Genomic DNA, 57,671 nt, shown 5'->3' on the forward strand with positions numbered 1-57,671 from the left:
TAGTTTGTTTTTTAACAGACCATAGACCCATGTGCCGGCAACAGCCCCGCCTATTACAATGAGGATGGGAAAAAAACCGGCACCAAGCAGTGTAAACATAGGACCCGGGCAAGCACCTGCAAGTGCCCAGCCTAAGCCGAAAATAATTCCCCCGAACATATAGCGGGCGAAGCTTTTTTCTTTGGGTACAAACTCTATCGTGCCGCCTCCCATATGTTTAAGCTCACGCCGTTTAATAATTTGTACTACGATAATGCCAAGCATAAGTGCCGAGCCAATTATACCATACATATGAAAAGATTTAAACTGGAACATCTCGTAAATGCGAAACCATGAAGCGGCTTCTGACTTGAACATAACGATACCAAAGAAGATACCTATAATTAAAAAAACTAAGTTTTTCATTTGTTATAATTTTTAAAAATTAAAATTGCTTATTACATTTAATTGACTGTAGTCACTTACGTTAAACACATCAGCCGGGGTATGTACATTTTTATTTTCACGCCATACATACATTATGGCAATATCCAGCCCTTGCAAAAAGTCTTTAAAACTATACTGCAACCTGCTGTTTATTTGGTAATAATCATCGAGCCCGTATTTATTGAACTGATAATTTTCTGCTCCCGGACCATCAATACCTGTGGCATCCATACCCACTGTTAGCCCTTTTTCTTTAAGTGAATATTGAAGGCTTATTTTTACCACATCGGCATTACCGAAACCTTCAATACGGCTACGGGGCATGGAGGTATAAAACTGGTCGCGACCAAACTCTTTAGGGAAAAGATATCTCCCGCTATCAAAAGCTTTTGTATAGGCTACAGAGGTTTCAAAACCAGAGTATTTATAATCTAACATAATACTGGCTACCTGCCCGTTTTCGCCGGGCTGTATATAACGGTTGGTATAAGGCAGTTTTTTTTGCGTGTTATAAGGTATTTGATAGGAATACTGAATGCCTGCAGAGAAAAATTTACTATGATAAAATGCTTCTGCCCAAGCAGTATTCAGTAAATCATCTATATGGGTGTCCCAAAAGTTGAGATTAAACCTGCCAAGCGTTTTGTTTACCCCTATAAAGGCTAACATATCTGTTGCAGTATATCCTTCATAGGCTGCATATTTACCGTCAGGCTGATATCCGTTGTTAACTAATCCTATTGCTTTATGCATTTTAAACCATTCGGTCATGCTACGGGGTGATACCCCGTTAAGCCCCGATACATCTACAGATAATGTTGAGTCAACAACAATATGGCAGTTAATCCCTTTAAAAGCAAAACCTTTCATCCTTCCGTCACTTTTATTAATAAGCGGATGGTATTCCAAAGGAATCTTACCTACTGCTATGTAAGAGTTTTTGTAACGGTATTTAAGGAATAATTCTTCCATTCGGTCAAGGTCATAATAATTATCAGGGTTATTAAGGTCAAAAAGTTCCTGTTCCCATTTTGATGATTTATCGGTTACGGAGTCTGTAGCATTAAGGTTAGCCCCAAAAGTCTTAAACGTAAACACTCCCGAAATACCCACCTGAAAACCATTAAACTCTTTAGTAGTATAGCCTATTAGCCCACCTGTGGCATTGGCATGATAATTTTTTAAGTTATGGTTGTTTGTTGCCATAAAGTAATTACGGATATGACCTTCTGTTTTCCCGCCTTCAAAATAATGCAGCAGGCTTTTTTCCTGTGCTTGCGCTGTTATAACTGAAAGGAGTACAATAGCCAGTATCCGCATCGTCTAAAATAGTATTGGGAACAGCAGGTGCACCATAATTAGCCCACCGATAAAAAAACCTATCACAGCAACAAACGAAGGTAACTGTAGGTTGCTCAGTCCTGATATGGCATGCCCTGAGGTACACCCCCCTGCATAACGCGCACCAAAACCAACTAAAAAACCACCCAAAACTAATAGCCCAAGTGTTTTAGCCGAAGAAAATGCTTGATTGCTAAAAAGTTCTGTGGGAAGATAGCTGCTGCCGGCACTTTCAAAACCTTTTTGCTTTAGCTGTGCTATAACATCAGGATTAATATCCGGCACAGGGTTGTCTGACAGAAAGTGCATTGCTATAAACCCTCCTATAATTGCGCCCGCCATAACAAAAAGATTCCAACGCTGTCCACGCCAGTCAAAACAAAAGAAATCGCAGTTTTTGCCTGCGCCCAGCGCAGCACATACCGTACGAAGGTTAGATGACATGCCAAAGTTTTTCCCGGCAAATAACAGCGCAGCCATGGTTGCTGCAATAAGAGGTCCGGATACATACCAGGGCCAAGGTTCATAAATCCAGCTCATACTTTATTAATTTTAATGAACTGCAAAATAAAGCACTATGGCAAAGCCAGTCAGTATCTTTTGTTACACAGTAAAAATGTGGAGTGTTAAAACATCAGATGTTAAAAATATGTAAAGTGTAACATTTGTTACAATGTGTTTTCGATATAATGGTTTACTTTGGAGAATAAAATTATACTGTTTGATGAAATTGCCTGTTAGACACATACATATACTCACTTTATTGCTTACAATGGTCATAGCGACACCCTGTAGCATTAAAAAACTGTATGCTGATTTTGTAGGTATTGAAACATCTCATAAACCTAACAATGGCAATGTAAAAGTGCAGTGCCATGTGTTTGTTGCTGACGAAAAGGAAAATGGTAAAGAAGAGACAGCCCTTCTCACTTCGGGTTTTGAAAGTTTTTATTTTACCGCTATCCCGCAGGAATCAAATAGTATTACAACTCCCGGTTTTTTCTTTTCACTTAAAGAAAAAGTACCCACTTATTTACTTTGCCGCAGCTTACTGATTTGATTGATAGGTTTTCTACTTAAAAAACCTATTTTAAATTAAATCAGTTTATATATGACTAAAGACGTTAACGTAAACGGCTTCTCTGTATTATTATTCAGAATAGCCCTCAGTTGTATTTTTATACTTGCGGGAATATCGCACCTTGTTCAACCTGATAAGGTTGCAACCCATATCAATACAGCCACTTTTAAAGAATTTGCAATATTTTTCGGAGATGCCAGGCTGCTTGGGTTGTTATCCGGCTATGTGCTGCTTGTATTTGGCGTTGCCTTTATGCTGGGTATCTATACAAGGTACTCTGCTTTGGTACTTGCAACCATTCTTATCCCTATTACTATTACGGTACAATTGGGTAACGGCTTTTTACACGGCCCGTTATGGAAAAACGTAGCCCTTTTTGGCGGGTTACTGTTTTTCATTATCAACAACCCACACAATTACAACATTATCAATGCAATCAAATTTTCAAAATCATGAAAAAATTAATTATGCTGCTGTTCTTGGCATCAATATCCTTATTTCCTGTAAAAATAAACGCCCAAGACTTAACCGTTGCACAGGTTGAAAACTCAATTAAAAAAGATGGAAAATATGCCATGCTGGTACGTAGTGCAGAGCATTTAAAAGCTTCTGTTAAAACAGCGACCGGACTTATAAAGGAAAACCCACAGTTGGACTTCCAGATAGTAGTTTGCGGTGAACTGGTAAAGAATCTTGTTAATGATAATGAATTACGCCAGCTTATGGATAAAGCTAAAAGCGGAGGAATAACAATATTGGCTTGCGGCCTGTCAATGGATAAATTTAATATTACTGTTAAAGACCTTCCATCATCAGTTATGGTTACCCAAAACGGTCTTGTTTATATCTTCGGGCTTCAGGAAAACGGATATAAAACCATAACATTGTAAAAATAAACCTGCTGCATTTGCAAAGTAATTAGCATGTAGCACTCACTTATAGTATTATGACAACTACTTATAAAAAAATACTATTCTTTATATTAATGGCATTATGCTTCACGTCATACATTTCCGCACCCCTGGCTTTGGCAGTCGGTATAGCCTTTGCTGTTTTTGCAGGAAACCCATACGCTCAGGAAAGTTCCAAAACGGTTAAGTACCTTTTAAAAATAGCGATTGTAGGTTTGGGTTTCGGGATGAACTTTTATAACGCTGTTAAGGCGGGTAAAGAAGGTTTGCTCTTTACCATTAGTACCATAGTACTGGTGTTAAGTTTGGGATACCTGCTTGGTAAAATTTTAAAAATAAACCCCAAAACATCGTATCTCATCTCATCTGGTACTGCTATTTGCGGAGGCAGTGCCATAGCTGCCGTAGCACCCATTACGGGTGCCAGTCAAAAGCAGATAAGCGTGGCATTGGGCACAGTTTTTACTCTGAATGCGCTTGCTCTACTGCTGTTTCCTGCCATAGGACATTTTATTGGGCTTACCCAGTACCAGTTCGGATTGTGGAGTGCCATTGCCATACACGATACCAGTTCGGTTGTGGGTGCAGCGTCAGCCTATGGTGACGAAGCCCTGCAGGTAGCTACCACTGTTAAACTGGGTCGTGCTTTATGGATCATTCCGTTGTCATTGCTTACCGTAGCCATCAACAAGAACAGTACAGGTAAAATCGCCATTCCTTATTTTATTTTGCTGTTCATTGTTGCCATGATAGTGAGTACAATGCTCCCCCAGTACCAAGATGTTTACGGTTGGATAACCTTTGCAGCCAAAAAAGCACTAACGGTTACTTTATTTCTTATAGGTACGGGGCTGTCGCTCGATACTATAAAAGCAGTAGGATTTAAGGTGTTTTTACAAGGTGTATTGTTATGGATAGCTATAAGTATCCTGTCACTGGTAACCATTACACTCATTTATTAATTTAAAATTTAAGATATGAAAAACTTTTTAATTGCATTAATAATAGTGACAACTCCTGTAATAGCAACAGCACAGGTAAAAAAAGAAGAAAAACATATGGTGGTTTTCCAGATGAGCAGTGCTGATACAGAGGAACAGAAGGGGCTTATACGCAACCTCAGCCATCTTTTGGAAGGCTGGGGCGATTCTTTTGAAGCCGAAGTGGTGGCACACGGACCGGGCATCAGTTTTGTAACCAATGAATCTGTGGTGGCAAATGAAGTGAAAGGCCTTGCCGCAAAAGGAATAAAGTTTGTAGCCTGCGAAAACACCATGAAACAGAAACATATCAGGCATTCCGATTTGCTTGAAGGAGTCACTACAGTACCCATGGGGCTTGCAGAGATAGTGCTGAAGCAGGAGCAACGCTGGTCTTATATTAAAGGTAATTTTTAAATTTAAACTATAATGAAAAAACGAAGAGATTTTTTAAAGTCGATGGGGCTTTTGGGACTTGGCACTGCCATTGCCCACCCACTGTCGGCATATGCTGATATACAAGAAAGTAAAAGTTGTGAACCAAACTATTCAGGAATAAAACATAAGAATGGTAAAAAACAGGTAATTTCCATATTACAGACTACTGATGTACATTGCCAGGTACACCCGCATGATGAGTTGTTTTGGGAAAATGATGATATAGTTTTTCGCAAGACAGGCGGGTATGCCAATGTAGCGGGAATGCTTAAGATGTTAAGAGATCAGAACCCTAATAGCTATACCATTGATACGGGAGATATGTTCCAGGGAAGCGAACTTTCCGTAGAAACCACAGGAAGAGCATTTGTACCTGTACTGAATGCTATGGACTATGATTTGTACCTGCCGGGCAACTGGGAAGTGGTATATGGAAAGAAAAATATGCAGGATTTGATGGGTTCCCTTACCGCACCTAAAATATGCACAAATATGTACCATGACCTGGGCGGTGGAAAAAAGGGCGAACTGATATTCCAGCCATACCAAATATGGCAAGTGGCAGGTGTGAAAATAGGATTTTTGGGCTATACCGACCCATTGGTGCCCAAAAGGCAGTCGCCTATTTACAGTAAAGGAATACTTTATACACCACCGGAGGAGAACCTGGAACATTATGTAGATGTCCTGAAAAACCAGGAAAAATGTGCTTTTATAATTGTTATAGCCCATTTGGGGCTTTCTCAGCAAATTGCGCTTGCCAACAGGGCTGAATGCGAAGGCGTAAATTATATTTTGGGCGGCGATACGCATGAGCGTGTACGCAAGCCCATAGAATGCAGGTATGCCAAAGTGGTAGAGCCCGGTGCTTTTGGTTCTTTTATAGGTAAACTCGATTTAACTGTAGAGAATGGTAAAGTAACAGGGGACAGCTATGAACTTATGGAAGTTACAGCCAGCAAAATAAAACCAGATACTGAAGTGGCAAAAATAGTAGCGGAAAATGAAAAGCCCTACCAAGATGAGATTAATAAGGTAATAGGTTACAGTACTATACCGCTGTATCGCTATTTTGTGGTTGAAAACCCTATAGATACCTTAGTACTGGACGGGCTGAAATGGAAGTTTAAGGATGTTGATATAGTACTTTCTAACGGTTTTCGTTTTTGCCCGCCAAATGCCACGCCCGATCATACCGGAAATATCCCGATTACAGAAGGCTATCTGTACGACATGCTTCCGGTAGACAGTACAGTACGTACAGGAAAAGTCACAGGGACACAACTGCAAAAATGGTTGGAAAAAGAACTGAATAATGTGTTTGCCGAAAAAGCGGAAAAACGTTTTGGAGGATGGGTAGTAAAATTTAAAGGTATGGAAGTAACCTTTAATGCCTTTGGTCGGGAAGGCAAACGAGTACAAAGCGTAAAGATAGGTGGTAAGCCACTGGAACCGAATACAACTTACAGTGTACTGGCGTGTGAAAGAGAAGGAGACCCGGAAGATATGCTGTGCCGTATGAAAAATGTGAAGGAGGCACACAATACTGCCTACACATTGCACAGCGCCCTCACAGAGTACCTTAAGGCAAACAGCCCGATAATGCCTGTGCCTGAAGGCAATGCGGTAGCACTGGATGCGCCCGTAACATTGCTTTCCCAAGTTACGGGTGTTGATTACCGGTTTACTTAAAAATATAAAAAAATCAGCGGCTCATAGCCGCTGATTTTTTTATACATCTTCGCCTTTCAGCATTTTGTTCCAGTAAAGGTAAGGCAGCATATATTTTTTTAGCAGCCACAGCCTCCAGTGTTCTTTATAGCTTTTAAATATAAGCATCTGCTTCAGTTTAGGGTCAGGCGTAAATTCGCTCTTATAATTAAATTCGGCCAATACCATTTTTCCATATCCGGTTACCAGCGGGCATGATGAGTAGCCGTTGTAGGATTTGTCATCTGCTGGTTGTTTCTTAATAAGTTTCACTATATTCCTGAGTACTACCGGTACCTGCTTGCGTATGGCTGCCCCCGTTTTGGCTGTAGGTAAACCGGCTACGTCTCCCAGCCCAAATATATTAGAATACTTTTTATGCTGAAGGCTGTTAATATCCACATCCAGCCACCCGGTCTCATTAACAAGGGTTGATTCTTTAATAAATTTTGGAGCGGTTTGCGGGGGTGCCAGATGTAGAAAATCGAAAGGCAGCTCTATTAATGATTCGCCCTGCATTTTTTCACCCAGTATGTTACCTTCATTAACAATACATTTGTTATCCTCTGGCGCAACATTTTTAAAATAGACTATTTTCCGGTCAGCATCAATTTTTACCGGGGCATAAAAGGGTTTAAAATGAATATTATAACGATGAATAACCTTCATCAGTGTTTCTGCCACGATTTTTACCCCGAATATTACTGAACCCGGCGTGGCAAATACTACATTGGTTTTATCAGAGATACCTTTCTTTTTAAAGTAATCAGCCGCCAGGTACATGATTTTTTGGGGAGCCCCGCCGCATTTTATTGGAGTTGTGGGTTGTGTAAATACCGCATTACCGCCTTTAAACTGTTGTAAGCGTTTCCATGTATATTGCGGATCGATATAATTACTGCATACCACTCCTTTATCAACAGCATCCTTTAAGCCTTCAATCAGGCTCAGGTCATTTACAAGCCCGGGGGCAACGATAAGATAGTCATAAGATATAGTACTGCTCTTAGCCGTTGAAACTGTGTTTTCTTCGGGATTGAGCCCTGTGGCAAAATCCTTTATCCAGGTTACACCCTTCGGGATAAAATCACGCATGAGCCTCGCGGTTTTATTATAATCATAAGCTCCTGCACCCACAAGTGTCCAGGCGGGCTGGTAGTAGTGCGTTTCTGATGGCTCAATGATAGCGATATCCGTTATGCTGTACTTTTTTACCAATTGCGCAGCAGCCATAATGCCTCCGGTGCCTCCGCCGATAATAACGATTTGGTATTTTGATTTCATACTCCTTAAGTTTTACGTAAAGCTATGCAGATGAAATCATTAAATGTGTAACAAAAGTTACATACGTTGTTTTTATGGTATTATGCCAACGAATTTTAGTTTGAATCCAAGTCAACGCTATAGAATATGAAACCATCTATTCGACCCAATTGACAGTACAAGGATTTGACGAAATTTTATGTATAAGAGACAAAGAACATCTATTCTTTCATCGTTTAAGGATTTTTTAAAATTATATCCAATTTATCTTAGTTTACAGTTGATAAAGTTTTTCACAATTTGTTTTTTTTAAAAGATAAATACTATCGCTTTAATCCACATTTAAGAATAGCTAATTCAAATTGCCCTAACGATTTAGATTTCCTTTTGAATGCCGTATTAACCAATACTACCAATCTGGAAATCGGCTTCTGTTATGATCTGCATTTACAAAATGCTACACTCCCTGAACTTAAAGAAGATGAAATGTACACACTGGTGCCGGCATTCCCTTTAGGTGGCAGTAAAGAAAGTTCGAGAATTGAAATTGTAAAAATGCAAATTCAGCTTGATATACTGGCACAGTTGTATGATCATAAAACATCAAAATAACAACCATGAAACCATCCGGATTTTTAGACAATCTCGAATAGATTAATCATGCTTAAAAGACTTGGAATTATACCTAAAAAAACATAAAACCTACTTAATTTTATTAAGTAGGTTTTTTCTTTCAGTGGAATCGCCGGGAATCGAACCCGGGTCCAAACAGGCAATTCAAGAGCTTTCTACACGCTTAGTTTCCGCTTAGGTTTTCGATAGTGTGCAAGGTCGGAAACGACCACATACTACTTAGCTTCTTTAGTTTCAAGACCTCTGCAAAGCAAAGAAGTCCCTATGTTTACTTTTACGGTTCCCCTTAACAAAACGCCGTAAACCAAGGCTTTTTAGGAGAATCTCGCTTTCCTACCTTGTAGGAACGAGGCTAATCGTACTATAAATTCGGATTATGCAGCAAGAGCGTAGTTATTTTCGCCGTTTAAAATTGTGAAACATTATTTACAGGATATGTTTCCGTTCCTGGCGTGCTTACCATTCAATTCGACCTGCTGTCAAAACCAGTCGACCCCAAGTAAATACTATCATTTTATTATTCAAAAATGATACCATTTTATTAAAGTGCAAAGATAACAAAATAGTTTTTAGGTTTCGTTCAATTTCCCTTATATTTGATGCCATTATCAAAAACAATATTACGGCATTATCAAAAGATTGTACTATCTTTTATAAAACCTGTAAAAACACACTATATACATTATACAGATAATGAAATTTGGGATTATAAAAGAACGAAAATCGCCACCCGACAGAAGAGTGGTTTTTACACCCGAAAAACTGGCAGCACTTTCGCAAAGCTACTCTGATGCATCAGTAAAGGCAGAAGTATCGGATATTAGGATATTTAAGGACGAAGAGTATGAATCGGCAGGTGTAGAAGTTGATGATGATATGACGGACTGTGATGTTTTGATTGGGGTTAAAGAAGTACCGATTGACTCGCTTATACCGGATAAAAAATATTTTTTCTTTTCGCATACTATTAAAAAACAGCCTTATAACCAAAAATTGTTGCAGGCAGTACTGGATAAAAACATAGAGCTTTATGATCATGAAACCATAGTTGATGCCAAAAACAGGCGACTTATTGGTTTTGGGCGATATGCCGGTAATGTAGGAGCGTATAATACTATAAGAGCTTTTGGGATAAAATATGAGCTGTATAACCTTCCAAAAGCAGAAACATTGCGGGATAAGGATGCTCTGATTACAAAACTCAAGCGAATTATTTTACCACCGATAAAAATAGTACTTACCGGTAAAGGTAAAGTAGGAATGGGGGCTAAGGAGATATTGGATGGTATGAAAATGAAAGAAGTGAGCGTAAATGATTACCTCACTAAAAGCTATGATGAACCTGTATATGTACAAATTGATGTTTTGGATTATAACAAGCGTAAAGATGGTGATATAAGAAATAATATCGATTTTTATAACAATCCGACAGAGTACGAATCTAATTTTGAAAGGTTTACTAAAGTATCAGATATTTTTATTACAGGGCATTTTTTCGGTAATGACTCTCCCAACATATTAACGCGTGATATGTTGAAATCCGGCAGCAATAAAATAAAAGTAGTAGGAGATGTATCCTGCGATATAGGAGGACCAATTGCCTGTACCCTTCGCGCCTCTACCATCGCCAATCCATTATACGGATACAATCCGTCGTCAGGAGAAGAGGTTGATATCCATCATCCTTCAGCCATAGTAGTAATGGCGGTAGATAATTTGCCTTGCGAGTTACCTCGTGATGCGAGCATTGGCTTTGCCGAAATGTTTTATGACAAAGTTGTACCTGCTTTTTTTAACGGAGATAAAGACGGTATTTTAGCACGAGCTAAAATAACCGAAAACGGAAAACTTACAGAACGCTTTAAGTACCTGAAAGGGTATGTTGAAGAAAAAATATAAAAAGCTCCGCATTTTGCGGAGCTTTTTGTTTTAGTAAACTTTTTTAATTATTGTCAATCTTGAATTTACCTTTTTGTTTTGAAGTAAGGTTGTATGTTATACCGAAGAACCACCCGATACGATATTGATCTGAAGTTAGTTCGAAATTATCTCCAAATTCAGTTTCGGGATATACCGTTCTGTTTTTAAAACCTCCTTGATAGTTTTCTTTTAGTGATTTGACTAATTTAAATGCCGGACCAGTAGTAAAAATGAATTTTTGCTTTTTCCCCCATAATACACTAACTCCGGGAAAAATAGAATTTAACTGGAAAGTCTCCACATTAAGTGATGCTCCTAATGTTAAACCGAAAGTCAATGGTCGGCTACCTCTCAAACTGGCATGAAACATACCGGCTAAATTGGGGCTAAAGCGGTTTCTGTCTGTAACTACAATTTGTTTTCCGTTAACTGTATTACCATCAATATCTATATAACTTTCGTTTCTTAAACCGTATTTCTCATTATCAAACCCCATATCAATTACAACACCTGTACTAAAGTCAAATCGTACCCCGCCTTTGGTATATTCCATATAAGTAAATTCCCTGTTGTCGTTATATTCTGCCATATCATTTTTATCTCTGTGGGTAATATTTACTTTAAAAGTAACATAATCTTCCTGTGGTTGTATAGGAGATGAAGCCATTTCATAACATTTGTCATCACGCAATATTTTGTCCATGGCCATCACTTTTATATAACTTTTTGAAAGTTCTGTAGGGTTGATTGCATTCTTGATTTTATCTACTTCATTTTTGATAATTTGATATTTAAGTCTGATGTTCTCGGCTGCGTCTTTTGTCAATTCATTCATAAGATTCCAATCGTTATAAACAATATTATATTGGGTGTAAAAACTGTTTAATAAATTTTCATACTCAACAATTTTCTCTTGGTTTAATTTGTTTTTAGAAATAAATATTCCATTTTCTAGATTATCAATATACTTTTTTTTTGTTAATAAAGGATCTAATGCAAGAGTTCTAAATGTAGCATAGTCTCGCTCCAATTCAACCATTCTTTGATATTCCTTAGTTATAGTAGTGTAATTATTAATAAGATTAGTAAATGCTTGATAAAGTTTTTGATATAATTCATTTGTTGTTTTTAAAGTTTTTTGTTCATTTTCTATATCAGCAAGTGTAGATTCGATTTCATCATTTAGTTTTGTTTTAATTTTATCCAAATCTGTTTCGGTAATACCTAACAATGTATTAATTCTATTTTTAATAATTTCTTCTTCTTGAGCTAAGTTCTCTGATTTTAGTGAGTCTTTCAAAGATTCTATATCATATAATTCTACTAGTTTAGGTCTTAATTCTTCTAAGCTTTTTAGCTTTAGATTTAAACTTTCAATTTTATTTTTTATCAGTATAGCTTGGTTAACACTGTCTTCTTCAGTTTGGTTTTTAAATGAATCTTTGTTTAAGTCAAGAGATGGAATATTCGCTTCTGTAATAATCTCACTTGAAGCCGAGCTCTTGTTTTCAGAAACAATACTCTTAATTTCATTGTTAAAATATTCATCGGCAATAGCTACATCTTCCGATTGTATTTTTATATCATAAGCAAGCCTGTTGATATTTTTAATTTTAAAAACCAAAGGTTCACCAACTCTTGGATGTACATTAGATTTTGTATATTCCTTAGTCTTAAAATTATATATAATGGTTTGTGTAGTATCGATATAAGACATTTCAGAATTTTTTATTGCTTTTTTTCCTATCGAATCCAGCACCTTTTTAACAGACTTTTTTTCTTTTACAGCTTTTTTAATGGCAGTATTAAGTGAATCTGTTTTCTTGTTCAGCTTTATCATTGTTTCATCTTGTGCATACATTGCACAGCTTACTATTAATGTAAGCAATAAAATAATTTTTTTCATGGTCTAATAATTTTTAGGTTTGGTGTTTTTTAGTTTAGCTTATTGTTAAAAAGTATTTTAAAATATCTAAGTTAAAAAATTTAACATTTATCGAAATACCTATTAATAGGTATTTTTTAACATAATTAAGACTGAAATATCTTACTTAAAAATAAGATTGTTTTTTCTTTTTATCATATCCTCACTGCAAACGTTTGAATATTGGCTATTTTTGAATATAACCGCTTAAAACACTTGCTTTTTTTGCAGATTAATGAATTGCTATAAATAGGGATATATGTATATTTATGAAATTTTTAAATCACATGAGAATCTTTTTTACATCACTATTATTTTTGTTTATTGGGTATGCATCTGCCCAGTCCGTACAATCACCATCACAAAACATTGTTACTGAATTTAAGCTTGACCAATCAGGTAAACCGTATTACTCAGTAACCTATAAAAATCAACCCGTTGTAGCAAAAAGCTATTTAGGATTTGATATTAAAAATGAACCTGCCCTTACTGATGGTTTTACCATTACAGGAACAAAATCAGCTTCGGTTAATGACAGTTGGAAACCTGTATTGGGCGAAGTAGCTGTTATACAAAACAAGTATAACCAGCTCACTGTCATGCTTCGTCAGGAAAGTACCGGCAGGCTGCTTAACGTTATATTCCGCGCGTTTGATGAAGGAGTTGCTTTCCGATATGAGTTTCCTAAGCAGGATAAAATGAACTACTTTGTTATTGCTGCTGAGAATACAGAGTTTAACCTTACCGGAGATCATAAAACCTTTTGGATTCCGGGCGATTTCGACAGCCAGGAATATGTATATAATGAAACGTTGCTGTCTGAAGTAGATAACGATAAACTGAACCTTAATAACGGCATTGCCGTAAAATCGATAGGCGGGAGGCACACCATACAATCCCCCTTAATGATGAAATCCGAAGGCGGACTTTACATTAATATATTTGAGGCTGCGGTGGTAAATTATCCAGTAATGCACCTTAACCTCGACCCGAAAACATACAAATTAAAATCGCAGTTGCCACCAAATGCTATAGGCGATATGGCTTACTTACAAGCACCCGCAGTAACCCCTTGGCGTACCATAATGGTTAGCGATGATGCCCGTGATATTGTAGGGCAAAAAATGATATTAAACCTTAACGAACCTTCTAAAATAGATGATACCTCTTGGATAAAACCCATGAAATATGTAGGCATTTGGTGGGAAATGCACGTTGGTGTATCAACTTGGGATTATAGTGGTACTCAGGATGCTTCACAAAAGAAGCCAACAGCACCCAAACCACATGGAGCGACCACCGAAAACACTAAGCGATATATAGATTTTGCTGCAAAGCATGGCTTTGACGGTGTATTGGTAGAAGGTTGGAACACAGGCTGGGAAGACTGGTTTGGCAACTGGAAAGAAGAAGTATTTGACTTTACCACACCTTATCCGGATTTTGATGTTAAACAAGTAACAGAGTATGCCAAAAAGAAAGGTATAAAAATGATAATGCACCACGAAACATCAGGTTCCGTAGCGAATTATGAGCGCAGGCTGGACAGAGCTTATAAATTCATGAAAGATTATGGTTACGGAGCTGTTAAGTCAGGCTATGTGGGTAAAATTATACCACGTGGGGAGTTTCACGATGGGCAGGCAATGGTAAACCATTTTAACTATGTGCCACAAAGAGCGGCAGAATATAAAATAATGGTTAACTCGCACGAGTCGTCAAGACCAACAGGCGTGCACAGAACCTGGCCTAATTATATTGCTGCCGAAGCAGCTCGTGGTAATGAGTTTAACGGATGGAGCAACGGTAACCCACCGGCGCATGAAACGATATTACCTTTTACCCGTTTACTGGGAGGCCCCATGGATTATACCCCCGGTATTTTTGAAGTAAAAATGAATGTATATGACCCTGCTAAAACAGAGCAGGTACACACTACACTCGCAAAGCAGTTAGCATTATATGTAACTATGTACAGCCCGCTGCAAATGGCTGCCGACCTGCCTGAGAATTATGAGAAGTATCCTGATGCATTTCAGTTTATAAAGGATGTAGCTGCCGATTGGGATGATACTAAAGTAATGGAGGCAGAACCGGGCGATTACCTGACTATTGCCCGTAAGGCAAAAGGTACTGAAAACTGGTTTATGGGAGCAATAACCGATGAGAATGCCAGAAAAACAACACTTACGTTAGATTTCCTTACTCCCGGACAAAAATATAAAGCAGTTATTTATCAAGACGGTAAAAACGCTGATTGGAAAAACGATCCTATCAACTATGAAATAAAAACTATGAATGTTACCTCTAAAACAAAACTGAAGCTTAATCTGGCACCGGGTGGCGGTACGGCTGTTAGTTTTGTTCCTGTACAATAACACACAATTCTATTCTATATATCTATTATTCACATTAATTATTCATTAAATTATGAGTACAAACGAGACAAAAACCAATTATCCTGCCTTATATACCCTTATCACGGTATTCTTTTTCTGGGGTTTTATTGGGGCATCCAACGGTGTTTTTATTCCATTTTGTAAAGCTAAATTTGGCTTAGACCAGTTTCAGAGCCAGCTTATCGATTTTGCCTTTTATGGAGCTTATTACATAGGCGCTTTACTTTTATTTATATTCAGTACCCTGAGAAAGAAAGATATACTTAATGCCTGGGGGTTTAAAAAAGGTATTATTAACGGTTTGCTTATCAGTACTGTGGGGGCAATAGCCATGATATTTGCAGTAAAATCGGGCGACTATTACTTTATACTGGGCGCTTTATTTATTGTGGCACTTGGTTTTTCGTTACAGCAAACATCTGCACAACCTTTTGCAGCATCCTTAGGAGAACCGCATACAGCCAGTAACAGGCTTAATCTTGCAGGAGGTATTAACTCTTTCGGTACGACCATCGGACCAATTGTAGTTTCATTTGCATTATTTGGAGTAGTATCAGGCGTTAATATTGAGGAATTTGCCCAAAGGGCAGAATCACTTGACAAGATGGAGATACTGTATATGTTTGTAGGGGCATTATTCCTTATATCGGCAGGTTTATTCTTTTTTTCGAAAAAACTGCCATCAGGTAAAATCGAATCGGTTTTTGAGCCTGCCAAAAAAGCAATGAACACACTGATTGCAATCACGCTTATTCTTATTTGCATTTTCGGGTATATTTTTTCCCGTTATGAAGATCCTGAGTTTATCACCCGATTTATAGAAAATAAAGAGAAGGACTTTTTAGGGCTTGGTTTAACCATAGCTACCTTATTAGTAATTGTATTCGGGTTACTGTATGCTAACGGTGCTGCACAAAAAAAACCGCAAGGGTGGGGCGCTATGCGTTACCCTCAACTGGTATTGGGTATGCTGGGTATCTTTACCTATGTAGGGGTAGAGGTAACCATACAAAGTAACTTAGGAGAACTATTGGGTACTCCCGAATTTGGAGAGCTTACAGGCTCGGCTATTGCACCTTATATTTCTATGTATTGGGGAAGTTTAATGATAGGGCGTTGGGCAGGTGCTATTTCGGTATTTAACCCTTCTAATACCATGCGTAAAGTATTGCTTATTGTAGTACCCTATATTGCTTTTGGTGTAGTTTTAGGCGCAAATGCTGTTTCCGGACAGGATATAACACCTTTATATGCTTATGCCGCTATTGTACTGATACAAATAGGAGGTTTCTTTATGGGACAGGATCATCCTGCAAAAACATTAATGATTTTCGGACTTTTGGGTATGTCGGCTATGCTTATAGGTTTATTCAGCACAGGTACTGTAGCTATTTATGCCTTTATGAGTGGCGGACTGTTCTGTAGTATCATGTGGCCGTCAATCTTTGCATTGGGTATAGCCGGTATCGGTAAATATACCTCGCAGGGTTCGGCATTTTTAGTTATGATGATTTTGGGAGGTGGTATTATCCCACCGTTGCAAGGTAAAATTGCCGATATTATAGGCATTCACCAATCCTATTTTATTCCGGTACTATGTTTTGCTTACATAGCCTTTTACGGATGGTATGTAGTTAAAATACTTAAAAAACAAGGTATCGCCGAAGAAGTAGAACTGGGCGACGCTCACTAAAAACATTTTGTTATAAAAAATTTAACCGCCTTACTGTTGTGAGGCGGTTTTTTATTACTCTAAAACATGATACCTTTGGTAAAAACATACAATATGAAAAAAGTACTGATTGCACTAAGCACAATAGCGATACTAACTGCTTGTAATGATAAGAAAAAAGATACTACCGAAGAACCGGCAGTAATAGAAATTAAGGATACTGTTGCTGTTGATAATACCGAAGTGACTGCGCCCGATGCTTCGATAGTAACGCCTGCTGACGGAGATGTAATAACGGTTGAGGGTAAAGTAACTGAAGTTATTAATGGGAAAGATGGTTATACTGCAAAAATATATAGCCCATCCGGAGAGGTTTTTTCGGCTACTATAAGCATTCCTAACATGGATAATCCGAAAGATTTCCGTAAGGTTGAGGTTGGCGACATGATTACAGTAACAGGAGATGTTGTAAACCTTGAAAGTGATGTACTTATAAAAGTAACTCAACTTAAATAAATAGCTTCGGGGCATAAAGCCCCGAAGTATAAAAACAGTAATTAACTGTGAGTGTTGCTCCAGTCAATTTTTCGGGATACATACATAACAGTACCTAATATCAGGAATAACCCGATGCTGCCTACCAGCAGGGCATAGTTTTCCAGTTGTATTATTACGTATATAAAAGTGTACAGCGCGCCCAGCGATGCAGTAATCAGTAGTGGGAATTTTTTATTTTTCAGTATTGATATGGAGTAAAGCCCTATCATTACTATAACTGCTGCGCCTGCTATGGCATAAGCAAACTTGAAGGAGCTATGCTCAGTAATCGAAATCAGTAAGGTATAGAACATAATAAGAGCAAGCCCTATCATACTGTACTGAAAGATATGGATGTTTATTTTACTGATAGTTTGTATCAGGAAAAACACCAAAAAGGTAAGCCCGATAACAAGGAAACCATATTTGGCAGCTCTTTCACTTTGCTGGTATTGGTTTACAGGAATTACAAAATCAACATCAAAACTATATTCACTCAGGTTAGGCAGTTTACCAAAATGTTGCTGTACAAAAGGTCGGTTCAGGAACGATATTTTCCACTCGGCAGTAAAACCACTCTCGGTTATATTTTTATTTTCAGGGATAAAATCGCCCTGAAACCCCGGTGAAGTCCAGTTCGAAGTCATTTTTGCAGTAGTTTGTTTACCAATGGGCACTATTCGTATATACTCGCTGCCGTTATAACTGATATCAAAATTAAAAGGTACCGATTTAGTATTAAAAAGTTCTTTAACATTAAAGCTTTTGGTGGTTAATGCAGCATTATTAGTACTTACAGCCCCATATTTGGGTTCTATTGATATCGATTCAAAATCATTTGATGACGGTTCAAAAATATATTTTTGAGAACCGATGTTTATGGCAACCTCTCCTTTAATGCCTTTAATGTTATTGGTTTCGATAATTACTGTGGCTTTATCCCACTGTATATCTGCATCTGCAATACTTTCGGTGCTAAAATCGGGCATAGCATAGTTTCCTTTAAAATTCATCTTAGAGCTAAATAAAACGGACTCATAGTTACTGCGATGTTTTTCTTCGGTAGTTACATTTGCCGTTGCATTAAGCTCATCCGGAAAAAAATAAGCATATTCAGTATTTGCGGTCCGATTTATAGTTACCCGTTTTGTCTTCTCGTCAGTAACCTTAGTTTCGGTATAGGTGGTATAGGGCACTTTTAGCACAGGACCGTAAAAGTAAACGCTGCCACCCCACTTTTCGTTAATATCGGTTATTACCTCTTTTTGCCTGTCCGAGCGTTCTAAAATCAGGCTCTTTACATACTCCAGTGGTATGAGCAGCACGAGTGTTAATAACCCCACCATTATAATTTTTGCGGTGGCAGAGTGAAAGAAATTCTTAGGGTTTTGATTGGTTTCCATAATGATTTGATTTTTGTTAAGTGAAAAGAATGTACAAGTATGCTATTGCAACAGGGATATTGATAAGTTGTACAGAGGTATTAATGAGTATTTCTTTTTGTTGTTCTTTATGTATAAATGATAAGAATATCATTGTGATAAATACCGCAATATTAATAAGGAAAGCAGCGATGACATACCAAAAACCGAGTTGGGCTATATTGATCATGTATTTAAACAAAAATGCTATAAGAAAAAGGAATGTACCTATAGTAAACGATATTATTGCTGTCCATATAGGTACAGATGCAATGCCTGTCATTTTAAATGGCAGTTGTTGATTTATTTCACTCATAACTATCGAATTAAAAAAGTGTCCTTAATTCGTTCCAATGGCAGGTGCAGCATCCTGTAATGATCTAAATCATAAAAGCGCAGGGCATTTTTACCTGCTTTATATTGTGTATAAAAATGCTTTATGGCAAAAGGGTAGGCAAGTAACCCCACCAGCATTTCAGACAGCGTGTTGAGGCTTACATCGCCATTGCCAAACAGGTAGAAATACATACCAAACTGCTCTTTTACGGATGTGTCTTTGGTAATCAAGAGTCGGTATATGTCTTCTTTCTCCAGTGTTGTACACGGCTTAAAGCCTTTATTAAAAAGATATTGCCCCAAGTGGAACCCTAAGCTGTTGCTTGGATAGTCTATAAGTTCGATGGTGTTTACTGTTGCTTTTTTGGGTCGGAATAGATTTTTCATGATTTTTAGTTTTAGATTGTTGTATTCACTTTGAAATTCAAAGTATAGCTATAAATTTTTTTATTTATCAGTAGTATAGTACAAATGGAAGAGCAGGAGCAGAAAGCAACCAAACCCTAAGGTAATGCCCAAAGGCGTAGCACTGGTAAAACTTTGCAGCAGGTCGCCGGTAAGCGATAAAGGTTGACTGAGAACATCCCAACTGTTGTATCTGAGGAAACGCCCTACATAGATGCCGAACCCACTCAAAAAGCAAGTTATCGCTATACTGAACCACGCCAGCAACGGATTACTTTTTATACTAATGATATTGAATATATGTTTCATAGATGCCAGCCCTGCCAGTATGCCCCCTGTGGCAAACGAGATGAGCAACAGTACATCATACCAAATGGGTACTGTGCTTACCTTTTTTAGATGGATGAAGTCGGTAATGATGTAGGGGGCATTGGGCAATAGTAACAACCAGCAGAGTAGTAACGGATAGAAGTACATTTTCTTTTCCATCAGTTTTATGTTATTAATCATCAGTACTGATACTACTAATGGCAGATAGGCAAGGAATAGATTCCAAATTAAAAAAGAGTAAAACATGGAGTGGGTTAGCTTTGCCCTTACCAATAGTAAAGCGGTACAAAACAGGGCTAAATAGAGCAGGGCATAATGCTGCCTAAAGGTGTTGGAGAGCGTTAATCGGAGTGTTTTCATATTGTTTATTTTATATAAAGTACTTTGAAATTCAAAGTTTAAATTCAAAAAAATATCAGTCTTTTTTTATCAGTTTTTCCAGAGCATCAATGTGGTCTTTAAAGGCTTTCCTGCCTGCTTTTGTAGCCATATAGCGTGTGTTGGGTTTTTTGCCTATAAACTGTTTTTCTATCATAATATACTCTTCGGCTTCCAGGGCTTTTGCGTGGCTTGCCAGGTTACCGTCGGTAACGCCCAGCAATTCTTTAAGGGTGGTAAAGTCCGCATACTCATTTACCATAAGTATGCTCATAATCCCCAAGCGTATGCGATGATCAAAAGCCTTGTTAATATGTTGCAGTATGTTTTTCACTACTTTTCCTTTCGGTCATATTTAAAATACATTACAGTACCATATACTATGTGGCATACGCCAAAGCCCAATGCCCAAAACTCCAGCCCATAACCCATATAGTAGGTAGCTACCAGCCCTATAACTATTACAGTAAGCCCCAAATAACGAACATCCCTCAGGGTATATTTACTGGCATTTACACAGGCTAACCCATAAAATATAAGTGTTATGGGCGATATAAGCCCGTAATACCTGTTTTTAATGAGCAGTATTGCAAATATACCGCCTGTTACCAAAGGTATAAGAAAGTTGACCAAAAGCCTTTTGGAAGTACTGTTCCATACTGTTTCACCTCTTTTTTTAGTTTTAACAGCAGTTAATATATAGGCGGTAAGTACCGATAGTATCAATACTGCTATAGCTATGAGTATAACGGCTTTAAACGAGTTACTTTCTATCGTGATGTACCTGCCATAATTCAGGTTATATATATACTTTCCGGCAGCAGCACCGGCTAAGGCATAAATGCCTGCCATAATGCCCGAAAGCCCGCTAAGGGATAAAAACTGTGACGACTTGTCCATCATTTTCCGGATGTCCTGTATGTCTTTTAAATAATCTTTCTCTGCCTCCATAATAAAGTACTTTGAAATGCAAAGTAAAATTATTTTTACTCATGTACCAAATATTTATTGTATTATTTTTTAGGGAAATAAAAAAAGGTGCGTAATGCACCTTTTTAATGTAGTTATAATGTTTTTTATATCCTGAAAATTCCGCCAATAGCTATCGATCTTTCAAAAAAAGCAAAATGCTGCGATGCGCTGTCACTTCTGGAGTAGGTAGTGCGTATATCGTGCATATCAATATACCCGCCTTTTAATTCTCCCTGAATAAAGAAGTGTTTTAAAAAAGTAATGTTCAACCCTGCTTTTGCCGAAACCCCGTAGCCGGAAACATGAAAATCATCATGCCTGCGCATGCCCAATACTTTAGCATTGGTTTTCGGGTATAACACACCACCCCCAATGCCTTCGGTTATGTTTATCTGTATAAGGTCGGTATTCGTAATATAGAGGTATTTAGACACATCATCAACCCTTGCAAATTCGGCATTTATATAATTAAGTCCGTCAGTATGCTCAAACGTAAGAAAATCCTCCGTAAGTTCTATCGGTTCATTATTATAAGTCCTGTTATAGGCAGAGCCTTCTTCGCTTTCAGGAAGGTTAATATAACCATTTATCTCAGCTATTTGATTTTGTGTCATTACATATTTCATATGGTCTATACCTAATGAAATACTGTAGTGGTCGGTTATAAAAAAGCCTAGTTTCATGTTGGTTTGCGGTATCGTCATCCTTAACGGATTTAAATAATCCATGTGCCAACCTTTGGGCTTGTCATGCGCTTTTACATTGTTCAGGGTAAAATTATAATTATCACCCTTAAAGTTAATATCTGATTTGGAGTACGATTCTCTGTTTCCTCCCCAAGATATAAAGAACTTATGTTTATTGTGTGCCGTGTATTTTTCTACGTTTATTGCCTTATCTTGGGCAATGCTGTACTGTGAAAAAAGACAAAAAGAAAGTACAACCAAAAGGAGCGGTTGTTTCACTGTGTATGTAATGGAATGTTAAAACTGATTTATTGTATTTCGTATAGCCACCAGCTTTTGCATAAGGCTTTCAAAGTAATCTAAGTGCAGCATGTTTGCCCCGTCGCTTTTAGCATTAGCAGGGTCAAAGTGTGTTTCTATAAATATACCATCTACGCCTACGGCAATACCTGCTTTGGCTACGGTTTCTATCATATCAGGTCGTCCTCCGGTAACTCCCGCCGTTTGGTTGGGCTGTTGCAGGGAGTGGGTTACATCCAGTACTGTGGTGGCAAACTGTTGCATGGTAGGAATGCCCCTGTAATCTACAATCATATCCTGGTAGCCAAACATAGTACCCCTGTCGGTTACCATTACATTTTCGTTATTGCAGTCCAGTACTTTTTGTACAGCGTGTTTCATACTCTCAGGGCTCATAAATTGCCCCTTTTTCAGGTTTACTGTTCTGCCTGTTTCGGCAGCAGCCACTACAAGATCAGTTTGACGTACCAAGAAAGCAGGAATCTGCAATACATCTACATACTGTGCTGCCATAGCGGCATCCTCGTTAGTATGAATGTCTGTAATGGTAGGAACACCAAAGTGTTCAGATACTTTTTTGAGTATTTTTAAGGCTTTCTCATCACCAATACCGGTAAAGCTGTCTATACGCGAACGATTTGCTTTTTTGAATGAACCTTTAAAAACGTAAGGAATTTGAAGTTTATCGGTAATTGTAACCAGTTTTTCGGCTATACGCATAGCCATTTCTTCACCTTCAATAGCACAAGGACCGGCAAGCAAAAAAAAGTTGCCACTGTCGGTATGTTTTATTTGGGGGATATTATTTATGTTCATCGTTATGATTTGAATTTAAAGGCACAAAGATAAGGATAAAAAGATTTCCTTAATAATATTCTTACAGCATCTTCTTTATACCAAAACCCGAAGGCGCTATTATTTTTCCCCTTTCATAGAGGTTAATATGAATACGCTTTGGTTCGGCAAGACCTTCCCATGTTACCTCATATACATCCAGTAATCCTGCGCCCATATTATTTTTCTCCGAAGGAAAGGGGCAACAGCTATCTACACGTTCGTAGGTTATGGGTTGCCCTTCTGGTCCTGATAGTGCGCCAAAATATCGCTTTATATTAATATCAGCATTTTGAATGGGCAAAAAACCGAGATTGACAGGATAGTCAGGGTCATATCCATATTTCTTATCGCTGCTTATTTCGGTAAGTACAAATGTTTTTTCTTTCGAGAGTCCGGGCATCGGGGCTTTATCATCAATATTTTTAATGGTAAGCCGTGTGCTTATGCAGGATGTTGCCAAAGCCAAAGTAACACAGGAAAGAAACAAATATTTTTTCATAGCTATTATAAATAGATACCAAAGTTATAAAAATATTGATTAAAGCTATAACGAAGTTATTTGCGAATAAGTGTCATATTAGTATCATCTGAGGGGATATTTTCTATTTTTGTAAAAATTTATAATTATGTATAGTTTTTACGGCACTTGGTCCTGGTATGTTTCAGGGCTGCTGATAGGGGTAGTAATGCTCTTGCTCATCTACTTTGGTAAAACATTCGGGATGTCGTCCAACCTGCGCACAATGTGTTCGGCTTTTGGAGCGGGCAAAAATGTGGCTTTTTTTCGTTTCGACTGGAAAAGCCAACGTTGGAACCTGGTTGTAGTGCTTGGCGCCATGCTTGGCGGATATATTGCCACTACCTACCTGAGCGATGGCAGCGGTGTAAACCTGAACCCGCAAACGGTAACCGAATTGCAACAAATGCATATAGATGCTCCTGAAGGGAAATTATTACCCGATGCATTAGTAGGGGAAGAGGCACTACAATCGCCTAAAATGCTGGCTATATTGTTACTGGGCGGACTATTGGTTGGTTTTGGTACACGCTATGCCGGTGGGTGTACCTCAGGGCATGCTATTACAGGATTGAGCAACCTGCAATTACCATCGCTTATAGCGGTAATAGGCTTTTTTATAGGAGGGCTTATTATGTCATGGTTATTATTACCACTATTTTTTAATTAAGAAATTCAAGACATGAAATTTATAAAATATTTGTTGGTAGGATTAGTATTCGGTATTGTACTTACAAAATCGGAAGCGGTATCGTGGTATCGCATTTACGAAATGTTCCACTTCCAGTCATTCCATATGTTTGGTATTATCATGACGGCGGTTGTAGTAGGCGTAGTAGGCATACAAATCATAAAAAGAGGTAAAGTAAAAGATATTACAGGGCAACCTATAAACATACCTGATAAAGAAAAAGGATTTACCAATTACATTATTGGCGGCATACTGTTTGGCTTAGGCTGGGGCCTTGTAGGTACTTGCCCTGGACCTATGTATATACTGATAGGAGCAGGCTTTTGGGGTATAGGTGTAGTACTACTGGGCGCTTTAGTAGGAACTTATTTATATGGCGTATTGAAAGATAAGTTGCCGCATTAAAACATTTAAAAAAGTAATTAAAAATGAAAAAGGATGCTCAATCGAGCATCCTTTTTAGTAACTAACTTAAACAATAAAACAAAATTTACTTCTCATAGACTTTCACATAGTCTATAATGAATTCCTGTGGGAATATTGTATCATCTACTTCAGGACCACCAAAGTTGCCGCCTACAGCAACATTTAGTATAAAATAGAAAGGTTGATTGTAAGGCCATACTGCTTCGGTTTTATATTTCGGGGCAAAAGTATATACAAGCTTATTATCTACGTAAAAAGCAATATGGTCTTTTGTCCAGTCTATCGCATAGGTATGGAAACCTTCTTCGATATTTTCAAAAGTTGTTTTTTTGGTATTAATAGTATTACCATGACTATCCTGCGTGTGCAGCGAGGTAAACACCATATTAGGTTCTTTACCTACATATTCCAAGATGTCAATTTCACCTGCCATAGGCCAGCCTACTTGTTTTATGTTGCTGCCCAGCATCCAGAAAGCAGGCCAAATACCATGCCCTGTAGGTATTTTGGCACGAGCCTCTATATAACCATATTTAAACTCTTTATTGCCTGCGGTGGTTATACGTGTAGAGGTATATTTTTCACCGTCTTTCTTTACCGTAATGGTAAGCATTCCGTTTGCTACCTTATGGTTATCTGTAGTATATATTTGGCGTTCATTATTACCCCATCCGCAAATGTTGGGGCAACCGTCGCCAAGCTCATAATTCCAAACCTGCTCGTTCAGGGCATTCCCGTCAAAATTTTCTTCCCATACCAATTTACCCCTTTCCTTCTGCATCTGAGCGTTTGCAAAAGCAACAGTAAACAGGCATAATACTATTATTTTTTTCATGTTATTTCGTATAAGTAAAATTACTTTCCAGTGCAGCATCAGAGCTTCCGCCTACATACACTTTAAAATCTCCGGCTTCCGCTTCCCATTTTTTATTTGCCGTATAAAAGGCAATAGTTTTTTCGTCTATGGTAAAAGTTACCGTTTTGGTTTGCCCTGCTTTTATAGGTGTAAGTTCAAAACCTTTCAGTTCTCTGACAGGGCGGGTAACTGATGCAAAAAGGTCGTGCAGGTATAACTGTACTACCTCTTTACCGTCTGTGTTACTTGTATTTTTTACATCTACTGATACGGTTATGTTTCCGCCCGCAGTCAATTTATCAGTACTTATTTTTAAGTTAGAATACTCAAAAGTTGAGTAGCTTAACCCGTAGCCAAAAGGGTAGAGGGGGCTGTTATGCACATCAGTATAATGCGACCAGAAAACACTTTCAGGACCTTCTTCAGTAGGGCGTCCTGTATTTTTATGGTTGTAGTAAATAGGTACCTGTCCTACATTACGTGGGAAACTCATAGGCAGTTTACCACTTGGGTTGTGATCGCCATACAGCACCTGTGCAATAGCATTACCGCTTTGCGTACCCAAATGCCAAGCTTCTACTATAGCGGGTATGTTTTCGGCTGCCCAAGGTATGGTTAGCGGTCTTCCGTTGTTCAGTACCAATACAATATTCGGGTTGGCTTTATAAACAACTTCTAACAACTCTTGTTGTACTCCCGGCAGTCCTATTTCGCTGCGGCTTCTTCCTTCACCGGTTTGCAGCCCGTGCTCACCCAATATCATAATAACCACATCAGCACCTTTGGCAGCGTTTACCGCTTCTGCAAAACCGCTTTTGTCAGTCATGTTTATTTTTGTATTCAGGGTAAACTCAGGATTGCCCAAGGCAACATCAGCGCCTTTGGCATATACCAGTTCGTTGCCGTTATATTGTTTTAATCCTTCCATTACCGATATAGCAGTGCCATCATCAGCACCAATTCTCCAACTGCCAAGCGGGCTTGTTTTATCGTTTGCCAATGCGCCTATTACGGCTACCTTTTGCCCCTGTTTTTTTAATGGGAGTATATTGTTTTCGTTTTTAAGCAATACGATAGATTTTTTCGCCATATCCAGCACGCCATCGTGAAATGCTTTTTTGCCTATAGTTTGCTTTTCGCGGTTTTCATCGCAGTATTTATACGGATTGTCAAACAGTCCAAGCTGAAATTTAACTTTTAGTATGCGACGTGCTGCGTCGTTAACTTTTGCTTCGTCAACTTTGCCTTCTCTTACCAAGTCTGCAAGATGCTTTACATATCCGTAAGACTCCATATCCATGTCCGAGCCTGCATTGGCTGCATGTTGGGCTGCTTGTTTTAAATCTTTGGCATAGCCGTGATTTATCATTTCTGCCATAGAGCCCCAGTCCGATACTACGAAACCGTCAAAGTTCCATTCGCCTTTCAGTATATCTCTTTGCAAATAGGCGTTACCTGTTGCGGGTATGCCTTCAAGCTCATTAAAGGAATTCATAAAAGTAAGCGCTCCCGCATCGGCTGCTGCCTTAAACGGTGGCAGTATTATATTGTGCAGTGTATTATCGCTTATATCAACAGTATTATAGTCCCTGCCGGATTCGGCAAAGGCATATCCTGCAAAATGCTTGGCACAGGCAGCAAGGTTAAACTCGCTAAAGTTACCCTGAAAACCATGTACTCTTGCTATGGCTATTTGGCTGCCTAAGTATGGGTCTTCGCCCGAACCTTCCATAACACGCCCCCATCGGGCATCGCGTGCTACATCTACCATAGGAGCAAACGTCCAGTTAAGACCCGAAGCTGCTGCTTCGGCTGCGCCTATTTCTGCCGATTTTTTTATAGCTTCCATATCCCAGCTTGCTGCTTCGGCAAGTGGTATGGGGCTTATGGTTTTATATCCGTGAATAACATCATAGCCAAACAATAGGGGTATGCCCAGTCTGGTTTCTTCTACGGCTATTTTTTGTAATGCTTTTACATCTTTTACACCTCTTACATTGAGCATAGAGCCTACCCATCCTTTTTTAAGGTGTTCATATTTTTGTGCGGCTGCACCATTTTGCGGTGCAGGGCCTGTAACATCCCAAAAACCATTATATTGATTCATTTGTCCCACTTTTTCTTCGAGGGTCATCAGGCTTAGTATCGAATCTACTTTTCGGTCTATAATTGATTGGGGTGCCGGTTTGGTTGTATCAGGAACAATGTTTTGCTTTGTTGTATTACAGCTTAGCGTAACAAATAAAGTTGCAAGTACACCATGTTTTAGGAAATTGTATTTCATTATACTTTTTAAAAATATCAATGAGTAAGAAGATTGGTTTAACCAATCTTCTCCTCATTGAAATGTGAATTAGAAAAGATGCGAAATTTATTATTCTTGGTACACTCTTACATAATCAACTTCCATGCTCGATTCTGTAAAGGCAGGGTCTATAGCACCACCAAAGCTACCTCCCATTGCTACATTGAATATGAGGAAGAAATCCCAGTTGTATGGTACTTCGGATGAGTTAGCAAAAGTTTTAAATTCATTACCATCTACATAGAATCGGATGAAATTCGGACTCCAAGTGATAGAATAAATATGGAATTCTTCTGAAACGCCCTCTACAACTACAGAGCTTGTATTTGCATTACCGCCCGAGTTGCCCGGGTAGTGTAATGTACCGTGAATTGTGTTTTGGTCGTTGCCCACATGTTCCATAATATCGGTTTCGCCACAGGCGGGCCAAGTATTGGTTTGATAGTTAGAACCCAGTAGCCATAGTGCGGGCCATGTACCGCCACCTGCAGGCAGTTTTGCGCGTATCTCTACTTTACCATAGGTAAAATCAAAATTGTTATGCGTGTTCATACGTGCAGAAGTATAGTTAAAACCACTAAAACTTTCTGCTTTTGCAGTAATTATAAGGTTTCCGCCTTGCACTACGGCATTTTCCGCACGATAGTATTGTGATTCGTTATTACCCCAGCCATTAGTACCATTACCAATTTCCATATTCCATTTTGTAGGATCCGGCGGACCATCAACATCAAATTCGTCACTCCATACCAGAGTGTCATATACCGGTTCGTCATCAGAATATGGAGGTTGTGTAGTAAATATATGATACCAAGCCAGTGCCGGATCATTACCCATAACAGCTCGTACGGTCATTGTGTTTTCTGTAATTTCCAGTATTTCATAAGTAGTTGCACCAATGTAATAGCCCATAAAACCACCATCTGAAAATGTCATTTGTGTACCTGTAGAAGCATCTTCGGGTACTACCGATTCGGCAGGACCTAATACTACTGTTTTTTCGCCCGAAGTGTCAAAAGGCTGACAAAGGTCAGACGGAGCAGGAGTACCGCCCACACTGTTATAACTTGCATTAAAGAAGGTGCTTCCGCCATTATCAAGTGTATATTTTAAAATTTCACCGTCTTTGGTAAATGTCAATACATCTTCGTAGATACAGCTACTTTCTGCAGATCCTGCTTTTTCAAAAGGTGCTGCGGCATAATAGCTTGGCCATGAATTATTTTCAGAATCATTATTTGGACCCACTCCAAGGTGTCCGGCAGTTGCTGCTGCCCAGTACCACACTTTGCTTGTACCACCTGTAAGCAGCTCCAATGTCTCAGGGTCATTAAAGTTACTTAATACATCTTCTACCGTAAAGGTTAAGCTGCTTGCCACACCACCTTTTCCGTAAGCAATAACTGTAACTTCATAAGAGTTAACCCCGCTGGTAGTAAACCTTTTGGTGTATTCTCCACCGGTTACCGTTGCTGATGATTGGTCGGGGAACATAAATTTATAGCTTATAGCATTATCTGCATGTGCTTTTAAAACTACATTTCCTGAGCCGTCTCCGTTTGGAAATTCAGCCGATTGACCAACTATCTCATAGTTTGCTGTTAAGTTGGTAGGGGCATCCAGATTACCAAATGTTTTGTCGTCGTCTTGACAACTGCTTACCAAAATAAGCAGCATAAGGCATTTTCCTAAAATTGTTAATGTCTTTTTCATAATTTTTAATTTGATAATTGTACATCATCAAAGTAGTATGACTCTCCTGTTCCGGAAACTCCGAAGTTAAAGAACAGTACTATTTGCTGATAGTTATTAGCATTATTTATATCCGAGAAATCAAAAGTGAGTTCTTCCCACTGGTTTGCAACAGTGGTATTTGTTTGTTTTTCAATATCAAGTGCAGTGTCATGAGGATTCATGTTTTCAAACTTCATCAGTACGGGTATGCCTGCTGCGGGCGACCATACTTTTATTTTTACCTGCTGCATGGCAGAAAAATCAATAGGCTCATCCATAGGTATGGCTATACCTGCCCAAGTTTCTGAACCTGCATTTTTAACATACTGTCCTACATTAGCACTTACATTTATTCCTGACGCATTGGGGTTGGCTACTTTGCTGCCGTTGGCACCGCCAAAGTTGTTCCATATAATATCCTGGGTTGCGCTCTCGAAAGTAAGCGGAAGCTCAACAGGATCTGAACCGTTAAATAATTCAATATCATCAAAATAATAAGTGTCTCCGTTACCGTTGTTACCGGCGTTGAAGAATAGTACTACTCTCGAATATTCTGCGGTTGTACCTGCACCTGAAAAGTCGTAAACAATCTCTTCCCACTGGTTGGCTACTGTGGTTACAGCATTAGCTCCATAAAATATGCCCGCATCCTCTGCGTTTTCTACTTTTATTATCATAGGTACTCCTGCTGCGGGCGACCATACTTTTATTTTGATATCGTGCTGATTTTCAGTAAAATCGATAGGTTCATCAAGGGTTAAGAAGCCTCCTGTAAATACGCCTCCTCCCGGAGTCATAGAAGCTACTTTGCTACTGGTATTAACTCCTGATGCATCAGGGTTATCTATTACTGCCGAAGTGTTACCATTAAAATCAGTAATGGTATAGTTAAGACTGGGAACTTCGAATGTAACAGGCAGTGTAAGCGGGTTGGTAATAGTAACTTCTTCAGTATATACGGCAGTTGCCGCACCACCACTATAGGCTGTTACCGTAACTGTATAGGTGCCTATTTCGCTATAGGTATGGTTTACCGTTTGTCCTTCGTTAAACTGCTCGGCTACTTGTCCGGGATCTTCGCCATACGTAACGTCAAAAAACGTTTCATAATCGGCAGTAGCACTTACGTTAATTCTTAACGGATTACCCAAAACGGTCGCTATGGTCACATTAATGTTTTCGGGAGCAATAAAAGTAACGGTAAGCGGTAGTATAACCTCTGTACTGGCTCCTGTAACGCTATATCCTACGATTTTAACGTCATACTGCCCTTCGGCATACGTATGTGTGGTTTTTTGTCCTACATCTACAGCGGCAGGCTCTGCCGTACCATCGCCATAATATACATCAAAGCCAACTACACCTTCGCCATGCGGAGCTATGGTAACCAGCCCTGTATTATCTTGTGTAATGGTAAATAATGCCGATAGGTTTTGTGGGGCTGGAGCATTATTTACAAACGATAAATCGTTTTCATCTTCACTACATCCTGCTAATATGGCAATGAACAGGATGCTGAATATTAATTTTAGTTTTTTCATATCTCTTATTTTTTAATAATTTGGATTTTGTTCCCAGTTTCCGTTAGAGAATTGTATCTCTTCCAGTGGTATAGGGAAAATTTCATTTTTACCTGCAACAAACCCATCGATTTCCTGCGCAGCTCTTTCGGTTCTTACAAGGTCGAAGAAACGGTGTCCTTCGCCAAACAGTTCTCTTCTTCTTTCTTCTAAAATAAAGCTAAGTAATGTTTCGCCGCTTGCTGTAAAATCATGGTCTGTATCGCCAAAAGCTCTTCTTCTCACTTCATTTGCATATTGTCTTGCCTTAACATCGTTACCGGATCTGTTAAAAGCTTCAGCAGCCATAAGTAATACATCGGCATAACGGATAGCTCTGTAATTGTTAGGGTTTGTAAGGTTAAGGTCGCCCGCAGCTTCACTGCTTCTTACTCTGGGTATGTATTTACGGTTAAAGTAACCGGTATCGTTATAACCGGGACCATAACTAACTTCGGTACCTGAATTTTCGGCAATCCACTCTTCCATGTTTAGTATGGCTACATCTTCTCTTAAATCGCCTTCTTCAAAAATCGCCGCTCCTTCGGGGGTTGGAATATTAAAGCTGAAGCCTGAGGTAAATAATGGACCTACATAATTTCGAGGGCCGCTAAATCCTACGGCAACGTTACCTTCTACACATTGAAGACAGTCAAAACTTGCTCCTTGTATGTCGGTATATTGTACTTCAAATACTGATTCCGGTCCGTTTTCGCCTTCAAATTCAAATATTGAGTTGTAATCAGTTACCAGTGAGTAGTTACCGGATGTTATGACTTGTTCTAAAACGGCAGCGGCTTCGCTGTATTTTCCGTCATATAAATATGCTTTTCCAAGCAAAGCCTGTGCAGCGCCTCTGGTAGCTCTTCCTACTTCAGGGGCTTGTACGGCAAGGTCTTCTATAGCTAACAAAAGGTCTTCCTGAATGCTTGCATATACTTCTTCTTTTGTAGCGCGCGGTATAGAGGTTTCATCGCCAAGTGCAAATCTTGCATCGCCTTTAAGCGGGATACCGCCAAACCATTTTACCAGTTCAAAATGATAGTAAGCTCTAAGAAAACGTGCTTCGGCTATAATTTGCTCTTTACCTTCAAAGTCGGTCTTATCTTTAAATTCTAAGATATAGTTTGCTCTGTTTACACCGGAAAACATCCAGTTCCAAATATCTCTGAGGTTTGAATTTACAGGGGTATGAATCATTTGATCTACCTGTTGCCATCCTATAACGTCATTAGCACTCTCTCCGCCTGCAAGTGTGTTATCCGAAGCGATTTCGCCTAAAATAACATTAGGATAGCTGGCATGCAAAAGGTCGTATGCTGCTATAAGCGCATTATAATAATCGTCTTCGGAGTTAAAATAATTTTCTGAAGTTATTTGGTAAACAATATCCCTTTCCACAAAATCATCACTGCACGAAACTGTTGATGCGGTGAATATACTAAGAGCCATAACGGCTGTAATTATCTTTCTTTTCATTTTTTTTCAATTAAAAGTTAACATTTACTCCAAACAAATAGGTTCTCGGTACAGGGTAAAAACCAAAATCTATTCCTGATGACAGTGGTTGCCCACTTGAAGCTCCGGGATCATATCCTTTATATTTGGTAAATGTATATAGGTTATTTACACCCGCATAAAGTCTTAATCTTGAAACACCTGCTTTTTCAGTAAACTCAGGGTTTATTGTATAGCCTAACTGTACGTTTTGTATTCTTAAGTAGGAAGCGTCTTCTACAAAATAGCTTGAGAATACATTATTTGACGTTGCAGATGTTGTTACTCTCGGTACGCTGTTGCTTGTACCTTCACCTGTCCACCTGTCCAGTGTATAATTAAGTCTGTTTACATCGTTTAATGTTCTTTCATAATTTCTTACCATATCATTACCCACAGAGGCAAAAGCATAGCCTACAAAATCGAAACCTTTATAGTTAAGCTGTAGGTTAAAGCCCATAACAGCATCCGGTATAGGGTCGCCTATGTTAGTTCTGTCATCAGGTGTAATAACACCGTCACCGTTAACATCAACAAATCTCAAATCTCCGGGTTGTGCCGGCGCTCCAAGTGCTGTTTGTGAAGGGTGTGCAGCTACTTCTGCCTGATTTTGAAAAATTCCGTCTGTTTGGTATCCATAAAAGTAACCTAATGGTTGTCCAACTTCCATACGGGTAGCTCTGGTACTCAGACCAAAAATTCCACCTTCAACAAAACCGGTACCGTTATTTACTTCGGTAACTTCGTTATGCAGGAAGGTAACATTATATCCTACTTTGTAAGTAAAATCTTCACCAATTTGATCCTTGTAGTTAATACCTACTTCAAAACCTTTATTTTCTACCGATCCTGCATTGGCAGTAGGGTTTCTTCCTCCGGGACCATATGTTCCCAGTATTCCTGATACCGGTATATCGGTTATTAATAAATCTTTCTTTTTATCAATAAAATAATCGGCAACGATATCAATTTTGTTATTAAGCAACTGTATATCCAAACCTACGTCGAATTTTTGGGCTTGCTCCCAAACTAAATCTTCATTTGGCAATCCTCCTATGGCAAAACCGTTAACTAAATTTCCGTTAAGCACGTATGTTGCTTCACCATCCAGTAAACCTACATAGCGGTTATCGCCTATACGGTCGTTACCCAATATTCCGTAACTGGCTCTTAACTTAAGGAAGTTAACTACTGTGTTTTCTTTATAAAAAGCTTCATCAGATATTACCCAACCTCCTGTTACAGAAGGGAAGTAGGCTACACGATTGTTTGGACCAAAACGTGTAGATGTATCTCTTCTCAGCATTCCTGATAACAGGTATCTACCTTTATAGTCATATTGTACTCTGGCAAAGTAAGAAAGCCTTCTTTCGTCATATTTATACGAATCGGCAGTTTTAGCTTCCGAAAACCCTGTGGTAAGCCTTATATCGGCAAATTCCCATGAGTTATTGGGCACATCAAAACCGGTGGCAAATAGTCCTTCTCCAAAGGTTTTGTATATAGTAGTACCTAATGTTCCTGTAAAATTATGAGCTTCATTGAATGATTTCTTATAGTTTATGAATGCATCAAAAGTATAATCATTATCATTTATACTGTTTTGGTTTACAGTGCTTCTCACATTATCAAATACTTTTCCTCCATAAGAAACTTCTTTATTGAAGGTTCTTCCGTTTGAATTTGCAGTATTAAAACCTATTCGCGCCGTAGCGGTTAAGTTGGATGTGAATTCATAGTCTAAACCGAATGTACCGTTAAATTTTCTTAGGTCATAATCGTTAAAAGTGTTATCTATTTGTGCCAGCGGATTGATTATCTCATTACCAAGATTACTTCCCGGTATATTGGCACTACCTGTTGGTAATACCGTAAAATCGCCATTCTCGTCATAAGGGCTGTAAATAGAAGGGGTATTAATTGCATTAAATAACACGGAACCTAATGTATTTTCGTTAAATGACTGTCTGTTAATGTCAGTATAAATTACGTTAGTATTTAGTTTTAGGTTTTTTAGCAAGTCTGCTGTCATACCAATACGAAACGTATTACGGTCAAAATGCGACTTACTGCCTCCTATAATACCATCTTGGTCAAAATTAGAAGCACTGATGCTGTATGTTACTTTATCTCCACCGCCTGTTGCCGTTATATCATGGCTTATCATCGGTACGCCGGTATCAAAAACTTCATCCTGCCAGTCAGTACCCGCACCTAATGCCGAAACGTTAGGGAAGGGCAGTGGCTGTCCGCCGTTAGCATAACTCTCGTTTAAAAGGAGGGCATATTCTGTTGCATTCAGCAATGGTAGTTTTCTGGATGTTTCCTGTAAACCTATGTAGCTGTTATAGCTAAGTTTAAGTTTGGTGTTTTTCTTTCCTTGTTTGGTAGTAACAAGTACTACACCATTAGCTCCGGCAGTACCATATATGGCAGCCTGTGCATCTTTAAGTACTGTAATATTCTCTACATCATTAAAGTTAAGATCGCTAAGCTGACCTATGTAACCATCTATTAATACTAAAGGAGAAGCATCATTATTAGAAGCGATACCCCTTATTCTTATATCGAGCGCTGCACCGGGCGCGCCTGATTGTGTAGTAACATTAACCCCTGTTACGGTACCTTGCAGTGCCTGCTCTATCTTTACAGGTCTTAAATCTTCAATAGTTGCAGCACTAACTACGCCTACCGCACCTGTAACTTCTCTTCTTTTTTGGCTGCCATAACCAATAACAACCACTTCATCAAGTGTTTTAACACTCTCGGTCATGCTTATTGTAATGTTTTCGTCAGATGTAGCAACTTTCTCAGTGCTGTTAAAGCCTATGAAACTAAAGACTAATGTTGATCCAGAAGGGACCGAGAGGGTAAATTTACCATCAATGTCCGTTACTGTGTTTGCAGCAGCGTCTTTAACTGTTACGTTTACTCCGGGCATAGGCAACCCGGTTGCCGCTTCATTTACCGTACCACTTACCTCGACATTCTGCGCGAAGCAAAAAGATGAGATTAGCATAAAGGTAATTAAGAATAGTTTTGACTTCATATAAATTTGGTTTTTGTGATAATATAAAAATATGACACAATATTTTAAACAGTTTAAAAAGAACCTTTACAAAAAATATACAATCCGTAATTTTTATGGGATATTTCAGAAATATAAAGGTCAAAGCACTATTAACAGTGTTTTAAGAGGTTTTATATGTGGCTTAAAATAAATACGAAAACCTTGTAATTAGGTGCTTTGTTGTGGTATTGTATAGGTATATGAAGTGTTTGTTGAGGTTTGCTACAATGACAGAATGTACTCAACAAGGCTTATTTCGTGAGATAACTCCATTTTCTTTCGCAAACGATATCGCTTTATCTCTACACTCCTAACGGATATGTTGAGTAGGGGCGCTATTTCTTTGGAAGATAAATTAAGTCTTAAATAGGCACACAGTCTTAAATCGTTTGGTGTTAGGGCGGGGTGTTTTGCTTTTACCTTCTTAAGGAAGTCTTTATCGGCATTATTAAATGCTTCTTTAAACATATCCCAAGTGTCATCCTCGTTAATATTTTTATTTATGGTGCTTATTACTGACTTGATATTCCTATCGCCGTCAGTAGTTTTTTTCAAATCATCCTTAATCATCGAAAGCAACTCATTTTTCTTGATAAGATTCATGGTAGATACTGCCAACTCGCGATTTTTGTTTTCAAACTCCTGTTGCAACTGTTCGTTTTTAATTTTCATTACTTCCTGTTCATTTTCCAGTTCTTTTATTTCCAGTAGTCTTTCGTTTTCTTCAATAAGTTTTTCTTTTTGCCTGTGGTAGTAGTTTTTATAAGCTTTATTTATAAAATAGGCAGCAATGAGGGCTAATATTAAATATACTATAAGCGCTATAGTGGTAGCATACCAGGGTTTTAAGATTGTAAAACTGTATTGAGCAGTATTGGATATAGAGTTGCCTGTTCTTGCTCTTACTTTAAATGTATAGCTGCCGGGCGTAAGGTTTTTAAAATTAGCAAACGGCTTGGTGCTCCATTCGCTCCATTCTTCCTGGATACCTTCTAAAAGGTACTGAAATTCGGCATTAATGTATTTATTGTATTCCGGAACGGCATACGAAAAGGTAAAGTTGTTTTCCGAATGTTTAAAACTACCTTCGGCATTTATAGGGTTAGATATCCCGCTTTTATTCATAATGTTGCTCGAAACATCTGTAATAGAGACATTGTATTTGTCGAATTTTAGGTCGCTCAGGTTTATGGTATAATAACCGTCGGTAGTACCGATAAGGTATGTGTTTGAAGTTACTTGAGTGATATTTTCATATCCTACCATAGAGTTAGTAAGCGACGATGGAATGGGGATTACACTATGTGTTAAATCGGTATTTAGCTTGCCTGATGAAAAATAATTGATATAATTTTTTGAAAAAAACCAAAGCCTGTTAGTTTTATCGGCAGTTAGCTTACCTGAGGTATATTCATCTTTCAAAAAAATATCAGTAAGTCTTTTATCCTTATTAAACTTTTTGGTAGTTATGTTTAATTTAAAAATTCCATCTTTAGAGGCATAATATATAGCATTGTTATACTTACACAGGCTGGCGTTTTTTCCTTTTACGGGGTAGTCATAAGTAAAAACAGTATTGGCTTTAATATACTCGTTATCAATGTTTATCCTGAAAACACCTTTGTATTCGTGGCTTACATAAATATCGTTATTACTGCTTACTTCGAAATAGCGACTTGAATAATCAAAACCTTTTATCCAGTTCCTAAACTTCCAAGTGTTGTTTGTTTTCTCTATAACCGATATGCCGTGATAGTTGCCTTGCAGTAACAGATTGGGGTTGTTCGGATGATTTTCAAATTTCCATGTTCCCGAAGCGGAAAATATCTGGGTAGCTACACCGTTATTTATAATATAGGTACCGGAATCGTGACAGCAAAACAATGTCCCGTTATAATCATAAAGTGACCAAACCTGACCTTTGGTGCCGGATATGAACTTAAAGCTTTCTATGCCTCCGTAAGTTTTATAAAACAAACCCTGGTTTGTGCCTACATACAGCATATTGTTGTGATGAATAGAGGTATATACTGTGCCCAGAAAACCTGTATCATCTACAAAGCTTCTTACTGCCGACTGCAAATTGATACAGTTGATGCCATTATCCAGACCAACCCACAGGTTTTTATCACGATCTTCATAAAGCGATAATGCTGTATTATTGCTAAGTCCTTTATTTTGAGTTATATGGTATTTTAAATAACCATCTTTACTTAATATGAATATACCGTTTGATACTGAACCGAGTGCAAAACTTCCATCATTCAACATTTTACTGCTGTATATGCTGCTCGATTTCAGTTCGTCGTCCGCCTCTGTAGCCCAGGGTGTTATTTTATCGTCATGATATTCATAAAAACCATGATACTGCGTTTGTAATAACAAATGTTCGCTTCTCGGAAAAATACTTACAATTTTATTTCCCCTAATAATTGGGTCATCACTGATAAGTTTACTTTTCCCATTTTCAATTTCATATAACCCTGTACCAAAGGTTTGGTATAAAATAATATTATTTACAATAAATACCTTATTTATACCCGCATTCGATTTTATTATTTTAAACGACTCATCTTTTGCATTGTATATAAATATTTGGTTGAGCGACTGGAATATAATCCAGTGGTCATATTCTATAATATTCCAAAACTGCTCATCATCCAGTATCTTGTTTTTTATTACTTCGCTTAGCGAAAAGTATTGCAGTTTACCGTTGGGCTGTCGTTCCCAGTAGCCAAATTCCATATAACATCCTGTATAAATACGATTGTCAATACATTTTACAGAACGCATTATGGTTTCGTTTGGGGTAGGATATAACGTCCAGTCATTACCGTTATACTCCATTAACCCTTCATTATTAGCAAAATACATAAACTGATTGCTGTCCTGGCTTATCATCCAGTTTTGATTACCTGCGCTATATGTACTGGTATTGTATTTAATTATGGGAGGTAAATCTTGCGATTGTACATAGAGGGGGAGGATAAAGGATACTATGAGGATGATTTTTTTAAACAAAATCTATAGGATTAGTTAACGATTATTTTACGAATATACCTAAAATGGGAGTAATTATATTTTAGGAAGTCCAAAATTTTTAAACTATCAATAGCATATTATATAAAAAACCGCCTTGTTTTAATCAGGCGGTTTTTCCAACATGAAAATAACAAATACTTATTTTTTTACAAAACGTGTTGTGTTTTCTTTTCCGTCAATAACAATGTTTATGATATACATACCATTAGTAAGCGTTGAAACATCAACAGTAGCAGTTGATTGCGCAGGAGAAGCCTCCATTACTCTTTGTCCTAAAAGGTTATATATTTTTACATTTTCAACCCTACCGTTATCAGTTGCTATGTTTATTACGTCAGTTGCAGGGTTAGGATAAATAACCATTCTGTTTTTTACTACTTCTTTAACGTTTAAAGCTTCTGAGCCTACTACTGCATTGCCAAGTGCAGCTTCCTGATTAGGATTAGCATTTACACCTGTTACCGAGTAACCATATTGGAAGATAGCAGCACCTGCCACAGTACCCGTTTGAGAGGTAAGGCTAAAGTTTTCGCCACCAACTAATGGGGCAGTAAGGTATTGTAGTAACTGATAGTCAGTGCTTAATATTTTAATGAAAGCAATACCGTCATAACCCTCTGCAAGTGTGTTGCTTATAGTACTTCCTGTAAATGTAACAGTTTCGCCTATCAAAGCATTGTTTTCTACATAAGTGTTTCCTTCAAATACTTTTGCACCCGTTTCTCCGTTAGCCCAGTAAGGGTCAGTTCCGTCTCCGTAAGCACTAAAGTTAGGATGTAATATAAGGGTGTTATCATCAGTGTTTACTACCGTTTTAAGGTCGGCAACAGCCCATTCAGAACCACTAACATACGTTGTACCATCAAGCTCAAACCAGTTTGCATAGGCAACCAGAGTAGAGGTCGCATCTACCGTTACATTAGTTCCTTCAGGATCTACCCCCGATGTTTCGGCAGTTACTACTGCATTACCAAGAGCGGCTTCCTGAGTAGGATTGGCATTTACACCGGTTACTGAATAACCGTACTGAAAAATAGCAGCACCGTCTATAGTAGCTGTTTGAGAGGTAAGGCTAAAGTTTTCGCCTGTAACCAGCGGAGTGGAAAGGTATTGCAGTAACTGATAATCGGCACTTAATATTTTAATAAACGCAACGCCTTCATATCCGTCAGCAAGCGTGTTGGTTATCGTGCTTCCTTCAAAAGTTACTGTTTGCCCTAATAAAGAGTTGTCTTCTATATAGGTATTTCCTTCAAATACTTTTGCTCCGTTTTCTCCGTTAGCCCAGTAAGGGTCAGTACCGTTTCCGTAAGCACTAAAGTTAGGATGTAATGTTATGGTGTTTTCGGCTGTGTTTACAACCGTTTTAAGGTCGGCAACACCCCATTCAGAACCATTAACATACGTTGTACCATCAAGCTCAAACCAGTTTGCATAAGCAACCAAAGGAGCATCGGCTGCTACAGATACTGTGGTTTGTGCCTGCACAGTATTAATGGTTAGTAAAGACACTCCCAATATAGCTGATGCCTTAACAAAGTTTCTTTTTAATTGTAATTTTAGATTCATAAAGCTTTTTAATTTAGTTTTTATAAATGTAATCAATCAACGAAAACGTTGTAAATTATCTGCCTATATAGAAACTCTACAAACTCTAAAATTTATAGCAATATAATGTGTTATATACTATATTTTATATGTTTTTTTATAAAATTATCAATTACATTATCTGTAAAAAGATATGCTTAGTATGTTAATGTTGTGGTAATGTATAGGTAATATCAACCCGCCTGATGCTGTGTTGTAGTAGGTATGCATTCTTTTTATTACCATACATCAGTGGTATGGTAGCTGTTTTTTATTATTCCAATTTTAATAGGCGTATTATATCATAGCAGCGATATTGCTATATGCAGGCAAATAAAAAGGTGCTTATTAAGCACCTTTCTTTTTTACTATACTATCTCGGCACTAAGACCGGCTTCCAGCAGTTGCGTACACTGCGGTTTCAAGTCGTCATACGTTCCGGTTTTAACGGTGCATTTACCTTTATAATGCACAATAATCGAACACTGTTCTGCCTGTTCGGCAGTATGGTCGCATACTTTTATTAGCGTATCAATTACATGATCAAAAGTATTAACCTCATCGTTATACAATACAATTTCATTGTTCAGGGAAACGCTTTCTTCAAGCATTACTTCTTCTAAAACTTTTTCTTTTGTACTCATCTTTAATCAATTAAATCTAATAATTGCTAATTTACATATTTTAGGGCAACCCAATTATTACGTTGGTGTTTTTTTATCAACTTTAACCCTTTTTCGGAACATGATGCATCAATAAACGGGATATCCTCTTCATAAAAACCGCTTAAAAAAAGTATCCCGCCGGGATTAAGGCAATCAACATAGCGTTGCATATCGTTAAGCAGTATATTACGATTTATGTTGGCAATAATAACATCGTAGTTTTTATCCTCAAGCAAAGCAGCATCACCTTCATAAACGCTTATGGATGTGCAGTTATTACGCTCGGCGTTTTCTATCGAATTCAGGTAGCACCAGTTATCTATGTCAATAGCATCAATAGGGCTTGCACCTTTCATTTCGGCAAGTATAGCCAGTATTGCCGTACCGCAACCCATATCAAGGGTTTTTTTTCCCTCCATGTCAGTTTCCAGCAAATGCTGTATCATCATAAACGTAGTTTCGTGATGCCCGGTGCCAAAACTCATTTTCGGTTCTATTACAATGTCATACAGAACATCTTTCTTTTCGTGAAACGGCGCACGCACATAACAAGTATTATCTACCTCAATAGGTTCAAAATTCTTTTCCCACTCCTCATTCCAGTTTACCTGTTCAATTTCTTCAAAAGTATATTCAATCTTAAACTCATCCGATTCCAGTATTTGTATATCATCAAGTATGTTCTTGTCCCAAAACTCCTTTTGTATGTAAGCCGAAACCCCCTCATCCGTTTCTATAAAACTTTCAAAAGGCGTTTCTCCAAGTTCTGCAATCAGTATTTCAACTCCGGGTTCTTTAGGAAGTACGGTAAAGTGGTAACCCATGTATATGTTAGACATATTTTTTAATTTTTGCAAAGGTAATATATGCTTTGCAAAAATTAATATTAAGTTTGCGGCAAAGTAAACATAACATGAATAAACTGTTAGTTATTATTTTGTTTTTCTGTTGCTTTTCTGTTAATGCACAGGTAACTATAGAGCGTACAAAATCTGATAACGATCTTAAACTTTCGGCTTTGCCCTATTACAGTTATGGTAAAGGGGTAGGACTAACATCGCCCGATAGCCTTTTTCAGTTCAATATCCGCTTCAGAATGCAAAACAGAATTACTTATATGCAGGAGGAAGAGGAAGAAAGCACAATAGACGGGCAGATACGCAGGCTAAGACTTCGTTTTGACGGTTATGTGGGCGACCCCAGATTTTTGTATGCTATACAACTTTCTTTTGCCCCCGGCGATGTAGGAGAGGTGCGTGAAGGCGAAAATATTAATATAATCAGGGATGCAGTAGTGTTTTATCGTCCAAGCAATCATTGGAATATTGGTTTCGGGCAAACCAAGCTGCCGGGTAACAGGCAAAGAATAAACTCTTCCGGGGCGTTGCAGCTTACTGACAGAACGATTAATAATGCACGATTTACTATAGACAGGGATTTTGGTTTTCAACTGCATAACCTTAATGAATATTACGATAAGTTTTCTTATAATTTTAAGGGAGCTATAAGTATGGGCGAGGGCAGAAACGCTACAGATGAGCCGGATAATGGCTTGGCTTATACCGGTAAAGTTGAGCTTTTTCCACTCGGAGCATTTACTCATGACGGTACTTATTTTGAAGGTGATTTGGTACGTGAACAAAAGCCTAAAATTTTAGTATCGGGGGCATACCAGTTTAATAATAAGGCAAGGCGTACGCAAGGGCAGTTAGGTAACGACCTTTTTGAAAAACGAAATATGCAGTCGATACTGCTCGATGCGATGCTTAAATATAAAGGGTTTTCGTTTCAAACGGCTTACATGCAACGTGTAGCCAACAACCCGGTAACGGTAAACCCTGATGATACCGAAGATATTGAATTTGTTTTTACAGGACATGGGGTTGATTACCAAATGAGTTATATATTCCCCTCTGATATTGAGTTGATAGGGCGATTCTCTACTCAGAAAGTGCATGAAGACATAAGCCTTTATGTACCCGATACCAATCAGTATAGTTTGGGTGTTACGCGCTATATATGGGAACACTCCTTTAAAGCGCAGGCAGAATTTACCTTTGATACGCTGAGCTATGCAAACGGCTCATCAGGTCAAAACTGGTATGTTCGTTTTCAGATAGAAATAGGGATATAAAGTAATAACTATATCGTTATATTTTTCCTAAATTTGCAATGTATGTTTTAATACAACAGATATATGTTAGAGGCAGCAAATACAATCGTTACTACAGAGTTAGAATATTATTTCAGTAAGTTCAGGCAGCATATTATTGGTATAGACCAAGAGTTTGACTCACCGTATGGGAAACAAAAAATTATATATACTGACTGGACTGCCAGCGGAAGGCTATACCGCCCGATAGAAGAAAAAATAATTAACGACTTCGGTCCTTTTGTAGCCAATACCCATACCGAGACAACAGTATCGGGTACTGCCATGACCAATGCCTATCACGAAGCACGCCACATAATAAAGCATCATGTAAATGCCGGTAGTGATGATGTGCTGATTACTGACGGTACAGGCATGACGGGGGTTATCAACAAATTTCAGCGCATACTGGGGCTGAAAGTACCCGAAAACCTGAAAGCACATACCAATATACCCGAAGAAAAAAAGCCTGTGGTTTTTATAACCCACATGGAGCACCACTCTAACCAAACCTCATGGCTTGAAACTATTGCCAAAGTAGTTGTTATACCCGCCTGCCCCGAAGGACTTATTTGTTTAGACAGTTTTGCAGCCTTACTGGAACAGTATAAAGATTATACTTTAAAGATAGCCTCAGTTACCTCGTGTTCCAACGTTACGGGTATTAAAACGCCTTACCATCAAATTGCAAAACTGATGCATCAAAACAACGGTGTATGTTTTGTCGATTTTGCCTGTTCGGCACCCTATGTAAAAATAGATATGCACCCCCAAGATGAAGAGGAAGCACTGGATGCTATTTTCTTTTCTCCGCACAAATTTTTAGGAGGTCCCGGTACATCGGGGGTTATGGTTTTTAATAAAAAGCTGTATAAAAATATGATACCCGACCATCCCGGTGGTGGCACAGTAAGCTGGACAAACCCCTGGGGCGAGCACAAGTATCTTGATAATATTGAGGAGCGTGAAGATGGGGGCACACCCGGTTTTCTTCAGGTTATAAAAACCGCATTAGCTATACGCCTGAAAGAGCAAATGGGGGTAGAGAACATACTGAAACGCGAAAAAGAAATTACCGATTATATTTTTGCCGAACTGGGCAATGTTGATACTATAAATATATTAGCCCCTCAGCATACGGAGCGGCTTGGGGTTATATCTTTCTTCATAGATAATCTGCATTTTAATCTGGGTGTAAAACTGCTTAATGATAAGTTTGGCATACAAACGCGTGGCGGATGCAGTTGTGCCGGTACCTATGGGCATTACCTGCTGCATGTTGATGAAGAAAAATCGAATTATCTTACCAATAAAATAACCGAAGGCGACCTGATACAAAAACCGGGTTGGATACGAATGTCAATACACCCGACAACTACAAGTACTGAGATAGCTTATGTATGCAACAGTATAAAAGAACTTGCAGCAAACCATGAACATTGGGGAGAGGAGTATGAATATAACAGAAATACTAACGAGTTTGTGCATAAAAATGAATCGCCCAACGCTGTAAGTGCAAACATTAAGCAGTGGTTTGAGCTATAGGGGCAGGATCGTTCTTGCGGTGTTTAAAACGTTTGTGTGTCCATAAATAATATTCAGGAGCTTCCAGTATTTGTTTTTCAAGCAAATCAATAAACTCATCCATTATTTCATAATTGGGCACATCTTTAGGGTTTTTGTTAAAGCCAATAAATTTAGCTTTATAATAGCCACGCTTTATTTTGCTCCCTTTTACAAACATAACATTCATATCCAGTTTTTTGGCAAGTATCTCAGCACCTACATGCACAGGCACTTCCATCCCGAAAAAATCAGTCCAATGGATAGCGCTTTTCAGTTTGGGCGATTGGTCACTCAAAAAGCCATAATAGCCTAATACTCGATCACGTTTGTGTCGCAGCATAGCAGGTATGGTGCTTTTGGTATCTATAAGCTCACCTTCAAACCTGCCGCGTATTTTTCGTACCAGTTTATCAAAGTGTTTGTTGCGTATGGTTTTATATATACCAAAGCCTTTATGCGTGGTAAGAGATTTGTTCATAACCAGCAGCCACTCATAACTGGCATAGTGCCCGCATATAAGCGCAATACTCTTTCCCTTTTTCTCAAACTCTTCTACCAGCTCTATATTCTCAAACGTAAACCGTTTTTTCATTTCTTTTTCAGATATGGTCATGGTTTTAACCATTTCTACCAATGTATCGCAAAAGTGACTGTAAAACTTTCGTTCTATTTTTCGGCGTTCGGTAACACTCAGGTGAGGCAGGGTAAGTTCAAGATTTTTTCGCACAGTACCTTTACGGTATCCTGCTATACGATAGATGATTAAGTAGAGTACATCAGATAAAAAATACAGTATCCTGAAAGGAAGTATGGATATTATATAGAATAAAGGATATAAAAGTATATAAGCTATTAACTGCATTTATCTTTTTTGCAAATATAGTTTTTATTATTAATTAATCTTTTGTTATGATTTTTCTTTGCCGGAATAGGCTAACATTAGTTAATTTTACAGAAAAATACTATTTAATGAGTTTAAATACAGATCTTGTTGTATGGCTGCTGATAGGGGTAAATGCCATTGTGAGTTATAAAGGGTTTAATGATATACTTTTTTTTAGAAAATATGAGTTCCATATAGGCAGTATAAAGGCAGGAGAGCAGTACCGCATGATAACAAGTGCTTTTTTGCACGGCGATATGATGCATCTTATTTTCAATATGCTTACGCTTTACTTTTTTGCCCCCATAGTTATATTTCTGTTTGGCGTATTTCCTTTTCTACTTATTTATTTCGGTAGCCTTATAGCGGGCAGCTTATTAACTTTATATTTTCATAAAAACGATTATTCCTATCGCGCTATTGGGGCATCCGGTGCAGTTATAGGCGTTTTGTATTCGGCTATACTATTAAACCCGACTATGAAGCTTTACTTGTTTTTTGCCATACCCATTCCGGCATACATTTTTGGTATAGGCTATTTATTATACTCTATATATGGCATGCGTGCCAAGAATGATAACATAGGGCATACCGCCCATTTTGGAGGTGCTATAGCGGGTTATCTTATTACACTTGCACGCGAACCTGAAATGTTGCAAAACAATACATTAATGGTAGTTTTGCTGGCGATACCTATCGTTATATTGTTTGTTTTAGAACGTTCAGGAAAATTGTAACGTAAAACTGGCATACCTTTTGAAATTCTTACTAAAAACAATAAAACCACTATGAAAAAAATTGTATTAGCCCTACTTGTTTTAACGAGTATCTGTGCGGGGGCGCAAACAGTAACCGAAAAAGCACCAAGCCAAATAAATGTATCCGGTGAAGGGCAGATAATGGCTGTGCCGGATGAGGCTGTAATTACCATTGGGGTAACCAATAACGGTACTGATGCTGCCGAAGTGAAAAAAGCGAATGATATTGTTATAGATAAAGTTATAAAATATCTGAGGAGTATTAAAATGCCTGAAAAAGATTATCAAACCCAAAGGGTATATCTCAACCGTAGTCAAGATTATAAAACAAAGAAGTATTCTTTTACGGCTTCTCAAACAATGACTATTTATTTAAGAGACCTTTCAAAATATGATGCATTGCTGATGGAGCTGACAGATGCAGGTATTAATACTATACAAGGCGTTGAGTTTAAAACATCAAAACAGAAGCAATATGAAAGCGAAGCCCGTATAAAAGCGGTAGCTGATGCTAAAATGAAAGCAGAAGATTATGTGAAAGCAACCGATATGTATCTGGGATATCCGCTATTGATTAGCGATAATACACAAACCAATTATCCGAGACCTGCAATGTATGCTATGGAAATGAAGTCGATGGCGGCAGATGCATCACAGGAAACATTAGCTGTAGGCGAAATAGCCATAACTGCAAATGTTAGTATAACCTATGAGATTAGTTATTTAGATATTAAAAAACAAGTAGATAAATATAGGGATATGCAAAAAGATTAGAAGTGAAAATGCTTATATCTTGATATGTAAAAATCCTGAATGCTATAGCATTCAGGATTTTTTATATTATTTAAAGGGATCAGATCTCTATGTTCTTTCAATTCTATAACTTCTACAGATTTTTAGATTATCACATTCCGTTACACTACGCTCGCAGCCGGCATCATTTTGTTATCTTCTTAAATTAAAAGGTATAAACAGCCCCAATAAGATTACCGCTAAAAGTCAGCGTAAATGAAGTTTGCAGAGGTTTTTTATTATTGTATTTTTCATCATACTTTCGGTCTAAGTAAATATCTATTGCCTCTACCACAAAATAACTGGTAGCCCAGCTTAAAAAAACATCACTCGCCCAGTGGGCATCCGCATAAATTCTCGAAATTCCCGGCACTACACCTATAGCATAAATACCTGCCTTAACCCAAATATTCTCAAACTGTTTGGCAATAACATGGGCATTAGTAAACGTTAGCACACCATGTCCTGAGGGGAAAGACCGATATTTTGCACTCCCTCCGAAAGGGCGAAAATGATTTTTACCCAAATCAGATCCCGGTCGTGCCCTGCCCACAGCAGATTTTGTTAACTGTTGTAAAAATCCCGTTGTAGTTGCCGATGATATTAAAAGCACCCCGGTACGCCTTAGTTTCGGATTCTTAGTAAATAATCCTGTTAAATATACTGCGCCTGTAAAACCATAGTTGTTCTGCGGGCTGCCGGCATACCATCCGTAATCCAGTATAGCCTGTGGCACATCCTCTTTATGGCTCAAAAGCTCTTCGCGAATGTTATCATCCACAAGGTATAAACCATAGGTACCTGCTGCTACACCGCCCAATGTTAAAAAATCGTCCCCCTGCCAGTGCAAAGGTCTGGTGTAGGTATAACCCGCCCCCATAAAAACGTTCCCTATATCATAGGTAAAATCCTGCCACATTGTTTTATCAGAACGGTCGGGAACTGTAAAATTATTTTGGGCAATTGATAAATAGGGTAGAAAAAGGGTAAGGATATAAAATAAAAATAGTCTCTTCATTTTTTTGTAGTGCTAAATAAAATCACAAAGGTAAATGATAAAAACAATATTTGTTATTCCCGTTGTTTATTGTATTAAAAATTTCATATTATAACATCGCTAGTGTAGGAAAGATTTTTTTTTTCAGTTTATGCTAAGGGTTTTTGGCTATTGCCATATATCATATTTTCAACACTCAGCCCCTGATTGGGGGTTATAAAGAAAAGCAAGGGATATTCTGTAAAGTATTTTTTATGAGGCTCGCCTCATAAACATATTGTTTTATAAGGCTTATTATTAAGGTCGGCTTTTAAAGACCGACCTGTTTAGTGTTATTTAAGGTTACGGAACAATTAACGGAATTATTGTTTGGCAAACTTTTCAAGTTCTGTATTGAACTTTACCATTTCTTCGATAAACAGCGCATGCCCACTGTTCTCAAACTTGACGATATAAGAATTTTTGATGCCTTTATGCAATTCTTCGGCAAATACAAAATCACAAAGTTTATCTTTTGTACCATGGAAAATAGCTACCGGCACCTTGATTTTTGACAAAGAGGGGCGCAGGTCAAGGTCACGTAAGGCGATAATTGACTGTGTAGTAGCATAAGGCGATGCATCGGCACTAATATTTGCCAGCCATTGTGCCATACCGTCAGAAATTGCATTTTCAGAAGCGGGGAAAGCTTTACCAAAATCTTCAATAAGCTGTTGCCTGTTAGTCCTTGTTACTTCAATCAGTCCTGCCGCGGCTTCATCTGTAGCGCCATACGGGAAACCTTCACGCTGTTTCCACGAGGGGGCAGCTGCGGCAAACAGTGCCAGTTTAGATACATGTGCGCCATCATATTTAGCCATATAATGCAACACTACAGCCCCACCCATAGAAAAACCGCCAAGTACGGCATTTTCTACCTTTAATTTATCCAGTACTGTTTTAATATCATCCGAAAAAACATCAAAATCATATCTTCCGTAAGGCCTGTCAGATTTTCCGAACCCCCTCATCGATATCCCTATAACGCGGAATCCTTTTTCTACAAAATACTGGTACTGATATTCATACATTTCATCATTAAGCGGCCATCCGTGAATGAGTACAATAGGTTGTCCGTTACCCAAATCGGTTACATGCAGTTTTACGTTAGGCTCAACTTCTATATACTCTAATCTTCCCGCTGATGCGGCAGACCTTTTGGACTGTGCGGTTACCTGGTTAAATACAAATACACTTAAAATACTAAGGGCTAAAATTAATTTTTTCATTGTTTTATTTTTTTAATGTTATTACTAAATGTTTACAGTGCAAAGATGAAGAGAATGCACGTGCCGAAAAATGGAGAAAAGGCAGGTATGATTGTACATTTTTCCTTTTGTAGCAATTATAAGCACATTGATGCATACATAAATGTGCATAACCCTAAAAAGAGCCTGTTTGTATTTTGTGCATATAAGCGTGCCCGCTTGCTGTAAAGCCGAGTAAATTCAATTTGAGGAGAATGGGTAAGCCGTGATTAAACAGAAGAAAAAAGGGGATAATTACCTGTGTAATTAAAGTTGTGGCTTATCCGGAATATAATAGTATCGGTGTGCGGGCATCAATCTTTGTTGGTATCTGTAAATTTTTTTGATATAAGTGCCTTTAGCCGTTCCTGGTGTGTATCTCCCCAATCTCCTAAAGTGCCGATAACAGGAATAAGGCTTTTGCCAAACTCGGTAAGGCTGTATTCTACTTTTGGCGGTACAACCGGATAAATTTTACGGGTAACGAGTTCATGGTCTTCCAGTTCTTTAAGCTGTACATTTAAAACTCTTCGTGAAGCATCGGGTATTTTACGCTGAAGTTCGCTTGGTCTTTGGTGCCCTTCATTAATAAACCATAATAAACGCATTTTCCATTTGCCATACAATACCTCGCCGATAAGGTCGAGTCCGCAGTTAAGGTTCGGGATTATTTTTCTCTCATACATAAAGCAAAATTAAGCCTATGTACCCTAATGTGCAATACGGGATAAATTTATCCCTATGCAAATCATAAATCCGTACTTGTGAGAAACTTACATACTTCTGAAATTTGTACAAAACAAATAAAAAATGGAACAGTTAAGTAATTATAGCAATGAGCTATCCGGTAAAATTGCCTTAGTAACAGGCGGAACCAAAGGAGCAGGAAGAGCCATTGCCGAACGTTTAAAAAATGCCGGAGCAAAGGTAATTATTACTGCAAGGCAGCAGCCTGAAGTACCGAATGAGGACCTTTATTTTATTTCGGCTGACCTTAGTAAGACCGAAAGTGCGCACAGGGTTGCCCGCGAGGTAATTGAAAAATTTGGTAAGCTGGATATCCTTATAAATAATCTTGGAGGCTCTGAAACTCCCGGAGGAGGATTTTCAGTATTAACAGATAAGGACTGGGAGGAAACCTTACAAACCAACCTGTTGGCGCCTGTAAGGCTGGACAGGGAGTTTTTACCTCAAATGCTCATTCAAAAAAGTGGTGTTATCATACATATAGCATCCATACAGGGCAAATTGCCTTTACACGATTCTACTTTGCCTTATGCTGCTGCAAAAGCAGGACTTATCAATTACAGCAAAGGCTTATCAAAAGAGGTTTCTCCTAAAGGCATAAGGGTATTAACCGTTTCGCCCGGATGGATAATGACAGCATCATCAGTAAGGATGATGGAACGGATTTCTGAAAGCTCCAACATTTCTATGGAGCAAGCCACACAAAGTGTTATGGATGCATTGGGAGGGATTCCAATCGGACGACCTGCACAACCTGAAGAAGTTGCCGAACTGGTTGGTTTTTTGGTCTCTCCGAGGGCAAGCTACCTTACCGGTACAGAGTATGTAATAGACGGAGGTACTATACCTACTGTTTGATATTGAGAACTGTCAATACCGGTAGCAGGATAAAATGGTGTCTTACATAGATACCCGGTATCCTTGATGAAGGAATTTAATAGAAAAAAATGTATTAATCGTAAAAATTGATAAATTATGAACTTACCAAAAGTAATCGCAGATTTATTAAAAGCACAGGAAAACAGAGACAGTGCTGCTTTTGTGGATTGTTTTACTGAAACTGCAAGGGTTTTTGACGAAGAAAAAACACATACAGGTAAAGAAGAAATTAAGGCATGGATGGAAAAGACTACCGGAGAATACAATATGGTAATGAATCCGATAGGCTTCGAGGGTGATAAAGAAGCAGGGGTTTTTATAACAGAGGTATCGGGAACATTTCCGGGCAGCCCTATTGTTTTTAAGTACAATCTTGAGTTCGACGGAGATTTTATCCATTCACTGGAAATCACTACTTAATTGTAATAAAAAAGGTTTAGTCCTGGGTAGCAATGCAAACAGGACTAAACCTATATTTGTTTCAGACTATTGGAGAAATATATTCTATACTGTATTTTCACGGTGAAATTATTCAAAGTCCAAAGTGTAGGAATTAATTATAATATATTAGCCTTTACAATGATAACCGGTAAATATTACTTATACTTCTTATTATGTCTGTTTGCTGTAAGTAATAGTATTTACGGTCAAAACGATGAAAGCTTGACGATAACCTCCCTGGCAGACCGTGTACATCCTGCACCGGAAGCGATTTTTGATAAGTTTCGTCAGGCAGGCATGCATCCGGTGAATCATCTCCTTACACATGCAGAAAAGGCAAAAGTGACGGAAGCATTTTCAGAATTACCACCCCTGCATAGTTCCTATTGTTAATATGTAGTCATTCTTCTTTTAATATATAATCGTTGCAATAGGAGGGAGGTACAGCACCACAATAAATATCGGTCGGAATTTAGTTAAACAGTTAAGTGAACTGGTAGTCTCCCCAAAAAATATCTTTCAACGTGGTATAATAGTCATAGATTATTTATTACCTTCCTATCCATATTAAAGTTAGTTATTTAGTATTTACTTTGAGTTTTTCAAAACAGTATTTACATTTAGACAATGTCAACACAGCTATTTCAATCCAATTACCAGCGTTTAGGGTTCATCCCTTTTACATCAGCTTCTATTGAATTACTGAACAGTCATCAGTTTGATGGGTACATTAAGATAGTATATGCCCCGCAAGGAGTGCGGGTAAATATTGACTTTAATGATTACCATACAGAGGCGCCTACACTTTTTTTTATCAATAGTAACCAGTATGTAAAGTTTTTTGATTTGGGAGTTGGTGAAGGATATTTTATGTATTACAACCGGGATTTTTATTGTGTACAAATACACGATGCAGAGGTGGCGTGCGATGGATTGCTGTTTAATAATATCTACCAAATGCCAAAAACGGTATTAAATACCAAAGAAGATAGCATCATACAAACCATTTTAGTACAGATGGAAGAGGAATTTGAATTGGATGCTTCCACCCGGGAAGAGATGCTGCGCATTTACCTGAAGCAAATTATCATCCGGGCTACCCGTATTTGGAAGACCCAACATCTGGGTGTTCTGGAAAGTCAACCCTATCAGGAAATTGAGTTTTTTAGAGAGTTTAGCCGTTTGGTAGAAATACATTACAGATCGAAACACTTGGTAGCCGATTATGCCGAATTATTAGGCATAGCCCCCAAAACCCTAACCCATAAGTTTAAGAAGTTTGAATTACCTGCCCCCAACGAGGTTTTGAAAGACCGTATTTTACTGGAGGCAAAGCGATTGTTAATACATACCGGTTTAAGTGCCAAACAAATCGCGTATGATTTAGGATATGATGATCCTGCTTATTTTAATCGACTTTTCAGCAAGAAAATAGGCGATGCCCCTAACATTTTTCGCAAAAAATACCTCGAAAGGAAAAATGTACAATTAGAATAGGGTTATATCCATTTTTAGCAGCTTTACACGGTTATATCTTTGACCTATCAAATTAACTGATGGTTTAATTAAAAAAATAAAAGATATGAAACGTAAAGCACAGGCCGTTTGGAACGGCAGTATTAAAGAAGGAAAGGGGCATTTAACTACAGGGAGTACCGTTTTAAACCAAACCCAATATTCATTCAATAGCCGATTTGCCGAGGGAATTGGTACCAATCCGGAAGAATTGTTGGCAGCAGCTCATGCCGGCTGTTTTAGCATGAAACTAAGTTCAGACCTTACCGAAGCAGGGTATGAGGTTACCGAAATTAAAACCAATTCCACCATAACCTTAGATGGAGGTAAAATAACCCTTTCAGTATTGGACTTAGAGGCAATTGTTCCGGGAATTGATCAAGCTGCTTTTCAAAAGATAGCTGAAAATGCCGAAGCTACCTGTCCGGTAAGTGGCGCTTTCAATTTTGAAATTATCCTGAACGCACAGTTAAAAAAATAATCAATAACCTTAAACATACAGTAATGAAAACAATATATCCTATTTTTAAAACGCTAGTTATAGCTTTAGTAATAATTTTAACAACAAGTAACGTTATGGCACAAGTAGAAAAACGTCCGTACCACGGACAACAAGACCCGCAAATAAGTAAAGGCATTAAAGAATTTCTCAACGCTTTAAATACGGGTGGTGGCGCACCACTGGAAACCTTAAAGCCTCAAGATGCAAGGCAGATCCTGGTGGGAGCACAAAAATCTGTAGTAGTAGATTATTCCGGTATTGAGGAATCTGAGAAAACAATTACGCAGGACGGTTATACTGTTACCCTGCACATTGTAAAACCTAAAGGTGCTAAGAAAGATATACCGGTATTTATGCTTTTTCACGGAGGCGGATGGGTACTGGGTGATTACCCCACGCATAAAAGACTGGTACGCGATTTAGTAGTTGCCAGTGGTGCAGCAGCCGTATTCCCTGACTACACCCCATCTCCGGAAGCACAATATCCTATAGCCATTAATCAGGCATATGCCGCCACTAAGTGGGTAGCAGCGCACGGTACAGAAATAGGAATAGACGGCAAAAACCTGGCGGTTGTTGGTAACAGCGTTGGGGGTAATATGGCCGCAGTGGTAGCCTTAATGGCTAAAGACAAAAAGGGTCCTGAAATTAAACTACAAGTGTTGTTATGGCCTGTAACCGATGCTGATTTTACCCGACCATCTTATACCTTATATGCTCAGGAACGTTTTTTAACTACCCCATTAATGCAATGGATGTGGAATAATTACTTACCTGATGTAGAGAAGCGTAAAGAAATTTATGCATCGCCCGCTCAAGCTAGTTTAGCCCAATTGCAGGGTTTACCACCCACATTGATCCAATTAGCAGAGAATGATATTTTATATGATGAAGGACTGGCTTATGGTAGAAAATTGGATGAAGCGGGAGTACCCACAACCGTTACCACTTACAACGGAATGATTCACGATTATGGGTTATTAAACCCTATAGCAGACGAACCGGCTGTAAAAGTAGCCATATTACAAGCAGCGGTAGTTATTAAAGAGGCCTTAGTCAGATAAATAAGTTATTAACCATAGGGTACTTTACTACCGGCTTGATAAGAAAGGGATAATCACAACGGTTATCCCTTCTTGTTTTTATTTATAAGTAAGCAGCCAAAGTTTATTTCATCATATAGGTAAGAGCACCACCATCAACAGTAATATCTGCACCGCTTATAAAGCTTGCCGCATCGGAACAGAGGAAAAGTACTGTGTTTGCAATTTCATCGGCCGTACCTAAACGCTGAAGTGCGGTAGATGCCGCTAAATTTGCTTTGGCTTCAGGAGTAGCAACTCCATCCAGTCCCGGTGTTTGTATTGGACCCAGGCTAACAGTATTAACACGAATTTTTCTTTCAGCAAGTTCATTTGCTGCAATCTGGGCAATCTTGTTTATTGCGCCCTTTGTAGCGGAATATATACCGGTACCTGCACCGCTGGCAGTTGCCACTATGGACGATGTAAATACCACCGATGCACCATCAGCCAAGTGTGGCAGTAACTTTTGAAGTGTAAAGAAATGCCCTTTCACATTGGTGTTAAACTGTGCATCAAAATCAGCTTCAGTGGCATGTTCAATTGGCTTAAACGTGGCAATAGCTGCGTTTAGAAAAAGTACATCCAGTTTTTTTCCGTTTTCCGCAACATAGTTTTCCAAAACTGATATACCATCCAAGTTGGAAGTGTCCGATACTAAGGTCTTTAAATTCGGACTGTTGATTGCTGAAGCAGCCTTTTGCAGGTTGTCGGCGCTTCTTCCGGTAATTACTACGTTTGCCCCTGCATTAATAAATGCTTTTGCGGTAGCTAAACCTATTCCGGTACTACCGCCTGTTATTACTACATTTTTGTTTGTTAAACTCATTTCTGAAATTTTTAAATTATTATGATACAAATTTAGAGGAGTTTAATTTATTAATGTAACTTTGTAACTAAAAGTAACAGTAACTATAGAGTAACCAGGTAACTTATGACAGAAAATGTATGCCACAAGAAGGAAATAATGGCAATCCATGATACTATGGATGTGTTGGGCGGTAAATGGAAAATATCCATAATATCTACCATGTGCTATTACAACAAAAGGCGTTTTTCCGATATCTTAAACGACCTTAACGGTATATCTAACAAACAATTAAGCAAGGAGCTGAAAGAGCTGGAACAGAACAAACTTATCAAACGTACCGTGTTGGACACCCAACCCGTGTCAGTACATTATAACCTTACGGAATACGGATGGTCTTTACAAAGCCTTATTCATGACCTTGCAGCTTGGGGCGTAAAACACAGGCAGGTAATAATAGCCGAGTAAGTACAGAATCATTTAAAAATATGGAAACAACAAATAATAAAACAGCCTACTCGATACTGGATCTTGCCATTGTATCGAGTGGTGTAACAATAGCCCAAACATTTAAAAACAGCGTTGACCTTGCCCAAAATGCGGAAGAAATGGGGTACAAGAGGTTTTGGTTGGCAGAACACCATAATATGGTACACGTAGCCAGTGTGGCCACATCGGTGCTTATAGGTCATATAGCAGGAAATACCAAAACTATCCGTGTAGGTTCGGGAGGTATTATGCTGCCCAACCATTCACCGCTTATAGTGGCAGAACAGTTTGGTACACTTGGCACACTATATCCTGACCGTATTGATTTAGGCTTGGGCAGGGCGCCGGGTACTGACCAGCTAACGGCACATGCCATACGGAGTGACAGGATGCAGGCGGTTAATAATTTTCCCGGTGAAATTGAGCAGATACAGGCGTACTTTTCAAGAGAGAACGAATGGGAGCCTGTACGGGCTGTAGTAGCCGAAGGTATAAACGTTCCCCTGTATATTTTAGGCTCCAGCCTGGACAGCGCACACCTTGCCGCAAAGATGGGATTGCCTTATGCCTTTGCGAGCCATTTTGCCACCGGGCTGCTAAATGAGGCTTTACATATTTACAGGAAAGAATTTCAGCCTTCACCATACCTTGACAAACCTTATACCATTGCAGGGGTTAATGTAATTGCGGCTGATACCGATGACGAAGCCGAGAGGAATTTTACCTCTGTAATTCGGATGTTCCTGGGGATACTGACAGGAAAAAGGGAGCCTTTGCAACCCCCTATGGAAATGACCGATGAACTGATGATGATACAGCACAACCCTGCAGTACGCGAAATGCTCAAATACTCTTTTGTGGGCAGGAAAGAAGCTGTGGCTAAGCAGGTGGACAAGTTTTTGCAGGAAACCGGTGTAGATGAGCTTATGGTGGTTTCTAACATGCATGCGCATCAGGACAGGATAAACTCGTACCGGATTTTGTCGGAGATCATAAAGGAGCGAAATAATTAATAAACAGGGGTATGAAAAAATAGGATTTTTATCATTCGGGCAATGGGGGTGACCATCCTTCCTACCAAACCCGCACGGTGGCCGATGCATTACTGCAATCTATCGACCTGGCTTTTGCAGCAGAAGAAATAGGATTGAATGGCACTTATATTTATTAATATTCTTGAATTTCAAGAGTGCACAGCACCGAAATTAATTACTGCGTAAATAATGTTTTAATCTCTTCACCACTTTAAAGTCTCTATTTTAAACATTGGTCAGATTCAGCAAACAAAAAGGTTAAAAGGCGTATGTCTTAGTAATTCAGTAGCTTTTGGCAGCTAATGCATTCCTTTGCTTCTCTTCATCCGTATTCATTTTTTTGAAGCCAAACCCTGGTGCTCACACGTTTTGTTTAAATTTTACCTTTTACCTTGTTTCTGTGGTTCTCGCCCCAATGGCTTAATTCAGCCAGAATATTTTTCAGGGTATGGCTATAGGCAGTAGCTTCATAAACAATTCTTACCGGAGTTGTGGGGTACACATTACGTTGGATGAGGAAATTTAATTCCAGGTCTTTCAGTTCATTGGCCAATACTTTTGGCGAAATGCCTTTTATTTCTTTCTGAAGTTCATTAAAGCGCTTTGGGGACTGCATAAGACAAAGTACTAAGGGCAATTTCCATTTTCCATTCAGCACATACATCGCATCAAAAACGTTTTTAAGCGCTCCCGCACATTCTTCCCTGCCGGGAAGTGTTTTGTTTTCAATTGTTTCCATATAGCAAAGATAGTGACTTCCCTAAAAGTAACCGCTTTCCATTAGGTAACTACTATACTCTACATACTCTACAGCGATACCTTTGTTCTTGAAAATAAATCATTTTATACCTATGAAACAAATCCTTCATATTAAATCAAGCCTGATGGGTA

The 57,671-nt window shown here is 38.5% G+C and carries 56 protein-coding genes and 1 other RNA gene (2 of these 57 running past the window's edge); 26 read left to right on the forward strand and 31 right to left on the reverse strand.

Annotated elements, in window-relative coordinates; translation table 11 throughout:
* The 3 genes in view from E0W68_RS05000 to E0W68_RS05010 are tightly spaced (at most 12 nt apart) and all read right to left on the reverse strand, a layout consistent with a single transcriptional unit that may run on beyond the window.
* On the reverse strand, positions 1-405 hold the 5' portion of the coding sequence (locus E0W68_RS05000; RefSeq protein WP_135218320.1) for a DUF6691 family protein. 9 nt of this gene lie to the left of the window's left edge; only the first 405 of its 414 coding nucleotides appear in the window; the start codon lies at positions 403-405; its stop codon lies beyond the left edge, outside the window.
* Between the two features lie 12 nt (positions 406-417).
* Entirely contained in the window at positions 418-1,746 is a 1,329-nt protein-coding gene (locus E0W68_RS05005; RefSeq protein ID WP_135218321.1) for a hypothetical protein, read from the reverse strand.
* A 3-nt stretch (positions 1,747-1,749) separates the two neighbouring features.
* Positions 1,750-2,307 (reverse strand): YeeE/YedE family protein, encoded by a 558-nt coding sequence (locus E0W68_RS05010; protein WP_135218322.1) that lies wholly within the window; start codon positions 2,305-2,307, stop codon positions 1,750-1,752.
* 184 nt (positions 2,308-2,491) lie between these two features.
* Here E0W68_RS05010 and E0W68_RS05015 point away from each other — a divergent pair, with 184 nt between their 5' ends.
* The 6 genes from E0W68_RS05015 to E0W68_RS05040 are packed head-to-tail and all read left to right on the forward strand — an operon-like array spanning position 2,492 to position 6,869.
* Positions 2,492-2,827 (forward strand): hypothetical protein, encoded by a 336-nt coding sequence (locus tag E0W68_RS05015; RefSeq protein WP_135218323.1) that lies wholly within the window; start codon positions 2,492-2,494, stop codon positions 2,825-2,827.
* Positions 2,828-2,878: 51 nt separating this feature from the next.
* Positions 2,879-3,304 carry a DoxX family protein gene (locus tag E0W68_RS05020; protein WP_135218324.1) on the forward strand — a complete coding sequence of 142 codons (426 nt, stop codon included), beginning with the start codon at positions 2,879-2,881 and terminating at the stop codon, positions 3,302-3,304.
* Entirely contained in the window at positions 3,301-3,738 is a 438-nt protein-coding gene (locus tag E0W68_RS05025) for a DsrE family protein (protein ID WP_162845802.1), read from the forward strand. Before E0W68_RS05020 ends, E0W68_RS05025 begins: the two co-directional genes overlap by 4 nt.
* 56 nt (positions 3,739-3,794) lie before the next feature.
* Positions 3,795-4,721, forward strand: a complete 927-nt coding sequence (locus E0W68_RS05030; protein ID WP_135218326.1) for a YeiH family protein — start codon at positions 3,795-3,797, stop codon at positions 4,719-4,721.
* Positions 4,722-4,736: 15 nt separating this feature from the next.
* The gene (locus E0W68_RS05035; protein WP_135218327.1) at positions 4,737-5,156 is read left to right on the forward strand and encodes a DsrE family protein; all 420 of its coding nucleotides are present in this window, start codon (positions 4,737-4,739) and stop codon (positions 5,154-5,156) included.
* Positions 5,157-5,168: 12 nt separating this feature from the next.
* Positions 5,169-6,869: a bifunctional metallophosphatase/5'-nucleotidase gene (locus E0W68_RS05040; RefSeq protein ID WP_135218328.1), complete on the forward strand. Its 1,701-nt coding sequence runs from the start codon at positions 5,169-5,171 to the stop codon at positions 6,867-6,869.
* 39 nt (positions 6,870-6,908) lie between these two features.
* On the opposite strand, the gene E0W68_RS05045 is transcribed toward E0W68_RS05040, so the two are convergent.
* A complete protein-coding gene (locus E0W68_RS05045; protein ID WP_135218329.1) occupies positions 6,909-8,171 on the reverse strand; it encodes an NAD(P)/FAD-dependent oxidoreductase in 1,263 nt (420 codons plus the stop codon).
* A gap of 279 nt (positions 8,172-8,450) precedes the next feature.
* Here E0W68_RS05045 and E0W68_RS05050 point away from each other — a divergent pair, with 279 nt between their 5' ends.
* Positions 8,451-8,762 (forward strand): T6SS immunity protein Tdi1 domain-containing protein, encoded by a 312-nt coding sequence (locus E0W68_RS05050; protein ID WP_135218330.1) that lies wholly within the window; start codon positions 8,451-8,453, stop codon positions 8,760-8,762.
* Between the two features lie 122 nt (positions 8,763-8,884).
* Here the strand turns inward: E0W68_RS05050 and ssrA are convergent.
* Positions 8,885-9,280, reverse strand: a transfer-messenger RNA (tmRNA) gene (gene ssrA / locus E0W68_RS05055).
* A 196-nt stretch (positions 9,281-9,476) separates the two neighbouring features.
* Between ssrA and E0W68_RS05060 the strand changes: the two genes are divergently transcribed.
* Positions 9,477-10,682, forward strand: coding sequence for an NAD(P)-dependent oxidoreductase (locus E0W68_RS05060; RefSeq protein ID WP_135218331.1), 1,206 nt, complete (start codon positions 9,477-9,479; stop codon positions 10,680-10,682).
* A gap of 43 nt (positions 10,683-10,725) precedes the next feature.
* Here the strand turns inward: E0W68_RS05060 and E0W68_RS05065 are convergent, their stop codons facing one another.
* A complete protein-coding gene (locus E0W68_RS05065) occupies positions 10,726-12,609 on the reverse strand; it encodes a GumC domain-containing protein (RefSeq protein ID WP_135218332.1) in 1,884 nt (627 codons plus the stop codon).
* A 305-nt stretch (positions 12,610-12,914) separates the two neighbouring features.
* Between E0W68_RS05065 and E0W68_RS05070 the strand changes: the two genes are divergently transcribed.
* The 3 genes from E0W68_RS05070 to E0W68_RS05080 all read left to right on the forward strand — a co-directional run bounded on the left by E0W68_RS05070 (position 12,915) and on the right by E0W68_RS05080 (position 17,214).
* A complete protein-coding gene (locus tag E0W68_RS05070; RefSeq protein ID WP_135218333.1) occupies positions 12,915-15,005 on the forward strand; it encodes a glycoside hydrolase family 97 protein in 2,091 nt (696 codons plus the stop codon).
* 52 nt (positions 15,006-15,057) lie between these two features.
* Complete coding sequence (locus tag E0W68_RS05075; RefSeq protein ID WP_135218334.1) at positions 15,058-16,719, forward strand: MFS transporter; 1,662 nt, start codon at positions 15,058-15,060, stop codon at positions 16,717-16,719.
* A 93-nt stretch (positions 16,720-16,812) separates the two neighbouring features.
* Positions 16,813-17,214: a lipoprotein gene (locus tag E0W68_RS05080; RefSeq protein WP_135218335.1), complete on the forward strand. Its 402-nt coding sequence runs from the start codon at positions 16,813-16,815 to the stop codon at positions 17,212-17,214.
* 41 nt (positions 17,215-17,255) lie between these two features.
* On the opposite strand, the gene creD is transcribed toward E0W68_RS05080, so the two are convergent.
* The 9 genes from creD to E0W68_RS05125 all read right to left on the reverse strand — a co-directional run bounded on the left by creD (position 17,256) and on the right by E0W68_RS05125 (position 23,399).
* On the reverse strand, positions 17,256-18,638 hold the full coding sequence (gene creD, locus E0W68_RS05085) for a cell envelope integrity protein CreD (protein ID WP_135218336.1): 1,383 nt from the start codon (positions 18,636-18,638) through the stop codon (positions 17,256-17,258).
* 16 nt (positions 18,639-18,654) lie between these two features.
* Positions 18,655-18,972, reverse strand: coding sequence for a hypothetical protein (locus E0W68_RS05090; protein ID WP_135218337.1), 318 nt, complete (start codon positions 18,970-18,972; stop codon positions 18,655-18,657).
* Between the two features lie 2 nt (positions 18,973-18,974).
* Positions 18,975-19,379: a hypothetical protein gene (locus E0W68_RS05095; protein ID WP_135218338.1), complete on the reverse strand. Its 405-nt coding sequence runs from the start codon at positions 19,377-19,379 to the stop codon at positions 18,975-18,977.
* 60 nt (positions 19,380-19,439) lie between these two features.
* Entirely contained in the window at positions 19,440-20,087 is a 648-nt protein-coding gene (locus E0W68_RS05100; RefSeq protein ID WP_135218339.1) for a DUF1361 domain-containing protein, read from the reverse strand.
* 55 nt (positions 20,088-20,142) lie between these two features.
* On the reverse strand, positions 20,143-20,439 hold the full coding sequence (locus E0W68_RS05105) for a winged helix-turn-helix domain-containing protein (RefSeq protein WP_135218340.1): 297 nt from the start codon (positions 20,437-20,439) through the stop codon (positions 20,143-20,145).
* On the reverse strand, positions 20,439-21,056 hold the full coding sequence (locus tag E0W68_RS05110; RefSeq protein WP_135218341.1) for a hypothetical protein: 618 nt from the start codon (positions 21,054-21,056) through the stop codon (positions 20,439-20,441). Before E0W68_RS05110 ends, E0W68_RS05105 begins: the two co-directional genes overlap by 1 nt.
* Positions 21,057-21,181: 125 nt before the next feature.
* Positions 21,182-22,042 carry a hypothetical protein gene (locus tag E0W68_RS05115; RefSeq protein WP_135218342.1) on the reverse strand — a complete coding sequence of 287 codons (861 nt, stop codon included), beginning with the start codon at positions 22,040-22,042 and terminating at the stop codon, positions 21,182-21,184.
* An 18-nt stretch (positions 22,043-22,060) separates the two neighbouring features.
* Positions 22,061-22,879 (reverse strand): 3-deoxy-8-phosphooctulonate synthase, encoded by an 819-nt coding sequence (kdsA, locus tag E0W68_RS05120; protein WP_135218343.1) that lies wholly within the window; start codon positions 22,877-22,879, stop codon positions 22,061-22,063.
* Between the two features lie 61 nt (positions 22,880-22,940).
* Positions 22,941-23,399: a 2-dehydro-3-deoxyphosphooctonate aldolase gene (locus E0W68_RS05125; protein ID WP_135218344.1), complete on the reverse strand. Its 459-nt coding sequence runs from the start codon at positions 23,397-23,399 to the stop codon at positions 22,941-22,943.
* 127 nt (positions 23,400-23,526) lie between these two features.
* On the opposite strand from E0W68_RS05125, the gene E0W68_RS05130 reads away from it, so the two are divergent.
* Both E0W68_RS05130 and E0W68_RS05135 read left to right on the forward strand, forming a co-directional pair.
* Positions 23,527-24,087 carry a YeeE/YedE family protein gene (locus E0W68_RS05130; protein WP_135218345.1) on the forward strand — a complete coding sequence of 187 codons (561 nt, stop codon included), beginning with the start codon at positions 23,527-23,529 and terminating at the stop codon, positions 24,085-24,087.
* 12 nt (positions 24,088-24,099) lie between these two features.
* Complete coding sequence (locus E0W68_RS05135) at positions 24,100-24,513, forward strand: DUF6691 family protein (protein WP_135218346.1); 414 nt, start codon at positions 24,100-24,102, stop codon at positions 24,511-24,513.
* 85 nt (positions 24,514-24,598) lie between these two features.
* Here E0W68_RS05135 and E0W68_RS05140 read toward each other — a convergent pair whose 3' ends face one another.
* From E0W68_RS05140 to prmA, 10 genes are all read right to left on the reverse strand, one after another.
* Positions 24,599-25,369, reverse strand: a complete 771-nt coding sequence (locus E0W68_RS05140; protein ID WP_135218347.1) for a glycoside hydrolase family 16 protein — start codon at positions 25,367-25,369, stop codon at positions 24,599-24,601.
* A 1-nt stretch (position 25,370) separates the two neighbouring features.
* Complete coding sequence (bglX, locus tag E0W68_RS05145; RefSeq protein ID WP_135218348.1) at positions 25,371-27,674, reverse strand: beta-glucosidase BglX; 2,304 nt, start codon at positions 27,672-27,674, stop codon at positions 25,371-25,373.
* 90 nt (positions 27,675-27,764) lie between these two features.
* A complete protein-coding gene (locus E0W68_RS05150; RefSeq protein ID WP_135218349.1) occupies positions 27,765-29,408 on the reverse strand; it encodes a glycoside hydrolase family 16 protein in 1,644 nt (547 codons plus the stop codon).
* A gap of 5 nt (positions 29,409-29,413) precedes the next feature.
* Positions 29,414-30,970, reverse strand: coding sequence for a PKD domain-containing protein (locus E0W68_RS05155; protein ID WP_135218350.1), 1,557 nt, complete (start codon positions 30,968-30,970; stop codon positions 29,414-29,416).
* Between the two features lie 12 nt (positions 30,971-30,982).
* Entirely contained in the window at positions 30,983-32,467 is a 1,485-nt protein-coding gene (locus E0W68_RS05160) for a RagB/SusD family nutrient uptake outer membrane protein (RefSeq protein ID WP_135218351.1), read from the reverse strand.
* Positions 32,468-32,477: 10 nt separating this feature from the next.
* Positions 32,478-35,534, reverse strand: coding sequence for a SusC/RagA family TonB-linked outer membrane protein (locus tag E0W68_RS05165; RefSeq protein WP_135218352.1), 3,057 nt, complete (start codon positions 35,532-35,534; stop codon positions 32,478-32,480).
* A gap of 243 nt (positions 35,535-35,777) precedes the next feature.
* Complete coding sequence (locus E0W68_RS05170; RefSeq protein WP_306786032.1) at positions 35,778-38,576, reverse strand: ligand-binding sensor domain-containing protein; 2,799 nt, start codon at positions 38,574-38,576, stop codon at positions 35,778-35,780.
* A gap of 159 nt (positions 38,577-38,735) precedes the next feature.
* Positions 38,736-40,166: a T9SS type A sorting domain-containing protein gene (locus E0W68_RS05175; protein WP_135218353.1), complete on the reverse strand. Its 1,431-nt coding sequence runs from the start codon at positions 40,164-40,166 to the stop codon at positions 38,736-38,738.
* A gap of 386 nt (positions 40,167-40,552) precedes the next feature.
* Positions 40,553-40,828, reverse strand: coding sequence for an ATP-dependent Clp protease adaptor ClpS (locus E0W68_RS05180; protein WP_135218354.1), 276 nt, complete (start codon positions 40,826-40,828; stop codon positions 40,553-40,555).
* Positions 40,829-40,854: 26 nt separating this feature from the next.
* On the reverse strand, positions 40,855-41,688 hold the full coding sequence (gene prmA, locus E0W68_RS05185) for a 50S ribosomal protein L11 methyltransferase (protein WP_135218355.1): 834 nt from the start codon (positions 41,686-41,688) through the stop codon (positions 40,855-40,857).
* A 74-nt stretch (positions 41,689-41,762) separates the two neighbouring features.
* Here prmA and E0W68_RS05190 point away from each other — a divergent pair, with 74 nt between their 5' ends.
* Together E0W68_RS05190 and E0W68_RS05195 are read left to right on the forward strand one after the other, a co-directional pair.
* Entirely contained in the window at positions 41,763-42,983 is a 1,221-nt protein-coding gene (locus tag E0W68_RS05190) for a porin (RefSeq protein WP_135218356.1), read from the forward strand.
* 63 nt (positions 42,984-43,046) lie between these two features.
* Positions 43,047-44,546 carry an aminotransferase class V-fold PLP-dependent enzyme gene (locus E0W68_RS05195; RefSeq protein ID WP_135218357.1) on the forward strand — a complete coding sequence of 500 codons (1,500 nt, stop codon included), beginning with the start codon at positions 43,047-43,049 and terminating at the stop codon, positions 44,544-44,546.
* Here E0W68_RS05195 and E0W68_RS05200 read toward each other — a convergent pair.
* Positions 44,524-45,429 (reverse strand): lysophospholipid acyltransferase family protein, encoded by a 906-nt coding sequence (locus E0W68_RS05200; RefSeq protein ID WP_135218358.1) that lies wholly within the window; start codon positions 45,427-45,429, stop codon positions 44,524-44,526. The genes E0W68_RS05195 and E0W68_RS05200 overlap by 23 nt on opposite strands.
* 107 nt (positions 45,430-45,536) lie before the next feature.
* Here E0W68_RS05200 and E0W68_RS05205 point away from each other — a divergent pair, with 107 nt between their 5' ends.
* The gene (locus tag E0W68_RS05205; RefSeq protein WP_135218359.1) at positions 45,537-46,187 is read left to right on the forward strand and encodes a rhomboid family intramembrane serine protease; all 651 of its coding nucleotides are present in this window, start codon (positions 45,537-45,539) and stop codon (positions 46,185-46,187) included.
* 51 nt (positions 46,188-46,238) lie between these two features.
* Positions 46,239-46,982 carry an SIMPL domain-containing protein gene (locus E0W68_RS05210; RefSeq protein WP_135218360.1) on the forward strand — a complete coding sequence of 248 codons (744 nt, stop codon included), beginning with the start codon at positions 46,239-46,241 and terminating at the stop codon, positions 46,980-46,982.
* A 184-nt stretch (positions 46,983-47,166) separates the two neighbouring features.
* Here E0W68_RS05210 and E0W68_RS05215 read toward each other — a convergent pair whose 3' ends face one another.
* The 3 genes from E0W68_RS05215 to E0W68_RS05225 all read right to left on the reverse strand — a co-directional run bounded on the left by E0W68_RS05215 (position 47,167) and on the right by E0W68_RS05225 (position 49,969).
* Positions 47,167-48,018, reverse strand: coding sequence for a phosphatase PAP2 family protein (locus E0W68_RS05215; RefSeq protein WP_135218361.1), 852 nt, complete (start codon positions 48,016-48,018; stop codon positions 47,167-47,169).
* Positions 48,019-48,359: 341 nt separating this feature from the next.
* Positions 48,360-49,265, reverse strand: coding sequence for an alpha/beta fold hydrolase (locus E0W68_RS05220; protein ID WP_135218362.1), 906 nt, complete (start codon positions 49,263-49,265; stop codon positions 48,360-48,362).
* 332 nt (positions 49,266-49,597) lie between these two features.
* Positions 49,598-49,969: a winged helix-turn-helix transcriptional regulator gene (locus E0W68_RS05225; RefSeq protein WP_135218363.1), complete on the reverse strand. Its 372-nt coding sequence runs from the start codon at positions 49,967-49,969 to the stop codon at positions 49,598-49,600.
* Positions 49,970-50,093: 124 nt separating this feature from the next.
* Here E0W68_RS05225 and E0W68_RS05230 point away from each other — a divergent pair, with 124 nt between their 5' ends.
* The 6 genes from E0W68_RS05230 to E0W68_RS05255 all read left to right on the forward strand — a co-directional run bounded on the left by E0W68_RS05230 (position 50,094) and on the right by E0W68_RS05255 (position 54,431).
* Positions 50,094-50,888 (forward strand): SDR family oxidoreductase, encoded by a 795-nt coding sequence (locus E0W68_RS05230; RefSeq protein WP_135218364.1) that lies wholly within the window; start codon positions 50,094-50,096, stop codon positions 50,886-50,888.
* Positions 50,889-51,005: 117 nt separating this feature from the next.
* Positions 51,006-51,329: a nuclear transport factor 2 family protein gene (locus E0W68_RS05235; RefSeq protein WP_135218365.1), complete on the forward strand. Its 324-nt coding sequence runs from the start codon at positions 51,006-51,008 to the stop codon at positions 51,327-51,329.
* A gap of 102 nt (positions 51,330-51,431) precedes the next feature.
* Complete coding sequence (locus tag E0W68_RS05240) at positions 51,432-51,743, forward strand: hypothetical protein (protein WP_135218366.1); 312 nt, start codon at positions 51,432-51,434, stop codon at positions 51,741-51,743.
* 234 nt (positions 51,744-51,977) lie between these two features.
* On the forward strand, positions 51,978-52,847 hold the full coding sequence (locus E0W68_RS05245) for an AraC family transcriptional regulator (protein WP_135218367.1): 870 nt from the start codon (positions 51,978-51,980) through the stop codon (positions 52,845-52,847).
* Positions 52,848-52,932: 85 nt separating this feature from the next.
* Positions 52,933-53,346 (forward strand): OsmC family protein, encoded by a 414-nt coding sequence (locus E0W68_RS05250; RefSeq protein WP_135218368.1) that lies wholly within the window; start codon positions 52,933-52,935, stop codon positions 53,344-53,346.
* A 95-nt stretch (positions 53,347-53,441) separates the two neighbouring features.
* Positions 53,442-54,431: an alpha/beta hydrolase gene (locus E0W68_RS05255; protein ID WP_235831826.1), complete on the forward strand. Its 990-nt coding sequence runs from the start codon at positions 53,442-53,444 to the stop codon at positions 54,429-54,431.
* Positions 54,432-54,534: 103 nt separating this feature from the next.
* On the opposite strand, the gene E0W68_RS05260 is transcribed toward E0W68_RS05255, so the two are convergent.
* Positions 54,535-55,278, reverse strand: coding sequence for an SDR family NAD(P)-dependent oxidoreductase (locus E0W68_RS05260; protein WP_135218370.1), 744 nt, complete (start codon positions 55,276-55,278; stop codon positions 54,535-54,537).
* 105 nt (positions 55,279-55,383) lie between these two features.
* On the opposite strand from E0W68_RS05260, the gene E0W68_RS05265 reads away from it, so the two are divergent.
* Positions 55,384-55,725: a winged helix-turn-helix transcriptional regulator gene (locus E0W68_RS05265; protein ID WP_135218371.1), complete on the forward strand. Its 342-nt coding sequence runs from the start codon at positions 55,384-55,386 to the stop codon at positions 55,723-55,725.
* A gap of 20 nt (positions 55,726-55,745) precedes the next feature.
* Positions 55,746-56,759, forward strand: a complete 1,014-nt coding sequence (locus E0W68_RS05270; protein WP_135218372.1) for an LLM class flavin-dependent oxidoreductase — start codon at positions 55,746-55,748, stop codon at positions 56,757-56,759.
* 394 nt (positions 56,760-57,153) lie between these two features.
* Here E0W68_RS05270 and E0W68_RS05280 read toward each other — a convergent pair whose 3' ends face one another.
* Positions 57,154-57,519 (reverse strand): winged helix-turn-helix transcriptional regulator, encoded by a 366-nt coding sequence (locus E0W68_RS05280; RefSeq protein WP_135218373.1) that lies wholly within the window; start codon positions 57,517-57,519, stop codon positions 57,154-57,156.
* 112 nt (positions 57,520-57,631) lie between these two features.
* Between E0W68_RS05280 and E0W68_RS05285 the strand changes: the two genes are divergently transcribed.
* On the forward strand, positions 57,632-57,671 hold the start of the coding sequence (locus E0W68_RS05285; RefSeq protein WP_135218374.1) for an FMN-dependent NADH-azoreductase. Its footprint extends 566 nt past the window's final position; the window shows 40 of its 606 coding nt (coding positions 1-40); the start codon lies at positions 57,632-57,634; its stop codon lies beyond the right edge, outside the window.

Source organism: Flavobacterium salilacus subsp. salilacus (assembly GCF_004634195.1).
In the GTDB taxonomy this organism is placed as follows: Bacteria; Bacteroidota; Bacteroidia; order Flavobacteriales; family Flavobacteriaceae; genus Flavobacterium; species Flavobacterium salilacus.

Bases quoted from the DNA above. Each gene is read 5' to 3' on its own strand.
- E0W68_RS05270 (WP_135218372.1), top strand. From the start codon at position 55,746: ATGGAAACAACAAATAATAAAACAGCCTACTCGATACTGGATCTTGCC.
- E0W68_RS05150 (WP_135218349.1), bottom strand. From the start codon at position 29,408: ATGAAAAAGACATTAACAATTTTAGGAAAATGCCTTATGCTGCTTATT.
- E0W68_RS05165 (WP_135218352.1), bottom strand. From the start codon at position 35,534: ATGAAGTCAAAACTATTCTTAATTACCTTTATGCTAATCTCATCTTTT.
- kdsA (WP_135218343.1), bottom strand. From the start codon at position 22,879: ATGAACATAAATAATATCCCCCAAATAAAACATACCGACAGTGGCAAC.
- E0W68_RS05025 (WP_162845802.1), top strand. From the start codon at position 3,301: ATGAAAAAATTAATTATGCTGCTGTTCTTGGCATCAATATCCTTATTT.
- E0W68_RS05160 (WP_135218351.1), bottom strand. From the start codon at position 32,467: ATGAAAAGAAAGATAATTACAGCCGTTATGGCTCTTAGTATATTCACC.
- E0W68_RS05065 (WP_135218332.1), bottom strand. From the start codon at position 12,609: ATGAAAAAAATTATTTTATTGCTTACATTAATAGTAAGCTGTGCAATG.
- E0W68_RS05020 (WP_135218324.1), top strand. From the start codon at position 2,879: ATGACTAAAGACGTTAACGTAAACGGCTTCTCTGTATTATTATTCAGA.
- E0W68_RS05195 (WP_135218357.1), top strand. From the start codon at position 43,047: ATGTTAGAGGCAGCAAATACAATCGTTACTACAGAGTTAGAATATTAT.
- E0W68_RS05110 (WP_135218341.1), bottom strand. From the start codon at position 21,056: ATGGAGGCAGAGAAAGATTATTTAAAAGACATACAGGACATCCGGAAA.
- E0W68_RS05205 (WP_135218359.1), top strand. From the start codon at position 45,537: ATGAGTTTAAATACAGATCTTGTTGTATGGCTGCTGATAGGGGTAAAT.
- creD (WP_135218336.1), bottom strand. From the start codon at position 18,638: ATGGAAACCAATCAAAACCCTAAGAATTTCTTTCACTCTGCCACCGCA.
- E0W68_RS05220 (WP_135218362.1), bottom strand. From the start codon at position 49,265: ATGAAAAAATTAATTTTAGCCCTTAGTATTTTAAGTGTATTTGTATTT.
- E0W68_RS05250 (WP_135218368.1), top strand. From the start codon at position 52,933: ATGAAACGTAAAGCACAGGCCGTTTGGAACGGCAGTATTAAAGAAGGA.
- E0W68_RS05070 (WP_135218333.1), top strand. From the start codon at position 12,915: ATGAGAATCTTTTTTACATCACTATTATTTTTGTTTATTGGGTATGCA.
- E0W68_RS05180 (WP_135218354.1), bottom strand. From the start codon at position 40,828: ATGAGTACAAAAGAAAAAGTTTTAGAAGAAGTAATGCTTGAAGAAAGC.
- E0W68_RS05175 (WP_135218353.1), bottom strand. From the start codon at position 40,166: ATGAATCTAAAATTACAATTAAAAAGAAACTTTGTTAAGGCATCAGCT.
- E0W68_RS05045 (WP_135218329.1), bottom strand. From the start codon at position 8,171: ATGAAATCAAAATACCAAATCGTTATTATCGGCGGAGGCACCGGAGGC.
- E0W68_RS05075 (WP_135218334.1), top strand. From the start codon at position 15,058: ATGAGTACAAACGAGACAAAAACCAATTATCCTGCCTTATATACCCTT.
- E0W68_RS05190 (WP_135218356.1), top strand. From the start codon at position 41,763: ATGAATAAACTGTTAGTTATTATTTTGTTTTTCTGTTGCTTTTCTGTT.
- E0W68_RS05200 (WP_135218358.1), bottom strand. From the start codon at position 45,429: ATGCAGTTAATAGCTTATATACTTTTATATCCTTTATTCTATATAATA.
- E0W68_RS05060 (WP_135218331.1), top strand. From the start codon at position 9,477: ATGAAATTTGGGATTATAAAAGAACGAAAATCGCCACCCGACAGAAGA.
- E0W68_RS05135 (WP_135218346.1), top strand. From the start codon at position 24,100: ATGAAATTTATAAAATATTTGTTGGTAGGATTAGTATTCGGTATTGTA.
- prmA (WP_135218355.1), bottom strand. From the start codon at position 41,688: ATGTCTAACATATACATGGGTTACCACTTTACCGTACTTCCTAAAGAA.
- E0W68_RS05155 (WP_135218350.1), bottom strand. From the start codon at position 30,970: ATGAAAAAACTAAAATTAATATTCAGCATCCTGTTCATTGCCATATTA.
- E0W68_RS05260 (WP_135218370.1), bottom strand. From the start codon at position 55,278: ATGAGTTTAACAAACAAAAATGTAGTAATAACAGGCGGTAGTACCGGA.
- bglX (WP_135218348.1), bottom strand. From the start codon at position 27,674: ATGAAATACAATTTCCTAAAACATGGTGTACTTGCAACTTTATTTGTT.
- E0W68_RS05095 (WP_135218338.1), bottom strand. From the start codon at position 19,379: ATGAAAAATCTATTCCGACCCAAAAAAGCAACAGTAAACACCATCGAA.
- E0W68_RS05015 (WP_135218323.1), top strand. From the start codon at position 2,492: ATGAAATTGCCTGTTAGACACATACATATACTCACTTTATTGCTTACA.
- E0W68_RS05035 (WP_135218327.1), top strand. From the start codon at position 4,737: ATGAAAAACTTTTTAATTGCATTAATAATAGTGACAACTCCTGTAATA.
- E0W68_RS05030 (WP_135218326.1), top strand. From the start codon at position 3,795: ATGACAACTACTTATAAAAAAATACTATTCTTTATATTAATGGCATTA.
- E0W68_RS05040 (WP_135218328.1), top strand. From the start codon at position 5,169: ATGAAAAAACGAAGAGATTTTTTAAAGTCGATGGGGCTTTTGGGACTT.
- E0W68_RS05125 (WP_135218344.1), bottom strand. From the start codon at position 23,399: ATGAAAAAATATTTGTTTCTTTCCTGTGTTACTTTGGCTTTGGCAACA.
- E0W68_RS05235 (WP_135218365.1), top strand. From the start codon at position 51,006: ATGAACTTACCAAAAGTAATCGCAGATTTATTAAAAGCACAGGAAAAC.
- E0W68_RS05215 (WP_135218361.1), bottom strand. From the start codon at position 48,018: ATGAAGAGACTATTTTTATTTTATATCCTTACCCTTTTTCTACCCTAT.
- E0W68_RS05255 (WP_235831826.1), top strand. From the start codon at position 53,442: ATGGCACAAGTAGAAAAACGTCCGTACCACGGACAACAAGACCCGCAA.
- E0W68_RS05225 (WP_135218363.1), bottom strand. From the start codon at position 49,969: ATGTATGAGAGAAAAATAATCCCGAACCTTAACTGCGGACTCGACCTT.
- E0W68_RS05230 (WP_135218364.1), top strand. From the start codon at position 50,094: ATGGAACAGTTAAGTAATTATAGCAATGAGCTATCCGGTAAAATTGCC.
- E0W68_RS05245 (WP_135218367.1), top strand. From the start codon at position 51,978: ATGTCAACACAGCTATTTCAATCCAATTACCAGCGTTTAGGGTTCATC.
- E0W68_RS05080 (WP_135218335.1), top strand. From the start codon at position 16,813: ATGAAAAAAGTACTGATTGCACTAAGCACAATAGCGATACTAACTGCT.
- E0W68_RS05210 (WP_135218360.1), top strand. From the start codon at position 46,239: ATGAAAAAAATTGTATTAGCCCTACTTGTTTTAACGAGTATCTGTGCG.
- E0W68_RS05130 (WP_135218345.1), top strand. From the start codon at position 23,527: ATGTATAGTTTTTACGGCACTTGGTCCTGGTATGTTTCAGGGCTGCTG.
- E0W68_RS05140 (WP_135218347.1), bottom strand. From the start codon at position 25,369: ATGAAAAAAATAATAGTATTATGCCTGTTTACTGTTGCTTTTGCAAAC.
- E0W68_RS05265 (WP_135218371.1), top strand. From the start codon at position 55,384: ATGACAGAAAATGTATGCCACAAGAAGGAAATAATGGCAATCCATGAT.
- E0W68_RS05005 (WP_135218321.1), bottom strand. From the start codon at position 1,746: ATGCGGATACTGGCTATTGTACTCCTTTCAGTTATAACAGCGCAAGCA.
- E0W68_RS05100 (WP_135218339.1), bottom strand. From the start codon at position 20,087: ATGAAAACACTCCGATTAACGCTCTCCAACACCTTTAGGCAGCATTAT.
- E0W68_RS05090 (WP_135218337.1), bottom strand. From the start codon at position 18,972: ATGAGTGAAATAAATCAACAACTGCCATTTAAAATGACAGGCATTGCA.
- E0W68_RS05010 (WP_135218322.1), bottom strand. From the start codon at position 2,307: ATGAGCTGGATTTATGAACCTTGGCCCTGGTATGTATCCGGACCTCTT.
- E0W68_RS05280 (WP_135218373.1), bottom strand. From the start codon at position 57,519: ATGGAAACAATTGAAAACAAAACACTTCCCGGCAGGGAAGAATGTGCG.